Consider the following 57,671-nt stretch of genomic DNA (forward strand, 5'->3'; position numbering starts at 1 on the left):
GGTTATACATTGTTCCCTTCAGTACTTGGCGATCGTCTTTTTTAGATACCCCTTCGAAAACAAACAATGGTCCAATCAATTGCCGATCAACATAGCGTTGGATTGTAGCAGGATCGGTAAGAAGTTGCCAGCGATTATCTTTAAACAAAAGCCAATCGTTAGGACGCAATTGTATTCTTTCTTTATTCACTTCAAAGAGGAATTTGGTCAAGGTACGGGCTCCGACAAATTTAAGCGTTTGCTGCAAGGTGCGGGGGAGCGGGGTGTCGGATGACTTAAGCATATTCAAGACCATTTTACCCTTTCCATTCACATCCCATAGTTCAAAATTGATCAGGCGGGTATCGATTTTTTTTACGCACATGATGGGATAGGGTTTAGTTTGCTCTCCGGGTTCGGCATTTTGCCAGCGGTTGTCTTTCCAGATAATGCAGCTTTGTTCGTTGACAAATACAGAGTAAGCTTCATCCCCCTCGCCAAAGTCGATGCGCTGTTTACCCTTGGTAAAGCCGAATTCCTTTCCGCCGTGCTTGTCAAAGAAAAGGTCTTGTCCATACCAACGAGCTTTTTGGCGGGCTAATAATGTGCCGTCCACCCTCCATTTGCCCATCTCCCAGACAGCGCCGCCATAGCGTGCAAATTCCTTTTCTTGCTGCATGAATTCGGCGTTTGCTGCGGGTTTGTTTACAATCTGGCCGTCGTCCAACAAAAAAAGCTTAACTTGTGACATCCCGTCATAGGGGGTAACTTCAATCCACAGAGGTGTAGGAGCATTATTGGGGGAGAAAATGTATTTTGGCGGTGTGACCATACGGTCAAATGTAAGGTAGATCTTTTCCTGTGGAAGGACGGGGATGATTTCCTTGCTATTGACCAGGCTAAAGTGCATGAGAGGAATGTCTTTATCCGCATCAGGGCGCCCATTTTTCCCGTAGTAGTTCAATGCATTTCTTAAATTGGGCAGTTGTGTGCTGGGGGGGGTAGTTTTAAGGTCGAGAAGGCCTGTATTGATCCGAGTATAATTTTCAATGGGCAGTTCAAAAGTGTTCTTAGGGAGTTGGCGCTGTGCTGCTGCAGGGATGACGGGTTCAATAGAGCTAGGTCTGGCGAGGGCGACAATCCCTGCTGCAATCAGGCAGAGAGCGCATAAAATTGCAATGCTAATGCTAAACCAATTAAGCCACTTTTTTGCCATGGACTCTGATCGTAATCTATAAATACTGAGACTATTAACTTAGCATACATTCACAATTTAAGCGTAAGACAAATCACCTAGCCTTTTGTGCCCAAATATATATCGGGTAAGTGGTTAATTTGTTAGGTATTCCCTAGCAAATTTAAAAAGTTGAGACAGCTTGAGGCAAAGGATTAGGACGTAATCACGGGTTTAAGTTGAAAAAACAAATAATATTTTGTAATCTGATTTTTTATAGACACAATATGCTACGTATCAAAGGAGTGCTTATAATGACCTCTAACGATCCTAACCAGTCACCTGAAAAAGAGAAGCCTACACTAGGTGAAAAATTTAAGAAAATTACTGACCAGAGTAATATAGACAGCTTTGCAGCTTATGCAAAAACACATACACGAGAAATGTCAGCCTATGTGCTGCTAGTATTGGGAATCCTTTTCCTATTCATTTTCCCTGTATTAGGCGAGGCTTTGATTGGAATTGTAGCGGCGATTTTTTTCGGAAAAGAGCTTTTAGATCTTTTCTTGAACTATAATAGATACATGGCTCAATGGGGCTTAGAAAAAAGCATCGTCGTCATTGGCGTACTGCTTGCCTTTTTCATTAAAGCGCCTATTATTTTTATAGCAGCGGGGTTTACGCTAGGATTAAAGCATCTTTTCGAAGCTGGAAATTCCTAAATTTCTAGTATTTCTTATCACATAGAAGGTCGGTAAAGGTTTCCTCATCCCAGTCTTTGACGAGTGTGGTACCATCCGCCATGTATGTCGTTTCATTTAAGAAGTCTAGGAATTCGTCGCTTAAAGTTTGCGCTCCCTCTCTAACGGCATGAAGATATCCTCTTACAGGATAGAAACTTGTGCTGGTATAGAGAATGTTTTGTCTTAATTCTGTAGGTGCGATAAAGCTATAGGCGATTTCAGTTTTAGGTTCGGGATTGCCTGAGACAAAGTCTTCCCATGAAATGACGATGAGGGGGACGAGATCGTACCCTTTTTCTCTATCAACCAGTTTTGCTAGATCTTCTGCCGTGACTTCCATCACCACGCCATTTATCATCGAGTTGATTGTAGGGGTAGGTGTAATGTTCAGCATGGCCTTTTCTTTCTCATTTTGATCAGCTCCCCAATGGGCAGTTTGACGGGCCTTATAATTAAAAATCCTTTTCATACCGAATGTAACTACCGGCCGCATTGATTCTAGTGCTTCTGCGCTGACGCTGCGGCTAGCAGATTGAGAGTTTATTAGGCTGCCATAACCAAAAATAAGGATTTTATCCTTTGGATAGAGCTCTTTTAGAGAATGAAAATCACTATTAGGGTATTTCAATACCGGATATTTAGCCATTTTAGATAAATGGGGAACAATGTTATCCATGATGACTTCTTTATTTGCATCATAGGGCGATGAGAGTGAATTTGCAAATAGAGAATGCGAAAAAAGTATTATAAGAATAATGAACAAATTATACATTATTTAACCAAATTATTTATAAGTTAATAATAGTATAGTATTAAATATGTTAATTGTCAATTTAACGTGTAATAACAGAGTGTAATTTATAGTATTATTGTTTTGAGTTTTATGGATCTTGATTTTCGTTGTCTAACAATCTATAAATACCAACTAATAAATTTTTAGGGATTAAAAAATGCGTATTGCACAATACACGGGTGCACGCTACCTCACTTGTAGGGTTTTTTATTTCTCCAACGATATAGAAGATGCAGAGGATCTTAGTTACAGAAAGCTGACGCTGATAAAGATATTTCAATTCAGCATGACTTTAAAAAAAATTGAAGAGGGCTTTAGTCAACAGCTGGTATTGATTGCCTTATTAAATAAAGCCACCTGTGAAAAACTTAAAACAGGATATGATTCCATTGAGCTGTCAGCATACGATATTAGACTGAATAGAAGAACAAAAATTGTTGCGAAATTGGATGAACGCATATTGTCATTCCAAACTCCCCCAAGGGTTAGCTATTTCTCACATAGGGCCTGCGGCATTGCTTTTTAGATTGTTCCATGGGTTCAGCTACAAGAGTCTTTTGCTGAGCATAGGGGGCTGCCTTCATAGTCTGTATGACCCAATGTCCATCTTCAATGATAATAGAATAGTGGACACTTAAAGTGGGTAGTCCATACTTATCATGCAATGTCCCTTCCCAAACTGCAGCGCACGTTTCAAAGGATATGGCTTGGAGGCATATGCCTTCAAAAGTTGTAAATTCCGGCAAGGACTTAACCATTTCAATGAATTTAATAAGTGAAGTATTGGCTTTAAATTCTTGGCTGGTCATTTTACGGTATGCCGTCAATATATCCCCTTTTTGCAGCGTTTTAAGATGGGTTGTAGCTGTTTCTAAGACACTTATCGTAGTGAAGTTGCGGCTGCTTGAAAACGCTTGTCCTTGAAGTGAAAGAGAAAGGCTGAGAAAAAGAAAAACCAAGAACTTTCCAACCATCATTGAATCCTGAATGTATACGTTTTTGTCGCGCCGTTGTCTGCATTTGCTGTTACTTCATAGATGCCATCGGGCCAGCCATCAGTTGGAGATGCAAAAATGAAGGAGAGGGTGCTGGTGCCATCATGGCGGATGTTCGATCGGATTTCAGGGATAGTAGTGCCGCTTTTGAGATGCTTGAAATTGAGAGTAACGAGATCGCCTTTAGCAGCATTTTCCACGAATAGGTTGAAGTAGATATTCTTACTGTTTTTAGGGAGAAGCAGAGTCGACTGTTGGATTAATCCGTCATCGTTGACGCTGTTGCCGAAAGCACCATTTGAGAAGCTAAGCTGGGATGTGCTTGTAATTACAGTAGGTTTATTAGATGAATTATCTGGAATCGGAGCCAAGCGTATGGGCTGTGATTGTTTGTCTTTCACAGTATTTTTAGCGAGACCTTTAGGCGGGGCAGTATAATCCTGAATTTGAATGTTTAGGATTTTCCATTGATTGTTCTCCTTAACCAAATCGTAGATAGCAGTCGCTTGCTCGCCTTGTTTAGATGACAAGGTGACAATAAATGAGCCGCTTTCTGCGCCGCTTTCCCTTGTCTGAATGGAATAGTTGGAATTGCTTACAAAAACCGGATAGCTGTTGATGAAGTCATTGTATTCTTGAAGATTGGTCAACTTCTGGAATGATTTTGAAGTCAGATCAAAATATGAGCGGTTAACTTCACCCGTAGTGATCAAATAGAGCTGCAGTTGGATAGGGTATTCTATGGAGGAAGGGTTTAAGTTTTCAGGTGGAAGTGGATTGGGTTTTGCCGTAATGGGAATCCCGGTAGGGGAGTCTGAAGGATTTGTTGTGCCTGAAATATTTAAGCCCTGGATCTTCCATTGTCCATCTTCATAGATGAGGGTAAAGTCCATGATAGCAGTTCCATAAGGGCTAGAGAACTTTGCCGAGACCAAACCGTTATCCCCGTTAAAGGTAGGTTTAGAAAAAGAAGCTGTTCCCTGGCTGACAGCAGGCAGACGCTGCATGACTTTGCGGAACTGATCGTAGGGTGTCACCTTTTGGAAGCTTTTCGTGGTGTAGTATTGGTATGCTGCAGAATAGTCGCTGTGGCGCACACTTCCTAAGAGTTGCTGTACGGGAGGGAGAAGGTCTGCAGGTTCATATTCCGAGCGAGGTAGGCGTTTAGGCTTGTCCGATAGAGGAGGTACTACTGGGTTAGCTGTAGAAGGGTTTGCTGTAGCTGTAGGGGAAGTTGAAGGTGTGGAAGGCGCAGCCGGTTTTTCTTGTTTTGGAGCTTGTGAATCAACTTTGGAAGGCATTGTTAAAATTTTTGGAACATTGATGTCGATGGCTAAGATCTTCCATTGGTTATTTTCTTTGATCAAGAGAAAGTTAACTACTGTAGTAGAGTTATTTGCGGCCAGTTCTGCGTTGATCGTAGCGTAGATATTTTTTATTTCAAGAAGATTTATTTTGGGTGATGAGGTCGCTAATATGGGATAGGTTTTAACGAAGTTGAGGAAAGTGTCATAGGAATTAGCATTTTTGAATCCTTCTGAAGTGTAGGAGCGGTAAGCCATCGTCGGGTCGCCCACTCGTAGAGATTTAAACCATTGGTCTACGGAATAAATGGAGTTATTCGAATCTTCAGGGGTAGGAATTTGCTTTTGAGGTTCAGAAGTGATTATTGAAGGGGCTGCAGGGGCAGGAACAGCTACAGGCAAAGGTTTAGGAACTAAATCTGCTGGAGCTACTTCAGCGATAAGTTCATGTGAAGAGAGGGTTTTTTCTTTATTCGCCCAAAGCCTATTCGGTGTGGAGGCAACTTCAAGGGAGTCAATTTTCCAAGCCCCGCTTTCTCTGCGCATCGACACCTTAAGCAACACTGCATTTGTGGCATCTTGAAGATTAACCTTAAAAACAGCCATGCCATCCGTTACTAAGCTTTGATAATATTCAGGTTGTCCGAATTTTATAGAGGGGTTGTCGCTGATAAGTTTACGGAAGTCCTCTAAAGAGGTAAATGAGCGAAAGGACTTGGAGGTTGACTGGTAGTAGGCTTTAGCAATATTGTTTTCTTTTAGCGGCTCAAGCGCTTTCTCAAACAGATCTGCTATTTCTCGGGTGGAGGAGGGGGATTCGCTTGCCTGGTTATTGGGGGGGACGATGACTTTGAGGCTCCAGATTTTCCATTCACCCTTAGAACGCTTCATCCTATATTCTATCGGGGTTTCAATGACGCCTTGATAGAGTTTCAGCGTTAAGCGCCCTTCATTTCCGTCTATATCTTCGTTGATGAATTCTTTTTTTGTATAGTTTGTGAGGATGGGGTTTTCATCCACGAAGCGTTCAAAATCCTTAAAAGAGGTAGTCCTTTGAAATTCATCTGAGACAAGATTATAGTAAGCTTTATGGACATTTTTGTGTTTGATGGCGGCTAACTGGTTTTCCACCGGTTTGCGAATCTCTTCTAGATCATTGTTTACTTGAGAAGTTTGTGGCAGCACATCGAGCAAAGTGATGGTATCGATCTTCCATTTGCCGTTTTCTTTAATGATTTTGTACTCTAATGAAGTGGAATCTCCATTTTTAGCTAAGAGCTGACCTTGCAGGGTGACTTCATTATTTTTCTTTTCCGTGATGTTCAGCTTTAAATCGGGGTTTTTGCGGAAAATAGGATGTAGATTTAAAAAGTTCTTAAAGGCGTTCAGTGAGGCTGCAGCTTGGAAGTCTTCTGAAGTGTAGTCCAAATAAGCCCTGCTTTCATTGCCTTCCGATATGGCTTCTAATTGCTTTATTGCAGGTTTTGCAGGGTCTTCCCGTAAGAAAAGATACATTCCTGCGAGGAGTACCAAGAATCCTAAGAGAGTCCACAGGGCATAATTGTAGATATGCTTTCTATATGGCGATGTATCAGATGAGTCCATCATGCTTCCGTTTTTTAGGTCTTGAGTTAAAACAATATGAGAATATAAAAATTTTTATAATTTCTCAATGACTACCATAATATGTGATCAATGATGCGGCAATTGCACAGTCAATATGGCAAAGTTGCCGGTACACTTCCAATCCTTTTGCATTTGCTCCCAATTGAAAATATAATGTTCCCAATCGATGAAGGGTCTCTCTGTCGCTAGGGGAAAGGCGTAATAGAGCTTCGCACGTATGAATTTCTTCCAAGGGCAGCTTTAAGTCCTTGTAGCTAAGAGCAAGCTGTGCCAAAACCCAGGGATCGTCCGGAGCATAACTACTGATAATTTTAAATTCTTCAATAGCTCTTTCCGTAGCACGCCTATATTTTTTAGAGATTTCTTCCGTGTAGATTCTCCGATCAATCCATCGCCTCTCTTCCTCTTGATTTTCTTCCTGCGGGTTTTTATAAAGCCTGGAAAGCAGTACATAGCCGTTAGCTAGCTGGCTATGATAAGTCAAATTGATAGGATCGGTTTTAACAAGCTGCAGATATTCGGATAAAGAGGCCTGAAGAAGGACTTCGCGCGCGAGAAAAAGATCGTGCTGGAAGAAAAAACAACTTATGTTTTCCGCTAGCGAGGTTAAAGATTTCGGGAGAAATTTTGGCGAAAAGAAATTGTATTCAATATCCTGTAGGCAGTCTGAAAAAATAGCGTAGGCTAGGCCCAATGTTGCGTGAAACTCTTCTTTAGGAAATTTATTCTCTAAGGCTTGATGGCAGGACAGCCCGAATTGTTCGACAAGCAAGATATAATCATCTGCCTTGTGAAGGTGGATATATCTGCGTAGAATATATCCTGCGACAAATGAGAGCAAAAATGTGCTTAAAGTGAGTGCCGTGAAAAGAGGGGAAACCCATACAGTCAGAGAGGCGATGAGGGCTACACCCAACAGTGCAGTGAGAACATACATCCCGTTCAGCCATAGAAAATGGTGGACAGCAGTTTTTTTAATGTTCTGTACGAAAGTATCGATAAGGGCGCGAAGCTGCTGTTCCAACTGTTCAGAATCAACCAAGAAAGGCATGGACTATTCCTTTAAACCATTTAGAGTTATGACACTCACTAGAAAGCTGGAATATAACTTATCGCTTGTTTGTAAGAAAGATACATTCCTATATAATGAAAAACAGAGATCCCAATTTAAGCTTTATGAATTTAAGAATACTATCTTTTTTTTACTTAATAACTATTTGTTTATTAACAGGTTGTTTCTCTTCCTCCGAAAAACAAGCTGTCCGCGCATTTTCCGATCGTAATTATGAAAATGCAGATAAATTACTCAGTGAAGAGCGGCTGCAGATTCCTGCCGGAAGATATGCGTTAGATAAAGCCTATATCTTGCGGGGAAATGGCCACCTCCAGCTATCGACGGCCCAGCTGAAACAAGCTTATGATGTTACGGCCAAAATCCAATCCAATGATCTTCTTAAGAAAGAAATCCTTGTCAATTTAGCCTTAAATGAATACCTCGATAATGATACGAAAGCCTTCAACCTTGCGGTGCAAAAATTGAAGGAATTCCTCTCTGCTAATGACCCGTGGCTGAAGTTTTTTGAGGGGCTGGCTTTCTATCTTGAAAATGACTATTCACAAGCCAGTGTCAAGTGGAAGGGATTGAGATTGAATTACTTATCACCTTGGATGGAAGCAGCTTTCCAGCAGATATTCCCTAATGACTGGCTGGAAATCTTTACTATGCGCGCTTCCATTTTAGCGGGAGATTATTCGACTGTTCGTGTCCAACTCGAACGCCGTGAAATAGGAAATGAGGATCAATCAAATTTTCTCATGGCCCTTACCTATGTTCAAGAAGCACGGCAAAGCAGTCCCGACAAATCTTTGCCATTACTTAAAACAGCTTTTAGCTACCTCGAAAAAATTCCTGACGTCCAAAAAAAGTTCTCTTATGATCTCCTTTTCATCAGCGACCTGCTATTGAACAAGATCACTGCTTCCATCGCCTCCAATCATTTCGGAGACCTGCCGTATCTCGTCGATGAAATGCAGAAATGGGGAACTCCCGCACAATTGGAAATGCTGACGAAAAATGTGACAGGGCAAGTAAATATACTCATCTCAAAGCAGCAATGGCAAGAATTAGATCTAATTGCTCCCGCCTTAGACGATTTGATCACAGACCCTAAAATTAGAGCGCAGCTAGGCCAAAAATTCGAAGCATTAGTGAAAGATGCCTTTACTAATGGGAATTTTAGTTCGGCAGAAAAACTAACCTATCTTGCGCGTCTATTTAACAGTGATGCCAAATCTTCCGATAGCCGCTTATCTTTGGCTGTCGTAGAAGAAATTTCTGTGATGATCCAACAGCCCCAATTCTCTGAAGAGAATGTCCAAAAGCTTATTACCTTTTGGGAAAAGCTTGAGAACAGCCCTGCACAGAAATTTCAACTGGCACAAAAGCTTGTGGCAGCTGCAAGGCCCCTTTGGGCACAAAAAAATGGCGGAGTCGATGCTATTGCTTTAATGCGCTTAGCTATGGCTATTTCTCCTTCAAACAGACAGGATGAGCTAAAAAGATCTATGGAAAAGCAGGTCATGGCTGCTTATAGCCTGACTGTTGCCCATAACGAATTTGAAAAGTTGAGGAGCATCCTGGAAGCGCAGAAACTCTTTGGCTTAGCAGCATCTATCCTGCAAGATCCTAAAGAAATTGCTAACCTCGAAGCCGATGCAGAACTTCTTTATAAACAGGAAAACTACAAGCAAGCTTTTCTAATAGCTGATTGGATAGCCTCATTAGATCCCACTTCCAAAACAGCTTTACGGCTCGCAGGCATGTCTTCTTATCAAATGGGCGAGTACTCCCGTTCGCTGATCTATCTAAGAAAGCTCCCTTTGACGTCGGAAAATATTGCAGCCAGAGCGGCAGCTGAATTTGCTGCAGGTGATCCTCAAACAGGAAGGAAATTACTGGCTCAGATAGGGAACACTTCCGAACTTGCTACAGAGGTTTATGAGAGATTGGCCATCTCGGTCATGTTAAAAGGCGAGGGGAGTGAAGCTCTAGGATGGCTAACGGAATCTGCCCGTATGAATGACGAGATGAAAGCAGTGAAATTCCTCGCGTTGTATTCCCTGCAAAGATATGCCGAAGCTTTAGACCAATACCATTTAATTCCTCCAGCCTTAGCGCAATATGAAGGGGTATTAGGGACTGCAGCCCTCTCAGCTATGTATCTTAAGCAATACGATGAAGCTGAAGATTATGTAAAAGAACTTTTTGAGACAGGTCATACTAAATTAAGCAAGCTCAGTCCTGCCTACAAAGAGTTAATGCGCGATAGGAGTGTCGTTCCCTCCAGGAATTTCGTTGCAGCGATGTACTATAAGTTAGTGTCTAAAAACAACGAGAAGGCCTTATTGCAGCTAAAACAGATACAGGAATTCGAACCGCAAGCAGTATTAGAGCAAACGGATCTATTGATAGATCTTGGCAGATACGAAGAAGCCCAATCTATCATGGATAAAATTAAGCCTATTTTTATAGACACAAAAAAGAAAGTGCCATTTCAAGGGCGTTTTTGGTCTGTTTATGCCCATCTACAGCAAGAACGAGGTGCTTATTTGGAAGCAAAGCAAGCCTGGAAATATTACTTCTCGCTCGTTTCCAATAAAAGTCCACCTGATAATGAGCTGCGTCATTATGCAAATGTCCTCTTTGCCTTAAGGCAATTTGAAGAGGCTAAAAATGTCATCCATAAAATCCCCTCCGCTCAGACAACATCAGAGGATCTACTTTTGTTGATGGAAATTCAATTCCATCAAGATGAAGTCCCCGAGCTTGAAAACAACGCTAAAATGTTATTGCAGAAGTATCCTAGCGACACATATCTAAGGCTGCGCATTGCAAAACTGCTCTTTTTGACTCAAAATAATAACCTTTACCGAAAAGCTCTACTGAATATTCCAAAACCGGAAGCATTGGACAATAAAGCTGCGGGTGCACTTCTGCAGTTAAGGTCACTGGTAGGGGAATATGAATCAGCTTTAAGTTATTTTCAAAGCCGTACAACTGCGTGGCAAGATAACCCGCTCATACTTGAAACACTTTATTCTATCTTAGAGGGAATGTCGGACTCTGCCGCAGCTAAGCAGGTTGCACGCAGAGTAGGATCGGTCGAACCTACGAATGAAGCTTATAGAATATTCAAAATACAGTTTGGCGATGACGATATTTATAATAATAATCTCGTTATCCATTATGCCTCCTTATATGACAAAAATGTACTATCTCCTACCTCGCAGTTAGCTTATGCTTTGGCACTGCAAGAAGAGGCCTTAGAGAATTTCCTTAAAGGGGGAAAGTTATTAAAGGAATATAAATACGCACTCAATAAATCTGCAGGGGTCTTGTTATCCCTCTCAAAATCATATAGCGATATTCCGGAGCTGCATTACTATTTAGGACAAGCTTACTATTTATTAGGAAGCAGAGAAGAAGCGCAATTCGCATTTGAGCAAGCGATTCGATTAGATCCCTCTTACACAGAAGCTCTGCTTCATTTAGGCCTGATCTATGCTGAAACTTCCAATTGGCTGGAAGCCAGCCAAATGCTCGAAAAAGCTGTTCAATACGCCCCCAATAATGGATTGGCTTGGCGAAAATTAGGAGATATACAAGAGAAGTTAAGCAACTATCTTGACGCTTTGAATTCCTATGCACAGGCAGCCCATTACAGACCTGATGATGTGGAAAACTATATTAAATTAGGCGAGCTGAACTTGGTAATAAACAATCCTGAACAGTCGATAGCACTTCTCGACAAAGCACTGGCAAAACAACCGGACAATATTAAGATCCTGAGCCTTTTGTTAAAAGCTTTGTATGATGAAAACCTGCGTACTAATGGAGATAAGATAAACGATATCATTCAGCGTCAGCAAAATATTTATGAACGACTATATAAGTTGGATCCCCAGGGAGCCGTTCCTTTAAGGAAAAAACTCATAGAAAATTGGAATAAATAGTTAGAATTTGCTATAGTTTTGTCCAAACCTTTAAAATTTAATTAATTATGCATCTAATCGTCCTACTCTTTGCCGGTTTCGCCAGCGTATTTACCATCGGAAAAGCAGCTTTAGAAGTTTCGGATCCACTGTTCTTCGTGGGTTCACGTATGACGATTGCAGGATTATTTATGTGCCTATATTCGGCTTATTCCCAAGGAGCATCCTCACTACGGCTTAATCGCCTACAATGGACAGGCATAGCGGCCCTAGCAGTGGTCAATATCTATTTGACTAACGCACTGGAGTTTTGGGGACTAAAGTATTTGACTTCTACCAAAACTTGTTTTTTCTACAGCTTAACTCCATTTATTGCGGCAATTGGAAGCTACTTATTTTTCAGTGAGAAGTTATCTAAGAAAAAATGGATCGGCCTGATCATCGGGATCGTCGGCTTCTCGCCCATTATTTTTGGATCTGCTGATACAGAAGAGATGCGTTCGTTTCTGATATTTTCCTGGCCTGAACTTGCTGTATTAGGCGCAGTTGTGGCGAGCTCCATCGGCTGGATTCTTTTAAAACAAAGCACGCAAAATCATAAAGTCAGCTCCTTTGCCGCGAATGGCTTAAGCATGTTATTAGGCGGTGCCATCACTACAGTAAATTCTCTATTCGTAGAAAATTGGAATCCTATCCCTACAACAAATATTCCTTCCTTTCTTGTTTGTTCTTTTGCATTGATGACTATCTCCAATTTCTTTTGTTACAATCTTTATGCTCATCTATTCAATAGATTCAGTGCGACTTTCATATCGTTCAGTGGTTTTATAACACCGGCGTTTACTGCTTTATACGGTTATGTTTTTCTAAATGAACAGATCCCCCTTCTTTTTTACCCTTCCTATGCAATGGTTTCCTTAGGAATTTTTGTGTTCTATATGGAAGAACTCAAAGTGGGTGTACCGGAATCTAAAGAAGCTCTTACAGTGAATATTACGGAACCTCAAGAAGCTTAGGCTTTTTGGAAATTTCATCTCTTAATCTTATTGAATATAATAAAATTTTCGAAAGATTTATTTTAAATTTAATTAAGAAATGATTTAATAATATTAAAGAGTATTGTTAATTTTTTATTTATATTTGAGGTCAGCGATTATGCAAAAACCAAAGATCATATTGATTGAAGATGAAGAAGATATCGCCGCCTTGATCAAACTTCAAGCGGAAATGTCCGGGTACAAATTACAGGCCGAAGTAGACGGTTTGAATGGTTATAGAGCTATAGAAAAAGAAAAACCTGATCTAGTCATACTCGATATTATGCTTCCCGGTCAAAGCGGTTTAGATGTTTGCCGTAAAATAAAAAACCATCCCGATTTAAAAGACATTCCGGTCATTATGATTTCTGCTAAAAGTGAAGAGCTAGACATTGTATTAGGGCTCGAATTAGGCGCTGATGACTATGTTGCTAAACCCTTTTCTCCAAAAGTCCTATTCTCAAGGGTCAGGGCCGTTCTGCGTAGAGGTAAAGAACCTGAAAAAGCTCCTAAACTGGTGAAATTCGGCGCCTTTACAATGGATGTCGACAGATATTTAGTTAAAAAGAAAGAAAAGCCTATCCAATTAACGCTTTCTGAATTTGGTATTCTACGCCGTCTACTTATGAACCGCGGAAAAGTGCTGACTCGGAACCAACTCCTTGATGATGTGCAAAATGATGATGCTTTCATTGTAGACCGTAACATCGATGTTCACATCGCAGCGCTTAGAAAAAAATTAGGGCCGAATTTCCACTGGATCGAGACCGTCAGGGGTGTCGGCTACCGCTTTAAGGAAGAAGAATAGATTTCTTTAGCCTTTCTAATTGTGCAGGGTCTGCAACCACCCTGCACTTTTTATGTTTTGATACGGAAACTGTTCCCGGCCTATGCCCACCAGGACCACGAGAGACAAATTTGGCCTGTGTCAAGATAACTTCCCCCTCGCCTGCCTTTGCTAATCTGCTATGCTGTAATGCTAGCTGCATCGCATCATAAAGCGTTTCTTGTGCAGGGGCTTCTGATCGTATCACAATGTGTGAACCGGGGACATCTGCCGTATGAAGCCACCAGTCATTTCCTCGTGCTAGTTTTAAACTTAAAGTTTCGTTATCCCGTGCTGTGCGGCCTACCCAAATTTCTGTTCCATCCTTCGCCTGATACTTTTTGTAGGGTAGCTTGGGAGCCGGTATTTTCTTCTGTCCCGGCTTGGATTGCGGACTTAAAGAGGGAAAACGGTGTTTGATCTGTTCCCATTCTTCTTCACAAGATATCTTTTCCAGGAGGCCTATTTCTTCTTCCACGATCAGGGCTTTGCTTTGTAGCATCTTTAAACGCCGTTCAAAATGAGGGATGGATTTTTGAAGTTTTTTTGCTGCCTTAAATCGTTTTTTTAGCTGCTCTTCTACCGGAATACGTGGTTCTATAGCGAGGGTTTTCGTTGTTCCATCCTTCCAATCGTCAACGGAAATCTGAGTATCGCCTTTCTTATAGCTGTAAAGATTGGACTGTAGCAGCACAGCCTCGTGGTAATTATTTTCCCATCCCTCGGCAAGCTGCAGATCTTGTCGAGTTGTATCCATTGTACTTGTGGTGCGTTTAAGATTTTTATGCAGCTGTCTGAGCGTTGTGGAGACTGCATTTTCCCAGGACAATTTCATACGTTCACCATTTTACCATATTTGTGTTACAATATTCTGAAAAACAGGAGTTTAAAGTGTTATCTCTATCCGGCGTGACCATGCGGTTTGGTTCTAAAATTCTCTACGAAAATGTAGATCTTCAGCTTAACCCGGGTAGACGGTATGGTCTTGTAGGAGCTAATGGCTGCGGAAAGTCCACTTTGTTGGAAATTCTATCAGGAAACCTAGTCCCAGATAAAGGAGATATTGCCACCCCTTCAGGCGTTACCATTGGAACGATGAAGCAAGACCAATATCTTTTCGACGAAGAACCACTTCTCAACGTTGTTTTACGTGGAAAAGAACAGCTCTGGGAAGCAATGCAGCAAAGGCAGCACCTCTTTGATACAGTAGAAGAATTTGATGAAGCAACGTGCCATCGTTTAGAGAAACTGGAATCTATCATTGCGGCCCATGATGGATACGTTGCCGAAAGCGACGCGGCAAAACTCTTAGAAGGATTAGGCATTCCGGCAGAAAAACATTTCCAGCCTATGCGGCTTTTCTCCGGGGGCTATAAACTCCGCGTTCTCTTGGCACGCCTTTTGTTTTCAGATTGTGATTTCTTGTTATTGGACGAACCTACCAACCACCTTGACCTATTTACTATCCGCTGGTTGGAAGAGTTTCTACGCAACTATAGAGGGACCCTCTTGGTTATTTCGCATGATAGAATGTTCTTAAATAACGTTTGTACAGATATACTAGACACTGACCACAATACTGTACGCCACTTTAAAGGAAACTACGACGCCTTTGTCCAAGCGAAAAGCGAGATGCATTTGCTGATGGAAAAACAAATGGTCAACCAGGAGAAAAGGCGCGACCAATTGATGGAATTTGTCGAAAAATTAGGCGCCAAGGCATCCAAAGCTACCCAAGCTAAATCTAAAATGCATCTTGTTGAAAAATTAAATGATCAAATGGCAGAACTTGAAGTAGCTCCTTCCTCAAGACGTTCACCAAGACTTGGGTTTAAAGTGGACAAAGCATCGGGAGCGCGAGTATTACGCGTCGACACTCTAAGCAAAAACTACGGCGAAAACCACGTTCTAAATAATGTGACCTTGGAAATTGAAAGAGGCGAGAAAGTTGCTTTCCTAGGAGCTAACGGAATAGGTAAAACCACTTTCTTAGAAATCATTACAGGTAATATAGAGTTGACCTCAGGATCATTTGAATGGGGCCATAATGCTAATGTTGCCTATTTTCCCCAGGATCCACGTAAAGCTTTAGACCAGGATAAAACCCCCTTGGAGTGGCTCTGTTCCATAGACTATAAAGTGAGCGAACAACAAGTCCGTGGTCTATTAGGACGCGTGCTTATTGAAGGGGATGAAGTGCATCAGCCCATCAATACCCTCAGTGGGGGAGAGATGGCCCGCCTCATCTTAGCGCAAATGATGATCAAAAAGCCGAATGTCTTAATCTTTGACGAACCGACAAACCACCTGGATATGGAGTCGATGGAAGAGTTATTGAACTGTCTTAATGACTATGACGGCACAGTTCTGCTCGTCAGCCACAACCGTTATTTCGTGTCGACATTTGCTGATAGAATCATTGAAATCCAACCGGAAGGCATTGCGAATTATCTCTGCACCTATGAAGAATATATTGCTAAAAGAGATCTGGACCTCCTAGACCGCAATGTTAAACGGCCTACAGCAAAACAACAAACAACTAAAGCTTCGGATCCTCTTCCGCGTGAAGATAAACGCAAGAAAGCTCACCTTGAGAAAGACCTCAAAGAGGTCGAAGATAAATGCAGCAGCTTGGAAATTGAGCTTAAGGAGATTGATAGTAAGCTTTTTGATCCTGAGTACTATGTAAAAGCCTCTTTTGATGAGCAGAATAAGTTGAAAGGGCGGAAAGAGGCTATTGAAAAAGAGCTGGAAAGCTTGATTGTCCGTTGGGAAGAGATCAACCAAGTACTTGCTAAGTCAACATAATCCTGATTCATAGAGCCGGCGACTTGTCGCCGGACTCCTATTTTACGATAGGCTTTTTGGAAAAGCCGCTTTAAGCTGCGGTACTTTATCGGTACGCTCCCAAGTGAATTCCGGATCTGTCCTTCCAAAATGACCTTCGGATGCCGTCTTAAAGTAGATGGGGCGAAGCATCTGCAAAGTTTCAATAATGCCGCCCGGAGTCAAGTCAAAGAGCTTATGTACCACATCTTCTAGTTCACATTCATTTACTTTGCTCGTCCCGAATGTTTCCACGCGGATGGAAACCGGTTCAACACGCCCTATCGCGTAGGAAATTTGCACTTCACACGTATCTGCTAAACCGGCAGCAACAATATTCTTTGCTACATACCGGGCAGCATAGCCTCCGGAGCGGTCTACTTTAGTAGGATCCTTACCCGAGAAAGCCCCTCCGCCATGCCTGCCTCGGCCGCCGTAGGTGTCTACAATAATTTTGCGACCGGTCAGACCGCAGTCCGATGCGGGCCCGCCCTGAATGAAGCTTCCGGAAGGATTAATAAAAAAAGTCGTTTGATCATCCAAAAGATGCGAAGGGATGATTTTTGCTGCCATGGCCTGCATATCTTTCTTGATTTGTTCTTGAGTGACATCCGGATTATGCTGGGTAGATATTACGATGGCATGGATACGTTTTGGCTTGTGATCGGGGGTATATTGCACAGTAACTTGGGCTTTAGCATCCGGCCTTAAATAGGGGATATTTCCGCTTTGTCTTTCCAAACGTAGCTGACGGATGATGCTGTGTGCTAACATTATGGGCAAGGGCATCAGCTCAGGCGTCTCATTGCAGGCAAATCCGAACATCAGCCCTTGGTCGCCTGCGCCGAGTTTTTTATGGCCCTTAGAAACTCCGGCTGCTATTTCGGGAGATTGTTTGTTAATCGTTGTCAATATTCCGCAGGAGTGGTAATCAAACCCCCATTCGGGATTGTTGTATCCGATTTTTTTAATGGTTTCTCTGACGACAGCACGGTAGTCGATATTTGCATGTGTTGTAATTTCCCCTGCCAAGACAACCAACCCGCTGCTAACTAGGGTTTCACACGCTACACGCGAGTGGGGATCATGTTCTAAACAACTGTCCAGGATGGCGTCAGAAATCTGATCCGCAATTTTATCGGGATGACCGGATGAAACAGATTCTGATGTAAATAGATAATGCTGCATAGTATAAAACACCTTGTAAAGTTAACTTTATAATATTCATTGGATATTTCTCTATGTTCATCATCGTTCTTTTAACTTCTACCGTATTGAGTTTCTCTGAAATTGAGCATACTCCCCCCAAAGAATTAACGGAGATATACAGTGGACAAAAAGTCGCTGTTAGGGGATTTCCTTATGCGACAGAACAGGGGGAGTGGATACTTTCAGATGAACCCAACTTACGCTCTTGCTGTGTAGGAAAGGGCCCAAAAGCAGCTAAACAAATCGTCTTACAAGAAAATGCTAAACAATTCACAACTTTTCAAGTGATAGAAGTGGAAGGTCTTTTAGCCGAGAGAGATAATCGCCTTGTCTTGCAGGACTGGAATACCGTAAATCCAAAAGGGGCCATCGCCTGGGGGTTCTATGCGCTTCTTATGCTTTCAGTCTTGGCAGGATTTCTTGGCCGTAAAGCCTTTCAATGGTATCGACGATAGTCTGTGTTTGCGAGTCTAATTCAAGATTAATGCTATCACCCGCCTTCTTTTTACCTAAAGTTGTTCTCTGTAATGTTTCAGGAATCAAATGTACCGTAAACATGCCATTTCGAACGACATCGACCAAGGTTAAGCTCACGCCGTCTAGCGCTACGTAGCCTTTAGGAAGAAGATATTTAGTCCATTCTGCAGGGCAAGCGCAGGTTAAAATCGAATAGTCGGGGAAATCCCTTTTTTCTTTGATGGTCACTATGCCCCAAACATGCCCGGACAATAAGTGACCTCCTATTTCATCTCCGATAGTGGCAGATCTTTCAATATTGACCAAAATATGCGGTTGTAATTTGCCCAGGGTAGTGCGTTTTAAAGTTTCAGGAATGACATCAAATGTTACTGTTGTTTCTTCTATTGTAACTACTGTAAGGCACACTCCATCAACGGCAATGCTCGCGCCTAACTTTAATCCCTGGGAAAGGCTTAGGGGAAGTGAAATCGCTATTTGTTTATTATTGACCATATCCTTTATATCATGGATTGGACACAAAGCACGAACGATTCCCGTAAACATAATTCCCTTATTCTAAGCATTTAAAAACTACACTTATAAGAAGATTTGCTAATTAAAATAAAGAGGTGTTTATAACGTCTCTGAAAAATTTGAATATAGATAAGTTTTTTATCACAATAAGGAAAAGTATGGCAGATGCGTTAGGTAATTCATTTTTAAGTCTTTATTCTTCCTCAGATTCAACTTCATCCTATATCGAAAACTATGTACATGAAGACTCCATAGAAATCAGTGACACAGCTGCCGTCAAGCCGGCCCATTCCATCCAAGAGATGAATTTGTTTTATGAACGGGTGCAGGCGGCTAGTCGCTCCCTTTCAGACTCCTCCATTGCTTCAATACCTAAACCTGTGATGGAGAAGCTTTATAGACTGCAACTCCTTTACAGTTCAAACACATCGGACGATGCCCTTGAAATGGCGCAATTTGCTGTTAAGCTGGAAAATGAACCCTTTATCCCCAAAGATAAAGCTTTAAACTTTGAAATCCTGCCTTCAGAGAGTTCCGATATATTGAAAGCCTTCGTAGAATATTCCTATGACAAAAAGAAAAGGTTGAAACATCAGACCTACATTTTACGTCTACATGGGGTTGGTAAACACAAAAAAATGTACCAAGCCACCCACCTGCGCACCTATCAGCAAAAAGCAATTTTAATTCTAGATAAAAGTCAGATCTCTAAGAAAGAATTAGAAAATGAACTTGCTTTTCAGGATATTCTCAAAAAAGTTAAAGGATGTGTAACAGCAAAAAAGATATTTACAAACGATTCTTACGTTATATTAATGACAACTCTTTGTAATAAAGGAACTTTGGAAAGAGAGATCAAATTAACCGGAGAATTATATGAAAGAAGAGTTTTGTTTGAGCTTTATATTTTAAGTGGTATCTTCGCACAAATGCACAATGAGAAAGTCCTTCATGGTGATATTAAACCTGACAATATTATGTATACTAAGTCACACAAATATAACTTGATGGAACTCAAAGTCATCGATTTTGGATCTTCAAGGTTTATCACTAAAGAGGGTATCAACCAACCTCTGGGCGGTCCCGTATTATTCCTTCCCCCCGAAGCTACGAAAATTCGCATCAAAATATTAGAGCTTAAAGAATTGGAAGCTAACTTAGACAAACTGAAAAAAGCATTGGTCAGAAAAAATGCTTTGAAGCGATATAAATGTAAGTTAAGCAAAAAGAGAAGTGAAATTCAAAGAGCAAATGCTTTAATTACTTCAAAACTAGATGTATATATGTTAGGGGAGACTTTTTATATGCGTATAAACGGGGGCAAACTACCTCCGGTCCAAGCTGAATTTGCAGCGAGAATAAAACAAGGGACAGCCAGTGGAAAAGATGAAATTATTGAGATTTATTTAAACATGACGGGTAAAAATATGCCTTATAAAGAGCCCTCTCGCCGTAAGTTTTTACAACACCTGATTTGGAGAATGCTCCTGCCGGATCAGAACCGCCGTCCATCCATGCACCAAATCCACACAATGCTTTCAAAAAAGTATCCTTTTCTTGAAGCTGAGAGCATCAATTGGTACTAATTGCACTAGAAGTGCATTCCTATTCCTAAGCCTGTTTTAAACCCACCTAGATCAACATGTGTTTGGTAGTTATTTGGTTGGTATAAATAATCAAAGAAAGTATCTAGAAATAGGTTGTCGGTAAAATAATAATAGAAGCCTGATTTCAATACCCCACCATAAACAAGTCTAGAGACTTTTTCGGATTGGTTAAAAAGATGGTTTTTTAATTCTACCCGCGCAAAACTAGCCCCTAGCCCTAAATAAACACTTAATTGTTCCGATAATACGTAAGGAAGTTTGATTCCTAAACTCGTATTAGCAATGGAAATTCTAGTAGGATCATTCAACCCTATTGAATGGCCATGCTTGCTGAACCAATCAAAATTAACCCATCCCTGAAAGCAATTGTAAACAGAGGTGGAAGCTTCCACTTGGAAAGAGGGGCCGACTGTTCCATAAATTTCTCTAAATCGTCCTGAGCTATGCCAAAATGCGGCTGTACGAAATTCAATACTGTTTTGTGTTTCAGCGGATAATGGGAAGGACCCCATCCAAAATGAAAGAAGAAATAGAAGCTTAGTAGTGGTCTTATTCATTAATAATCCTTATGGAAACTGGTGTACTCACTAGATTAGCAGCATTTATAGCAAAAATTTTATAATGCGAGGCATCTTTTTTTGAACGGAGTAGGATCTCATAAACGAGTGGAGAACTAGAAGGAATGACCGCCACTATTTGTCCATTCAGAGTGATCTGATAGAAAAGAACATCCCCTGAAGGGCTGGGATTCCACGTTACCTCAAGCACATATTTCGTGCGGTTCAAAAACTTATTTTTGATGACGTTGCCCAGAAAGAGCCCAGGAGGAAGAGGGATAGGCGAGACAGGCGCATCAGGTATTTGAATATTTTGGGTGACTGTAGCGCTAGGGCCCCCATTATTGCTTACAGATTGGCCTGTAAAGGTTTGTGTTGTAGAAGTCCCACCTGAATTTGTCACAGTAAGAGTGACCGTGTAGGATCCGCCACCTAAATAGGTATGTTGAACCGGATTGGAAGTTGTTGTGATGATAGTGCCGTCACCAAAGTCCCAAACGTAACTTGCAATTGTCCCTACATTCGTTGTGGATGTAGATATAAAAGTTGTTGGAGATAAAGCTTGAGCCGGTGCTGCTACAAAAGAAGCGATAGGGGCTTGATCAGGGGTTATCGCTACAAAAGCCTGAAATCCGGTGACGCTCGTTTGAGTTATGTTGGTTGTGCCTACGGCTACAGTTGTAAAAGTATTGCTGTTGGCATGAGTGAAAACGGCTTTTTGACTATCTGGAGAAATCGCAACACCCTGCTGAGTATAATTTCCTGGAACGGTGTCAAACGGTATGTCCACGGTTGCATAGCTTGACAAATTGAGGGCTGTTCCGTAATTCACATTCTCATTTGCTATATATGCCCACAATCCATTGGCAGAAACTGCAATATTAGTAGGCTGTGCATTGGGGGTGATAGGAATCGTCTGAGAAACGGTTTGGGTCAGTAAATTTATTTCATAGACCTTATTATTTATCATGTCTGTGACGTAGGCCAATTGCCCGCTTGGCGCCAATGCAATACGTGTCGATCTGCCAGGCACGTTAATAGGAAGTCCAAATACATTCCCTGCGGTAGTCATACTTAGAATAGAGGATGTCTGTGTAAGATAGATTGTAGAACCGTCAGGCGATATAGCCACAGAATTGGACTGAATATTGGTAGAAATGGGAATTACCGTGTATGTACTGCTCGCTAGATCTAATTTTAGAATTGTATAAACACTCGAATCATCGACCGCCGTAATATATGCTGTCGTCCCATCCGGTGTGATAGCAATACTAAAAGGGGTTTGAAGAACTCCACCCTCATTGAGAGAAATAGTATTTATAACCGTTTGTGTTGCGAGATTCACCACGGTTACAGTGGAAACAACATTTTGGTTAATGACATAGAGTGTAGCGGCGTCGGGGGTGATAGCCAGTGCTTCACTGCGCCCACCTGAGATAGGTAGCCCTGCAGTTTCTGTGGTCACATCAAAAGTGATAACTTGAAAGTTAGATTTATCTGCAGCGTAGGCAAACCAATCCGCCGCAGCTAAAGGAGTAAAAAATAAATATGCTGAAATGATGTATAAGGAGAATAGTTTAAACCTCACAAAGCCCTTTATTAAATAAAATGATTGTTTGTTTTATAGCATTTTATGGAGAGGCCTTCAAGAGATTAGTGTGTTATTTTCTAGGCATGTTCTGTTGAAGTGTATTTGAATTTCAGAAATATTATATTTACTCATCCACTTCTCTTTGGAGGCTTCACAACGTGCCAAAGTTGCAGCATAGGAAGGATGTGCCTTCATCTTTCTGCCAGAGTGGCGAAGCATATCAGGCAGGTTGGGGAAACAATTATTATTGAGATTCAATTGCTCTAAGTTTGATAGTTTTTCGAGATCCTCAAAACATTAAGATATTAGATTAATTATCTAAATGAATTAATTCTAAGGATTCAAGTTGGATCGATGATGGAAGAAATGTTTGCGCGAGTTTTTTAAAGCGACCAGGGTCGTCTGTCACGTAAAACTGCTGTTTTGAGCTTTTAAGCGATGTAGATTTCAGCTGTTGTTGGATAGCTTCTGCACAGCACTGGGCTGAGTCTACAATATGAACATGACTTGGAAGTTGTTTGGAGATGGCTTTTCTGAGGAGTGGGTAGTGTGTACAGCCCAGGATGACAGTATCGCATTCAGCATCGAGAATAGGTTTCAAGTATTCCTGAACCATTAAATGAGTGGCGGGGTGGTCCAGCAGCATTTCTTCTACCAAGGGGACGAATAACGGGCAAGCAACAGGGAGGATGTGCGCATGGGGCAGGAGTGTATGCAATGCTTTTTGGTAGCTGCCGGAACGTATAGTGGCATGGGTTCCAAGTACCCCGATGCATTGATTTTGAGTGAGGGTGCTGGCTTTGAAAGCGCTAGGATAAAGAACATCGATAACAGGTACCGGTAGCGAGTCTTTCCATTCTTGCGAGGTAAAGGATGAGGCTGTGTTGCAGGCAATCACGACCATTTTGACAGGGTGGTCTAATAGAAACTGGACGCATTGCCTGCTGTATTTTTCAATGGTTTGACAGCTTTTATCTCCGTAGGGCAGCCGTGCGGTGTCGCCAAAATACACTATCGATTCGTGGGGGAGGAGAGCGGCGACAGACCGCAGGACGATCAGTCCGCCGGCGCCCGAATCGAATATTCCTATCGGAAGGTCTTGCATCAGAGTTTGGGAGGGATGATGAGGGTTTGACCGGCAATGATTTTATCGGAAGACAGTTTATTTTCTTCACGTAGGGCTTTGAGCGAGACTCCGAACTTGACGGCTATTTTACCCAAGCTGTCACCCGGTTGTACTTGATAGCTATTGCTGTTGAGATCTTGGTTATTATTTACCACAGTAGGGCTGATGGGAGGGCCTTGCAAAGCTTCAGTGAGTGTTTGTAAGGCTATCTGCAGGTGGTTAATATTATTGCTCTGCAGTGCCATTGAAGATTCGTAGTTAGCGATCCTTTCGTGCAGGGCCATCAGAGCATTATTTTGCTTTTCCAGATGTTGTTTATAGGCTGCAACTTCTGTGGAAATGACTTGAAGGTTTTTCTCAATCAGAGTTAACCGTTGGTCTGCCGATCCTGACTTTTCCTTCATCCCTTCTTGGAGTAGCTTTTGGGAGTTTTTCAAGTCTTTGCGGATAGAATCGATGATATCTTCTTGGTTAGCCAGCTTTTCTTCCAGTACTCGCAGCTCTGATTCGTGGTTGCTGCTCATCCTTTTCAGATCCACAATATCACGGGCATCAGGAACTGTGGGCCGCTGGAATTGCTGTTGCTGCAATTGCTGCTGTTGCGGGAAGGAAGGAGCGCCCCAAAGGACGCTTCCTCCCATCAAGAAAAGTAAGAAAAGGTTTTTTCTAGCGCTCATAGACTTTGAACTCGGCTCTGCGGTTTTGCGACCAAGCTTGTTCGTTATGCATTGTCACTAGAGGGCGTTCTACTCCGTAGGAAATAGTAAAAATATTGTCGGGGTTGACACCGTCTTCGATCAGGATATTTCTTACGGCATTAGCACGGCGTGCGCCTAAAGCTAGGTTATAGGCTTCAGCGCCTCTTTCATCGGTGTGTCCTTCAACGAAAATGTAGGTGTTGGGCCTAGATTTCATGAAGCTGGCGATGGATTGGATCGTGGATAGGTTCTCTTGCCCTTTAATCAGGTTGCTATTGTAGGAGAAGAGCACATTTCTGAAGATGTTGCGCAATACTCTATCCTGTGCGGGATCTTTAAAAGCGCTGATACCTGGCACTGGGCTGCCTGGATCACCTGGAGAGTCTTTTGGTGGAGGTGCAATATAGTCGCCCATTGCCAGTTCATCTCCGTAGTCATTGTCTTCGTAAGGGACATAATCTACAGGTTGTCTTTGCAGTTGGAAGGAGGTGCAGCACTCATCTTCCGGGCAGTAGAATTCGTCGCGAGAGCCGACTGCACGGGAGTGGGAGCTTTCTCCACCACAGAGTGAGCTGAATCCGCGGGTCATGTGACGGTAGCAGGAAGAGGTGTCATCCCAGACTTGTTCGCGGGAACGAGAGCAGGATGTCATTGTTAGTGCCGAAGCTGCCAGAGTGGCAAAGAGTATGCATTGACGGAATGTGAACATTGTAACCTCATTTAGGTAATATGCCGCATAGGGTGCGCCCTCTGCTGCTTAATAAAATTGTGTTAACGCGGTTCCCAAGAAGGAAAGCGTTTTTGCCCTTTTCCCACAGGTATTTGTGTGGGAATAGGCATGGCTAAATCTAATAAAAAGAGTTCGCCGCCTTCGTTCGTATTAGAGTTGTACACAAGAGCGCGGCTGTTGGGTGCCCATGAAGGGTTTTCCTTGTGTATGCTGCCATTGGTAATTTGCGTTTCCTTCTCCTCGTCGACTTCATAAATCCAGATTTGTCGTACACCGTCCGAGAGGGCGCAGTAAGCGATTTTGGTTCCATCAGGAGACCATGCAGGAGCGCTGTTTTCACGGGAGGTGCGGGAGATAAGTTTAACATTTTTGACGGGTTTGCCGGGGGACACTTGGCTGATATCGAGAATATAGATGCGGGGATTGCCGTCTTTATTGGAAACGAAGGCCACTTTACGACCGTCCGGACTGAAAGCTGGGGAGCCTTGAGTTGCCTTGTGGGAGCTGAACGCTTGATAAGGCTTATCTATAGGGCCTTTTTCGGTGGAAAAGTCTTGGATGAAAAGGTCAGGGTTGCCCGTAGCATCGCTGATGAAGGCAATTTTATTACGCTGCCGCGACACTGCAGGCATGAGCTGGTTGCCGCGGAGAAGGCTGAGGCGTTGTGGTTTAAAGTCTTTAAGAGGAGCTAGAAAAAGTTTAGGTTGTCCATTGGCATAGGATACATAGAGAAAAGCACTGCTAGTCTTGCCTTCTTTGGGAGGGACGTAGGTGGGAGAGATGCAGTATCCGGCGTCTAAGGTGATTTGACGGGCATTGGCACCGTCGTAATCGCATTCCCAAACTTCAGAGTTCCACGTATTTGGCTTATCGGCAGGAGAGCGCAGGGTGTAAAGCAGCTTGGTAGAGGCGATGCCGGGGGAGTCAAAGAGCGAGTTATGGATTGCATCCGCGATGAGGTGGATTTGGCGCCGGTCTTCATCGATATTACCCTTAAGAGAAACTCCTTCAAGGGCTTTTGTCCAATTGTCGTTAGTGCTGGCTAGGATAATGGATAGCTTTTTATCCGCTATAGAGGCCTGGATACAGCACATGATACCATTATTAGCGAAAGACTTATCTTGATAGCGTTTTTGCGTTATCAGGGTATCGAACTGCTTATTGCCCACAGAGCAGACGGAAGAGCCGTTATGGGATAGATCATAGCAAAGGATATGCTCTAGCTGTCTGACATAGTCGGCTTGGAAATTTTTGTAGTCATGTGAAAAAGAAGCTAGGTACACAGGGGTGCGTGGATCATCTGTAGCCAATTCAATCACCATAGAATCAGCTGACAATACATTAAAAAATAAGCATAGGAGTAAGAATAAAAAATGGTGCATGCGCGTAAGTCACCTGAATTTGGCGCCATCATAAACGCAAGACACGTCGTTTGCAACCTAAATTTTAGGTCGCAATCACTTATAAACCCAACTTGTCCTAAATCGAGTTGCAGTTTTCAGAAACGATGGAGATGACGCAATCGGTGACGAAGCTAAGGTTTTTTCCTTGTCAAGTTCGGCTGCGATCAAGCGCGCTTTAGGACGTAAGTTGGGTGTATTAATCGTTTTCAAAATAGTATACAATGATGTCGACGATGTTATTGTCGTGTTTTGAATCCAAATTCAAAAGTTCTACCATCAAAAGTTCAATCTCTTTTTTTACATAGGGTTCAGTAAGTTCACCTGTGGGGAGGGAGGGGCCGTTTGATTCTTCCTCTCTTTCAAATTTTCTAAAAAGACCATAGGAAAATAGTCTTTTTAGTTCTTCAGCTACTGCGATCTGAGGCGCTGCGTTTGGGTCATCAGATGCGTTTTGTGTTTCTAATTGATAGATCAAATCTGTTGTAATCTCTTGGAAAAGATTGTTGACTGCCCAATAATCTTGGTCATAGCTCTTATCAAGATTCCTTGTGCTGAATTGTTCTAGGAGTTCTTCTCTAAAAAATCCATGGAGGTCCTCCAGCTTTCTTTGAATCCTCATCTGAATTTTGAAGGCTTCAATTTCCTTTTCATCTTCTAAAAGAGGGGTTGAGGGAAGGATTTTGAGTTCGTTTAGCTGGGTTTTGACCGTTTTATTCTGAGGATTATTTTCAGGTCTGCCCCATTTGTCATTTAGAGGTAAACCATAATTTCCATGTGTAACTACGACTACAGTATTGGAAATGGATAGGGGCCTTTTTTGGCCGGGTATGTTTTCCTTAATGGCTTTTTTAATGAGCATTTCGAATTTTTGGTATTTCTCGGAACCTTCCTTAGTGCAGCATTGTTTATTGAGCAGAACATCCAGCCTCATGAGAACGGGATTGGCAAGGCCGGAGATTATTTCTTTTGTAATAGTCTCCCCCTCAGAGTCTGCGGGTTTTCCGACATATCTCTCTTTTAGATGTGAGCGAATACAGATTAACTTGATGCGGTCCAAAAGACCTTTTTCAAAGCAATTGACTAAATCGCGTATTTTTTCTGTTTGACTGAGGCTGAAATCGCAAATTTGAGGGCTATTCTCTAGAATTATTTTTAATGCTTTTGAAAAACGACTAATTTCACATGCATTGTGAGAGGCTTTAAGGAGAACAATACAGCGCTTTTGGAATTTAGGAATTTTGGGATTTGGGAATGCGCCGTTTGCTCCGGCAATTAATAATTTAAAATTATTTGCAATAAATAATAAGTATTCCGTGAGCGCTTTATGCTTAAGTTGAATACTGCTATCAAAAGTACAACTAAAACCTGAAATCTTATCTAAAGATACAAAAAGCAAAGGGTTGTTGAGATCTTGACGATTTGCAAGGCTTTCAGCTGACCTAACGATACTAGTAAAATCCAATGAATTAGAAACCATTTTACCACGTTAAATAGATATAAATTTGGTTAAAATATACATTTGAATAGGGTTGTTTGCAAATAGTAAATTTTATTTCATTGGGTTTTAATTTTATTAGTCCTCTAAGTGGATGTTGAAAAGTGAGAAAACGTTATTGATAAAGTTATCGTCGTGATTCGAATCTAAATTAAACAATTCTATTACAACCCTTTGAAACCTTGCACTTACGTAGGGCTCCGATTTCTGAATGATTTCTTCACCATTTTCGCCCTGAATGGTTATGGTAGGATATGTTTTCAAAAGTTTGCTTGCAAATTGAGCTTTGAATTCTTTGATGTAGAAGGATAGGGGAGAAGGTTTTTCAGCAAATAAGTTTGCGATCCCAAGTTCATCATTCTTTAAGCGAGCTTGGAGTTCTAGTTCACTTTCCAAAGTGTGCATCAAATGCGTTGTTAGCTCCTCAAAGAGATGGACAATTGCCCAATTTTCTTGTCTGACGTCCTCATTTGGGAATAGGAGTTTTAGTCTTCGTTTCAGAGTCTCTTTAAAATGCATGCTCATTGCACGGAGAGTCTTTTGACGGTCTACTTGTTCTGTAAAATCGGCAATATCTTCTTCGACCCGGTTTTTGGTGTATTGAACTTTTTTTTCTTTTAACTGGAGATTGATACTTTTATTTTCAGGATCATCTACCGGTCTATATCCATACTCATCGCAGGGCTTATCATTGATCGGAAGTTCATAATTGCCATGAGATACCACTGAAACAGTATCGAGAATAGATACTGATTTCTTTTTCCATTCCACTTCTTCCCCTTTGAGGATACTTATAATAAGGTTTTCCAGTCGCAGATTTTTCGGGGTGTTTTCAACGGTGCATTTTTTTCTGTTGAGCAAGCTCCTTATATTGCGTAAAGATGTTTCATCAAGATTTACGATGTTTTCTTTAGAAGGAATCTTTTCTCCATAAAGGAAGAGGATCTCGATGCGCTGAAAAATTGTTTGATTGAGAATGTGTAGGTTATGCTCTACCTTATCAACGAGCATGAGTTTGGTGGGAGTATAATCTTTTAAAATTTTATCTACTGCAGAGGCAAAACGTGGTATTTCTAAGTTGTCATAGGCTTTTCTTAAAATGGAATTGCAGCGTTCTTTATAATGGAGGGTGGGTTCACTTTCAACAGTCGCACCAGCAATTAAATCTTCAAAATATTTGGTTACAAACTCTAAATAATTCTCGATACTATCTTTTGTCATATAATTATAACCATTGTGACTAATATTAAAGCCAGAGGTGTTATTAACTGATAATATAGTTCCGGACATATAAGGCTTGCCTATTGCATAAGCTATTGATTCTGCTTTTTTTGTTTGTTCACCGAAATTAATTGAAGTAATAGTCATGTTAAAACCGTATTTAATATATTAGTAATCCATTGTTTATATGTTATATTTAGTTATTTTGCAATTAATTTATTAACTTTAGAAGTAGATGTTTTTATCTACTGTTATTTTTTAATTGTTTTAAGTGGATGATAAAACTAATGAAGATTAATTAACGGGGTGCGTTAACTAAGGTTAAATCGAAAGAGAATTCTTCGCTTTGAGAATTGAAGGCTCCGAAGGGCGGAAACTGCAGCTTGGAAAGATGGGATTCAACATATGTCTTATTCTTCTGGCTGGCCGAATGTGTCACCTCTGCTTTCAATACCCGCCCTGATTTATGCAATGTTAATTTGAGTTCCACTTTGCCATGTTCAGGCAAGGTTAATGCAGACTGTATGCGTCCTGCAACAAGGGAGGTATAATCTGAAGTTACACTGCCATAATCCCCCAAGGCTATTTCTCCTATTTCGATAGTCAGATCTTGAAAAGCGGGTGGAGAGACACTAGGATTTGTAGGAGGGGTGGATCCGACTTTAGCCAAGCTGGCCTGTGCTTTTGCAATGAGGGCCTTTTTTTCGGCTGAAAGTCCGGGAGGTTGCGGGGGTTCTTTTGCGACTGTAATGGTTTGAACGGCCGGTTTTGGTGCTGGGGTTGGGGCGGGAACTTTTTTGGCAACAGGAGCGGGAGTAACTTTGGGTGCCTGTGCAACTGTTTTTGGAGGAGGGGTAGGCTTAGGCTGCGGGGCAGCTTTAGCAATTATAGGGGCAGGAGGGGGTGTAGGCAATGGAGCAGAAGGTTTAGGTGAAGCGGAGGCAGGTGCAGAGGGAGCTTTAGAGATCGCCGTCGTTTGAGTGACTGCTGAAGGGGGACGTGCTATAGACGTAACGGGATTGAGGGGGATGTTTTTTACGACGATATGTTGTTTTTTTGCTGGAGTAAAAGAGGGACGCTGCGGTCCTAGTGTTGTCAGACCTATGCCGGCAAGGTGGAGGAAGGCCACACAGCCAAATATAATCCAAAACGTTTTGTGTTTACTCATGGCGGAGATAATATCAGGTCTAACGAAGCATAACCTGCTGCTTCCGTTGCATTCTTCACTTTCTGATAAGTTCCAAACTGTGCACGTTTGTCTTGGAAAAGCTGAGGCGTGATTTCAGGATGCTGCTGCTTCATCTCCTGTAATTTCACGGTAAGGTTCTCGCATCCTACGCATTCTCCATTTAATGAGATGGTATTGTCGGCTTTCACATGAATCGAAATTACGCTGCTCGCTGCGACGGATTTTGCTTGTGATAAGTCGGCAATGGAAGCCTCTGCTAGTTGGATGTTTTCGTATTCCATTAATGGAGCAATCACAATAAACATGATAAGTATGACGAAAACGACATCAATAAGTGGAGTAAGATTAAGCTCAGGCTCAGCTTCCGTGACCGGCTGCCTTCTAATTCCGATCATGCGTCTGCGTGTCATTATGGCATGTCCACTTTACGGTAATGGAGTTCTATCGCCGCAAGCATCTCATTGCTGAAGCATTCCATATCTGTAGAAAGGGCTTTGCAGGAACTTTTAAGGTAACTGTAACCGATGAGTGCCGGAATAGCATCGAGAATTCCTAAAACGGTCGTTGCAAGGGCTAAAGAAATACCGCCAAGGATGGCCTGATTGTTGGCTGCGCTGGACTGCATTTCGCCGAAGGACATTAAGATACCCCATACTGTTCCCAAAAGTCCTAAGAAGGGACCTAATGTGACGATCATGGCGAGGACAAAAAGATGGGCTTCTAATTTTTGGGATTGCTGGGCAATTCCGCCGGCAAGGTGTGATTCGACAAGTGAAATATCCGCGGTGGAAAGGTAAGCTGAAGTTTCTCCCGTCGGGTGGGCCGACGCATAATGCCGATTTTTACGTAGGAGCTCCAACGTCTGCCGCTTTAAAATAAAATAAAGGTCACGGAAAGGGTTGATTTCTTCTTTAGGGGCTTCGGCTGAAATTGTTAGGGGATCTAATTGATGTCTTTCAAAAATAGATTGGAAATTTGTAGAGTATTTCCTTGCTTTTCTAGTCAGCCAACATTTATATAAAATAAGGCTCCAACTAATTAATGAAGCACTAATTAATGCTATAAATATACACTTACCAAACAGGTCGCTATTAAAGTAAGCGTTAATAAAAGGGTTGCTATTTAAAACAAGATTGTATATAATCATAGTATTAATTGTAAGTTCTTAACAATTTCAGAATCTGAGGTTTAAAGAGTTCTTTGTAAATTGGTATACTCCCTGATTCCTTTGCTATTTGTCAAGCTGTTATCGGGAATTAATGCAGGCATTGCATAAAGGAATACCCAAAATTCAAGAGGTTTGGATGCGTTTTATCATTCGTTTATTGCTCGTATTAATAACAACTTTTTCTTTAAGCACCGGGGCTCTGGCCGCGATGGATAAAGAAGATTGGCTAGATATGATGGGCGGCGGCTCTTCTGTGGAAGCCGTAATGAAGATTGAACAAAAAGCAGTGCAGCCAGGTAGTAATTTTACCGTAGCCATCGCCTTCGATGTCCAAGATCCCTGGCATTGTTATTGGCAGAATCCCGGCGATGTGGGCATGGGAGCGCAGCTCCAATGGATCCTTCCCCCAGGATATACTGTCACAGAAGTCACCTGGCCAACCCCTGACCGCTTCGAAACAGAAGGCCAAATAGGGTTTGGTTACGCTAAACCATTCGCACTTCTCGCAGAAATCAATGTTCCCGACACAGTAAAAGCAGGCGATGTCAGCGCCATCACAGCTGAAGTGCAGTGGGTTGCATGCTCAGACCAGATGTGCCTGCCCGGATCAGCTACGCTGACCCAAGAAATTACTGTGGCGCCTACGACTCAAGTAGCGTCCCTTCACAAAGACTTTTTTGCCGACGCTCGCCAAGCCCTGCCTAAAAAGATCAGCGCTGCCCGCGCCGTCTATCAAAATGGCTTGTTGGCTCTACAGATTGACACAGATGCGCAAAATGCCACAAAAATTGAATTCTTCTCTCAAGATCAGCAGGTCGTCGACCATAAACAGCCTCTGCAGATTCTTAACCAGAACAAAAATGTTGCTATCGCTTTGCCTACATACGCGCAATATGAAGCAAAACCTCTGCGCGGCGTCATCGTCGTTCACGGGCCGGAAGGCAAAAAAGGCTATTCTATCGATGCGCCTGTCGATGCCAAAGGAAGTCCTGAACTTCTGGCTATGCTTGAAGCTCAAAATCCTCCCATGAAACTTCCGGAAATGACTTCCGAATTGGATGAGTTCCATTTCGCCGGCGGCTTCCTGCTTGCTTTGGCCATGGCTTTCTTGGGCGGGATGATCCTTAACTTGATGCCATGCGTTCTTCCTGTCATCTCCTTCAAAATCCTAAGCTTTGTAAGGATGTCAGGACAAGACCGCAGCACAATCCTGAAACATGGATTGTCTTTTGCTGCAGGCGTATTAATCTCTTTCTGGGTCCTTGCGTCTCTATTGATGATCCTGCAAGCCTACGGCCGTACTGTGGGCTGGGGATTCCAGCTGCAAGAACCTCTTTTCGTAGGAATCTTAGCTGCAGTCATGCTTGTTTTCGGTCTCAGCATGTTCGGTGTTTTCGAATTCGGCGCCTTCTTTGCTGCCTGGGTCGGCAACCGCTCCGCTGCTCCTGCTGAAAAACAGGAAAGCATGCTAGCCTCTTTCAGCAATGGTATCCTCGCGACTGCAGTAGCTACTCCCTGCACCGGACCTTTCTTAGGATCTGCTGTAGGTTATGCCGTGACTTTGCCGCCCGCAGAATCCCTCCTTATCTTTACGTTCCTCGGCTTGGGAATGGCTTTCCCTTACCTACTGCTAGCTGCTTTCCCCAGCATGCTGCGCTACCTCCCCAAACCCGGTGCCTGGATGGACTCTTTTAAGGAGTTCATGGGCTTTGTTATGCTAGGCTCCGTCCTCTGGCTTGTCTGGGTCTTCGGCTTCCAAACGGACATGGTATCCCAATCGATGCTGCTGATCGGCCTATTCATTTTATCTCTAGCATGCTGGATCTATGGACGCTGGAGCGCCCCGCACCGCAGCAAACGAACACGCATGCTCAGCATGGTCTTAGCCTTGATTCTCGTAGGATTTGGCGGCCAGTGCATTTTATCCGCCGGTAAAACATCCGATGAGACACCTGCCGTAGCTTCTGCTGTCCACGCCGGTGGCTGGGAAAACTTCGACCCTGATCGTATCGCAGCTTTACAAGCGCAAGGTGTTCCCGTCTTTGTGGATTTCACCGCCAAATGGTGCCTGATCTGCCAGACCAACCACCTAGTGCTAAGCACCCAAGAAGTAAACCAAAAAATGATGGAGCAAGGCGTTGTCAAAATGAAAGCAGATTGGACTAAATCCGATCCTGTCATCACGCAATACCTGAAAAAATTCGGCCGCAGCGGTGTTCCTCTTTATATCTTGTATAATGGGAGACCTGGGGATAAACCCGAGATCCTACCCCAAGTTCTAACACAAGACTCTGTACTGAATTCTTTGGAACGCTTGCCCGTTCCGGTAGCACAGGTACGCTAAATGCTGATAGACTCCCACGCCCATATCACTTCTGCCGCATGTCTTCCCGATGCGGACGCTTTGATCGCTGCTGCACAAGCTGCCGGCGTGGGCTCTATCGTAAATATTTGTACCGACGCCGCATCCATGGCTGCAGGGGTAGACCTGCGACGACGCTATCCTCAAGTTTTTAATGCAGGGGCAACAACTCCTCACGACGTGGAAAAGGAAGGGGAGGAGTGCTTTGAACTTTTCGCCTCCCATGCCCGCAACGGAGATCTCGTTGCCGTAGGCGAAACCGGACTAGACTACTACTACGAACACTCTCCACGTGTGCTACAACAAGAGTTTTTAGTGCGCTATCTAAAACTAGCATTAGAATGCCGCCTGCCCGTGGTTATCCACTGCCGCGACGCTTTTTCAGATTTTTTCCGCTTTCTCGATGCCCACTACACCGTGAATGGCCAGCACGCCCCCGGTGTTCTCCACTGCTTCACTGGCGACGAAAAGGAAGCCAAAGAAGTGGTTTCCCGTGGCTGGTTTCTCTCCCTCAGCGGCATCGTTACCTATAAAAAAAGCGCAATCCTAAAGGATGTGGCCAAAGCCGTCCCTTTAGATAATCTCCTTATCGAAACAGACTCTCCCTATCTCGCTCCCGAATCAAAACGGGGCAGAAAAAATCAACCGGCGTATATTATAGAAACTGCCCAAGTCATCGCCGACTTGAAGGGAATACCTTTTGAAACCGTAGCCGCCGCAACGGCAGAAAACGCCCGACGTCTTTTTTCGTTGCGCTAATCAGTTGCTATGGATATTGAATACTGTTTTGATGTATATTTGTAGTGTGAGTTAAGAGGAATTCATGGAACACGAGCGTCGTGCTTTATATACATCCCTGCGCCTGAATTGGCTGCGGGATCCCACTGTCCCTGTTGAGGATTGGCAAGTGGAAGACTATCGAGAAATGCCGTTTTCTGTCTTATTTGAAAGACTTAAAACGAATGGCATCCTGCTAGATCGCATTTCTTTTCTAGCCTATGCCGAACAACACGACTCGCCTGAGGAACTCTGCGACGAAATCCTATCCGAACGTCGGGTCGAAAGCAAAACCTATGACCAAATCTACCTCATCGTCTTCGAACTTTGGCGACGCCTTATCACAGATAAGCCCTGCCTCTCCCTCTTTTGCGACGAAGTAGACCACCAGATTTATATCTACGACGAAGGCGATATCGATAATAGCGAACAAATACAAGATATCATCGCTAACCTCCAAATCATCCTCGAAGAAAACGCCGACCAAGGCGCCGACCCCATCACCGTCTTCGAATATGTTTCCGCCGGCTGCGCTCACGACATCGAAAGCTTCCTCCTCGACTACATCGCCGACCTCATCGATAACGCTAACTTTACCTACGCTGCCGAAATCATCGAAGGTTTCTCCGAATACATCTCCGAACACAAATGGTTCAACCTCCAAAAAATTCGCCTCATCGCACAGAATGAACCCCGCACCGCCAACCGCCTCATCGCTCAACTTCTCGATGACCAACAAGAGGACGAAGATAAACTCGACTTCTTCCTCGAAGTCCTACATTTCCTCGCCACCGAAGGCGACGCCTCCCTCTTCAAAGATGTTCTTGTCAGAGTCCTCCCTCTCCTAGAATCAGAAGAGGATTTCCAAGACCTCCTCGATATCTGTCTCGAATTTCACCAAAATCGCGACAATGACGGTAAAGTCAACGCCCTCCAAACTTTACAAGCTAATCGCCGCATAAAAGATGCATCCGCACCCCTAGATCCTAGCGACAATGCACTCTCAAGGCTCCGCCAATTAATGACGAATTGAAATTCCACATTATTGAATCGCAAATATCCAAAACCCATAGGTTTGCGAATTAATGCCCCGCCCTATCTTGACTTTTAAGCGCAAAAGATAGATACCAAAGGCGTTTTTCTACAACTTGTGGTAGCAGCGATCCTAAAAACTACAACATCTTGTAAGACTCACACACTCACACACAACAAAAACTTTATAAGGAACATCACCATGACTAAACCCACACCACGTGCCATGGCAACATCGCTGCGCACCTACCACCGCCCCGTTGTAGAAGGTGGAACCATGCTTGAAAGCTGGAACCAAGTCGTGGACCGCGTAGTAGAACACCAACGCTGGCTGTGGGAACGCGCCCTCAACCGCCCACTCAATGACAGGGAAGACCACGAACTAGAAGAAATCCGCAGCCTCATCGTTGACCGCTACCTAGCCCCCTCCGGACGCACTCTCTGGCTCGGCGGTACCGAACTTAGCCGCACTCGCGAATCATGCATGTTCAACTGCTCATACACTCACGTCGAAACCGTATACGACCTCGTCGACGTTCTCTGGCTCCTCCTACAAGGCTGCGGCGTCGGCTTCAGACCTATCACCGGTACTCTCAACGGTTTCCGCCGCCCTCTGCAAGATATCATTGTCATCCGCTCACAACGCACTGAAAAAGGCGGCGTCCCTCACAACGTCGAAACCTACAATCCTCAAACTCACGAATGGCGTATCAAAGTGGGCGACTCCGCTGTCGCCTGGGCCAAAGCCATCGGTAAACTGGTCGCCGGAAAATTCCCCGCCCGTTCCCTCATCCTCGACTTCTCCGAAATACGTCCCGCCGGCACTCGCCTAAAAGGCTACGGATGGATCTCCTCCGGTGATGAACAAATCGCCATCGCCTTCAAAGCCATCGCCAAAATCCTCTCCGACCGCTCCGACCAACTCCTCACCCGCATGGATATCCTCGATATCGTCAACTGGCTCGGCACCATCCTATCCAGCCGCCGCTCCGCTCAAATCGCCCTCTTCGAATACGGCGTTCCCGAATGGCAAGACTTCGCCTCCGCCAAAAAAGAATGGTGGCTCCGCGATAAGGCCCATAGACAACAATCCAACAACAGCCTCCTCTTCCGCCGCAAACCCACTCGCCGCGAACTGGAAGAAATGTTCCAAATGATGCTCGATGCCGGCGGCTCCGAACCCGGCATGATCAACGCCGTCGAAGCTGAAAGACGCGCCCCCTGGTTCCAAGGTGTTAACCCCTGCTGCGAAATCCTCCTCGGCAACAAAAGCTTCTGCAACCTAACCGAAGTCAATGTCCTCGCCTTCAAAGGCGATAAAATCGGCCTCGAACGCGCCCTATACCTCGCCGGTAGAATGAACTACAGACAAACTATGGTAGACCTACGCGACGAAATCCTCCAAGAAGCCTGGCACCTCAATAACTCCTTCCTACACCTCTGCGGCGTTGGCCTCACCGGTATCCGCGCTCGACCAGATCTCACCGCCTACGACTTCAAAAGGATGCGCAACATCACCGTCAGCGCCGCCTACAGCATGGCCTACGAACTGGATTCTCCTCTTCCCAAAAACGTCACCTGCGTGAAACCCAGCGGTACCCTAAGCAAAATTATGGCCACCGACCTGTGGGGTGAAGTTCCTGAAGGCGTTCACATGCCTCTCGGACGCTATATTTTCAATAATATCACCTTCTCACGCCACGATCCCCTCGTCGCACGCTTCCGCGCCGCCGGATACGAAATTGCCGATAAACCCTACGAACCAGAATCCGTACTCGTAAAATTCCCCGTCCGCTACGACAACGTCCCCTTCTCCCGCAAAACCGTCACCCGCAAAAACGGCGCCGTAGAAGAAGTAGACATCAATGGCGATAGCGCCGTAGAACAACTCGAATGGTACAAAACTCTCCAAGAAACATGGTGCGAACAAAACGTTTCCAATACCATCTCCTACGACCCCTCCGAAATCCCTGCCATCATCGACTGGCTAATTCACAACTGGGACTGCTACGTCGGCGTCTCCTTCCTCTTCCGCAATGACCCCACAAAAAATGCCGAAGACCTCGGGTACGCCTACCTCCCTCAAGAGGTAACCACTCAAGAAGCCTTCGAAGCCTACACCTCTAAACTCAGAGACGTAGACTACTCCGGCATCGAAATGCGCGACGAACTCCTCATGGAATCCTGCCCCACCGGCGCCTGCCCCATCCGCTAAGGGGCTCTGCCCCTTAGAACCCCGCCAGGGGGGATAAAATCCCCCCTGGCACCCCCCCCATCTTCATTTCCCTCAGGGGCTTCGCCCCTAACCCCACAAAAGGACTGGCGTCCTTTTGAATCCGCATATAATATCTCTGACTATAAAAACGTTCCCTAGTATAGGAGTGCTGCGACTTGTCGCAGCTTTGTTAGTCCTTGATAATTCAAAGACCCATAAATAGATTAATAATTTTAGATATTTGCTTTTTAATGGGTTCCTAGATGTTATTTCCCAAATAAAAAATATAAGTAATAAAACTAAGCTAAGGTACGAGCAGGCATATAAAAAATATAAATAATAAAATTGAGCTAAGGTCCGAGTCGGCACGCTCGTTTGCTGCCCGAAGGGAGGAAAGCGGTTTCCAAAGGGCTTTGCTCTTTGGTGGGGGTTCTAGGGGGCAATGCCCCCTAGAAGAATGGGGTCGAAGTTGAGGTAGTCGGCGGCGGTGAGGATGTATTGGACGTTGTTGCGGGTACCGAAGAGGGGGTCGTGGGTGTGGACGACATTATGGAGGTGACCGAAGACGCAGACGTTGACGTTATATTCTTCAAGGATTTCGGAGGCGCGGGAGGGTTTTAGGTCGGCGCTGATGGGAGGGTAGTGTGTCATGGCGATGCGGTAGTCGGCTTTTTGGTCTAGCGTTTTGAGGCTTGTTTCGAGGCGGATGAGTTCACGTTCGAAGATTTTATCGCGTTGTGAGGGGTCGTCGGGTTTTTCTTGGTAGGTGAGTTTGTTGGATGCGGGGTTTTCGTTATAGGGGATATACTTGTTGAAGTTGTATTCCCAGCTATCCCAGAGTCTGCTTCCGCCGATGCATACATTTTTCCAGTAGAAGATATTGTTTTGTATGACATGCAGGGAGGGGGGAAGGATTTGTGCAACTTGTTTGAGGGAGGACCACCAGTAGTCGTGGTTACCGCGTAGGAGGACTTTGGTGCCGGGGAGTTTATCGATCCAGTCGAGGTCTGGTTTAGCTTCTTCCAGCTTTAGGCCCCAGGAGATATCACCGGGGATGAGGACAAGGTCGTCTTCAGTGATTTTTGCGCGCCAGTTGGCTTCGATTTTATTGTAGTGTTCTTTCCAGTTTGCGCCAAAGATATCCATTTCTTTGTTAGGAACGCCGAAAGATAGGTGTAGGTCGGCTATAGCCCAGACTGCCATAAGTTTTCTCTAGAGTGTATATCCATCCGGCAGCGTTGATCCGCGTGCTACGATGATGATGCCGTCGCGGATGTAGACATGTTCGCTGTCGTAATGAGTTAAGTTATCTTTATTGATGAGTTTAACATCATTGCCAATGCTGACATCTTTGTCGATGATAGTTTTCTTGATGACGCAATTTTTGCCAATATGAAGTTTTTCCGGGAAACGGTTGGTGAGGGGTGGTTGGTAGAAATCATTTCCCATGAGGTAGCTGTGTTTTACGATGGTGCCGGCGCCGATGATTTGTCTTGGTCCGATGATGCTATGTGTGATTTCTTTTGCTTCGATGTCGCATCCGTCGCAGATGATGGAGTGTTTGACTTGTGTGTTGTTGATGCGTGATCCGGGGAGTTTTGTGGGGGCGCAGATGAGGGGGGAGTTCTCATTGTAGTAGTTGAAAACGGGTTCAGGATACGTTAATGCGATGTTAGCTTCATAGAAAGAGCGTATTGTGCCGATATCTTCCCAGAAACCGTTGTGAATGTAAGCATAGGTATTGCCTTTAGCGATTTGAACTGGGATGAGGTGTTTACCGAAGTCTTCGCGGCTTTCTTCTTCTAGGAGTTTAATGAGGGCTTCGCGTTTAAATAGGTAGATTCCCATTGAGCCTAAAAAGGGAGTTTTGGAGGAGGAGTGGGGGGATAGGTGTTTGCGTTGAGTGGAGTTGATTTTAAGGGTGTCTAAAATTTCTTTCTGCTGTGGTTTCTCCACAAATTGTTGAATTTGGTGTTGGGGATTAATTTTCATAATACCCATACGTTTAGCATCTTCCTCATTGACTAGGAGGCTTGAGACAACTAAGTCGGCATCTGTTTTGTGGGCGAAGGCAACAAGGGGAGTGAAGTCCATTGAATAGATTTGGTCGCCGGAAAGGATAAGATAGTAGTCGACAGAAGCTTCGGTGAGATAGTCCATGTTGAGGCGTACCGCATCTGCAGTGCCGGCGTACCACGTATGATTGGTAGGACGTTGTTCAGCGGTAAGAATATCTACATAGGAGTCATTGAAAATATTGTTTCCGGTATAAGTTCTGCAGATGTGTTTGTGTAGGGATGTCGATAAAAACTGAGTGATGACATAGATTTTAGAACATGCAGAATGTATTGCATTGGAGATAGCAATATCGATTAAACGGTATTTTCCGGCAAAGCTGATTGCTGGTTTGCAGCGTGAGTCTGTCAAAGGATAGAGACGTGTACCTTGCCCGCCGCCCAAAATAACGACCCCCACCTTATTCATATCTACATAGGAATTCTTAGGGGGAGTTTTAGAGGAAATTTTGGGTTTTAAGAGTTCAGTATCCATTTTTCACCTAGGAATCGACTTATCCGTAAGAGTAAAGGATAACTTTAATTTTAGCAAGCATGCTAAATTAAATATTTTAAATGTTTGATTTTAATTATAGATGTTAATATAATTATTTTATTAATTTGTTAATTATGGTTTTACAAAAATGGCTAGTGTAATAACTTCGTGTTTAAAGATCTTTAGTAATTCAAATGAACAGACGTTGCCGGAAACAGGCAAAGGCCCTTCTCCTACTGTTCTATGCAAGTCGCTCATTATTTATAAGGGGGATGCTAGCAAAAATGTTCTTAGAAAAGCTAGATCTCTTGCAGAAACCGGAGTCATTGTTACGCTTCAAAGTGAAATTGAACTAGGAAAATCTAAAAGATCGCAATTTTTCTTAGCACGTCTTTTTTACAGCTGCATGGATTATTTAGGGTATTCTAACGAAGCGCAAAAAGAGGTAATCCTCAAAAAAGCTATTTTATCTCTAGCATATGGAATATTGTGTTCTGAAAAGACTGTGGGCGATGAATTATTTATAAATGCTGAAGGTTATTTTAAAGATATCAAAACAGAATATTTATCAGCTGCAATCGAAAACCAGAAGTTCCCTACCTCTAAAATAAGGACTATTTTCATTGAAAGAGGTGCCATCGATCTAAAAGTTATTTTTGTGGGGACGACTGATTTTGAAATTGGGCAGCTTTTGAATGATTTTGCAAAGAATCCGGACCAACTGACGAATATACGTTTTGGGTTGGAATTTCAACAGAGAATTGAGGGTAAAGATTGCAAAGTGGAAGGTAATGAGTTAAATCTCCTGCAATATCTTTTAGTAAAAAATTCCACTTTAGCAAAACAATTATTAAGATTAATTGAAAAGTTCCCTAAAGTTGAAAAGAAATTTCTTTATCACGAATGCACTGTGTGGACAGACGGAACTAAGAAAAAATGCTCTGATACACTGTCATTTGTCGTGAATGCATCTCTCAATGAGCCTTTAATCTTTATATTAAATTTATTTGCTAAGAATTCGGATCAATTAGCGGAGATGCGATTTGATGTGAAATTTAAGCATAAAATTGAAGGCGATAATTGCGATGTGGAGGGTAGACAGCTCAACCTTTTGCAATATCTAGTTGCAAAAAACTCCACTGCAGCAAGGCATCTATTATATTTGATTAGAAACTTCCCTGAAATTGAGAAAAAATTTCTTTCTCATGAATGTTCTATTTCGATCAAGGGAGCTGTGAAGAAATGCCCTGATACGATGTCTTTTGCCATGAGTATCTCTCAGCATAAGGTTAGCTCTTTTAAGCTGCAAATGACTAATAAAATTGTAAAACTATCAATGATTGAAAAAACAGACGGCACACTAGTCCAAATAGGTCAACTTCATAATAAGTATTTAGGATGGCCTGAAGGCAAATTTCATCCCCAAGAACGATTATATTCCAACCAAGCCATCACTCAGACGGTAGGGGATCGAAATAAGCTGCTTGAGGTAATTCTAAAATAGGTTGATAAGTTAGGCGTTATTCTAATCTGCTGCGGAAAAACCACCCTGCAGCCGTTAGTGTGACAACAGCAATAATAGCCATTGGCCAGAGATGGGCAAAGGCTATCTCAAATGGGATTCCTTTCAGGAAAATCCCTTTCACAATCACAAGAAAATGCCTGAGGGGATTAACCCAGGTGACATTTTGGAGCCAGGTCGGCATGTTCTCCACAGGGGTAGCAAAGCCTGAGAGCATGACGGCTGGCGGCATGAAAACAAAAACCCCTAACAGGGCCTGTTGCTGTGTTTTTGCGAGGGAAGAGATGAACAACCCCACCCCCACGATAGAGCAGATAAAGGTCAAGATGCTGAAATTGAGCAGCAGGAATGATCCTTCAAAAGGGATTCTAAAAAAGTATATCGCTGCAAAAGCCACAAGGGATCCTTCTACCATGCCGATAATGATGGCAGGTAAAGTTTTGCCGAAAAGTATTTCGCTGGGAGAAAGGGGTGACACAAGGAGTTGGTCAAAGGTGCCGAGCTCTCGTTCGCGTGCAACCGATAACCCTGTGACAATAAGCCCTATTAACATACTTAGGATACCAATTAAGCTGGGGACAGTGAACCACTGGTAAATCAGATTAGGATTATACCAATTGTAAGGGAATAGGGCTGTGTTTAGAACGGGGAAGTTATTTTTCTTCTGAAATTCCTGGCTAAAGTTTTGTATGATCTCGGAAGCATAGCCTTGCACAATTTGGGCAGTATTCGATTTTCTGCCGTCCAGAATTGCCTGAACGGAGGCTGCGTTTCCTTCTTGTAGTCTGCGTGAGAAGTCCTCATCGAATTGAAAGACTATGACGGCTTTCTCTTTGTCTATGACGTCTGCAATTTCAGAGATGTTATTAAGGGTCAGGATATTGGTGAAGAAGGGGGATCCGCGAAAGCGCTCGATCAACTCAAAGGAGAGGCTGCCGTTATCTCTGTTAAGAATTCCTACAGAGACATTATTGACATCGAGGGTGATGGCAAAAGAGAAAATGAGCAGCTGCATGATGGGTGGTAAAATGAGGACAGCACGGCTTTTCTTATCGCGCCAGATGGCAAGGATCTCTTTGATGATCAGCGCTTTGATTCTGCCCCACATTGTCTAATCCAACCTTTTGACAGTTTTGAACGAGGTTAAGATATAGAAGAAGGCCGCGATAATCAGGATGCAGCCAATATCGTACAACAGGATAGACCACACATCGCCGACAAGAAAGAGTGTCTTCATCGCGCTGACAAAATAACGGGCTGCCAGGGTGGATGAGATCCACTGGATGATTTTTGGCATGCTGCTGATTTCAAAGATGAAGCCTGAAAGCATGAGTCCCGGGAGGAAGGCAGCTGTGACAGCAGCTTGGGAAGCGACAAATTGGTTCTTGGATACGGTAGAGATAAAGAGGCCCATACCTAAGGCGGCAAAGAGAAATGCGCTGGAAACAACCAAGAGTGCGAAGAAGGATCCGCGGAAGGGGACTTCGTAGAAGAATATTGTGATAGCTGCGCAAAGCAGCATGGACATCATGCCCAGAAAAAAATAGGGAATAAGCTTGCCAAAAACAAGTTCTATGATACGAATGGGAGTAGCCATAAGAGCTTCCATAGTACCCCTTTCCCATTCCCTCGCTACAACAAGAGCGGTTAATAGAATTCCGATGAGGGACATGATGATCCCTAATGAGCCGGGGAGTAGAAAATCGCGGCTTCTGACCTCTTCGTTATACCAAACGCGCGACTGGAGTTGAACCAGACTGATCCCCCTCTGTCCATCATTGATACGCCTTTGTTCCAGCCATTTATTCCAGGCCCCTTGGACATAGTTGCGCACAAAACTTGCAGTGTTCGGTTCGCTGCCATCGGCAAGAATTTGGATAGGGGCGATTCTGTTGTTATTGTGAAGGAATTCAGAAAAATAAAAGGGTACGATGACAATACCCCGTACATGCCCTTTTGCCATTTCGGTATAGAGCTCTTTGCGATTGTGGGCGATTTTCACATTAAAGTAGGGCGAATTGGTCAGTGATTCTGCAAAGCTTTGAGCGTCAGTACGGGTATCTTCCATCACTAAGCCGATATTCAGGTGGTCGATATCTAGAGAAACGCCATACCCGTAAATGAACATTAGGATTAAGGGGAGGATGACAGCGATAAGGATGCTGCTGGGATCGCGTACGATTTGGAAGGATTCTTTGATAATGAGGGCTTTTAACCTACGTGCTGAGCCGCTCATGCTGACTTCTCCTGATCGAACCGTTGGATAAGTTCAATAAAGGCATCTTCAAGCGTAGGGTTGGGGTTATCGGCTGTGATAGCGATTTCTTTTAGTGCGTCCGGTGTGCCCATTTGGATGATCTTGCTTTTATATACTAGTGCGATGCGGTCGCAGTATTCAGCTTCATCCATAAAATGCGTTGTGACCATTACTGTGATTCCCTTTTCTACCAGCCCATTGATATGGGTCCAGAATTCCCGTCGGGTGATAGGGTCGACGCCGGATGTAGGTTCGTCGAGAAAAAGGACTTGAGGCCGATGCATAACTGAGCAGGCGAGGGCGAGCCTTTGTTTATAGCCCAGTGGCAGCAGTTCTGCGGATATATTGAGGTAGGGCTCTAGACTGAAGGTCTCGATCATTTCATTGATCATGTCTGAACGAATTTTGCCCTTTAGGTTATAGATCCCTGAGAAGAACTCGAGGTTTTGTTTTACGGAGAGGTTTCCGTAAAGGGAGAATTTCTGCGCCATATATCCCAACTTGGCACGGGCTTCACCCGGAGCATGGGAGAGGTTTAACCCGCACACATAGGCTTCACCGGCAGTGGGTTTTAACAGGCCGCACATCATCTTGAAGGTGGTGGATTTGCCTGCTCCGTTTGGCCCGAGCAGTCCAAAGATCTCCCCTTTCTTGATGGCAAAGGTGATATCGCTGGCGGCGTAAAAGGTGCCAAAACGTTTATATAGCCCTTTAGCCTCTACAGTATATTCTGAGTTAGGTGAGACAATGGGAGTTTTTTCGGCAAGGAGCGAGACTCCGCCGGGGCTGCCGCCGAGGATGTCGACGAAGGCATCTTCAAAGCGGGGAGTGACGGGGATGACCTCGGCTGTTTTGCCTGCATGGAAATCCGACAGCGGCGGAAGCGTGGCATCTTTTTTGAGGACGATGCGCACATTGCTGCCTTGGATGACGCCGTCGGTGACGGCATCTTGCCTAAGGGCGTTGACCAGGACTTGCCGTTTGCGTGTTTCGATTGAGCGTATTTGAAAGGTGCGTCCTTCTACTCTATCTGTCAGTTCTTTGGGGTGCCCTGCAAAGAGGAGCTTTCCTTCATTCAATAGCAGGATATCGTCGCACCGTTCAGCTTCATCCAAATAGGCGGTACTCCATACGACGGAGATCCCTTCTGAGAGGAGATTTTGTACCATTTTCCATAATTCCCTCCGCGAGATGGGATCGACGCCTACGCTAGGTTCATCTAGTAGAAGGAGTTTTGGAGGGACTATCAAAGCGCAAGCAAGGCCTAATTTCTGCTTCATGCCCCCTGATAAGGCGCCGGCTAGCCTTCCGGTGAATGGTTTTAATGCGGTAAAGGCCAGCAGCTTTTCGAAGGTGCTTTGACGGTCTTTAGTCTGGAGACCGCGTAGATCAGCATAGAGGTTGAGGTTTTGCTGTACCGTGAGATCTTCATAGAGGCCGAATTTTTGAGGCATATATCCAATATTGGAATGGATGTTCTCTGCCTGCTTCACCGAGTCAAATCCAATGACCGTTATTGTACCGGTGGTAGGAAGGAGTAATCCTGCAATTAGGCGGATGAGAGTGGATTTTCCTGCGCCGTCCGGTCCTACAAGTCCAATGATTTTACCTGGAAAAAAGCGGGCGTTGAGATTGTCTAAAGCGGGAGGGCCTTTCTTTTCGAATCGTTTGCTGAGCTCATTTATGATAACCAGGGGATCACTCTGCACGAGGAGGACTCTCTTTGGCACCTAGTTCATTTCTAAGTTTTACTGTCACGGGCATCCCTTGCCTTAGCCATTTGTCCGGTTCAGGGATGACGACGCGGAGGCGGTAGACGAGATCTGTCCTTAGATCTGTGGACTCTACTGTTTTGGGTGTGAATTCCGCTATAGGCGAGATAAAACCTATAGTACCTTTGTAGATGGGTGTGCCGGGGGTATCGCTAAAGATTTCGGCAGGCATTCCAGGATAGATTTTAGCTAGGTTGGGTTCGTTGACGAATGCACGGATCCATACAGGGCTTTTGATGGAAAGGGTGTAGATAGGGATGGAGGGTTCGACGACGCTGCCTGGTTCACGTATACGTGTGAGTATTGTCCCTTCGGTAGGGCAGTACATGAAGGTGTCTTTAAAATTTGTTTCTGCAACACCTAGCTCTGCTTGTGCTTGCAATAGGTCCGCTTTTTTGATGTCGCGTTGGGATTGTGTGTCGTTAAGGTCTTCCACAGAGACTGAACCGGAGCCGATAAGCTCCTGGCGTCTTTTTAAGATGCTTTCCAGGTTGTTCAACGAGGTTTGAGTGGAAACGACACTGGCCTTGGCTTGTGCGACCCTATCTTCATAGGGTTGCGGTTCCAGGAATGACATAAGCTGTCCCGGTTTGACAAGATCTCCTTCATCAAAAAACATTTTTGCTACTCTACCTTGTACACGGAAACCAAGTTCAACCTGCCTGATGTCTACATTGCCATACAAAATAATCTCGTTAGCATCTTTCTCAGCTTCTTTGTGAATAATGTAATAGTAAGCAGCGGCTGCGGCCAGTGCTAAAAGAAGCAGAATGATCAATACTTTTTTCACCAGGATCCTCCCATGGCTTCTATCAGTGATAATAAGGCGGTATATCTTTCCCCTTTGGCCTGTGCAAGGGATAATTCAGCGTTTAATAATGTGCGTTCGGCATCTACAACATCTAGGTAATTGGTCAGGCCTGCATTATAGCGGTTATTGGACAGCTTAAAGGTCTGGGCTGAATCTTCGACAGCGCGTTCTAGATGGATGATTTTATCGTTTGCCGCTCTTTCATTCACAAGAGCATTTTCAACTTCTTTAAAGGCTTTGACGACGATTTTTTCAAAGTCGGCTACGCGTTGTAGAAATACTGAGACAGCTTCGTCCACTTGGGCTGTTGTTGCCCCTGCATCGAATATCAGCTGGGCTATTTGGACGCCATAGGACCAGAAGCGCGATTCCCAGTCAAAAAGTTGGTTGAAAATACTGCTGGAGTAGCCTATCTGACCTGTCAATGCGATGGAGGGGAGATAGGCTGTTTCTGCTACGCCGATGTTTTGCTGCGCTGCGTAAAGGCGCCTTTCTGCCTCGGCAAGATCAGGACGTTGTTGCAGGACTGTAGATGGCAGCTCAAGCGGTACGCAAGGAGGTTCTTCATAGAGGGGAGAATCACCTACACAAAAGCAGGATGCAGCCAAACCGGTCAATTCCGCTAGGGTATTCTCTTCTATGCCCCTTGCTTGGATCAGGTTATCTTTCTGTACTAGGACATTATCAAACTCTACTTTGGACCTCGAGACGTCCAAAAGATTGGAAAGCCCCTTGTCATAACGTTCCTGATTAAGGTCTACAGCTTTTTTACGCGATGTTAGGGTTTTTTCTATGACTTGCAATTGGTCGTCGTAGGCGCGGATGCGGTAATAACTTTTGGCCACCTGAATCGTGAGTATGAGCCATGTGTTCCGTAGTTGATGATAGGCTGCTTCGGCTGTTGCTTCTGCAGCATTGAAATTCATACGGTATTGTCCCCAAAGGTCCAGATCATAAGAAGCAGAAAAGGGGAAATTATAAATGCGTTCTTGTATCCTACCGGGCGAATCGACGGCTGGAATACCGAAAAAGCTGGGGACGCGCGTTCCGGCATGGTACAAGGAAGGATTGAGGATGACATTTGGAAATAGGGCGGCATACTGTATGCGGGCGGAAGCTGCCGCGCGTTGGAGGTTGGCTGCAGCAGATTTTAAATCGGGATTAGCGGCTAGGGCTTGACATTCCAAAGTGTCTAAGCGCTCATCATCGAAAATTTTCCACCAGAATATGGGAAGAGGTTCATGGCAAGGTTGTTCTTCGCATGCGGAGTTGTCAGTTTTCCATTGATCGCATAGCTCAACCGAGGGGGGAGTATAGGCTTTTTCGAATGAACAGCCTGTAAGGAAAAGGATAGTTAAGAATAAAGCAAACGATAATGTGTTTTTTTGCATGAAAGTATATATTTTTAGAATTATAAGTCTGTTAACATGAAAAATTATTATCTACAAGGGTGCTCTACACAGAACAATGAAAAAGATAAATAAACCTTTGGCCGGAGCTTTTGATTTGCCTTCGTCTCAATTTGATAAAAGCATCCATTTTTACCAGTCCCTTTTCGGTTGGAAGTTTGTCCCTATGGTGAAAGAGGGGATAAGCGGTTACGAAATCAGTGGGGAAGAAGGCATACTTGGCACTCTTATACCGATTAAAGACCCGGAGCAGCAAGCGACTATTTATATACGTGTAGAATCTGTGGATAAATTAAAAGAACTTGTCGAGCCATTGGGTGGATCGATTTCCCCCACATCTATGTCACTGCCGAGAGGGGGAAAGGCGTTATTGTTATTGGATGCCGATAAAAATCACATAGTAATTTGGGAAGAAAGGAATACGCAACCAACATGGCCAATTTTTCGTTAAATAATATTTTTGAGTACTATCGTAAGCCTTTTGTACGTATACCCTTGCTTATAATATTAGGGTTGTTAGTCCTATGGGGGATTTTGCGTTCCTGCTCAGATGAAGCCATGAGAAAAGATTATTTCCGCATCGGCAGGGATGTGACGTGGTATCCATTAGACTTAGGCGGTAAAGAACAAAACATGGTGGGCTTTACCAATGATCTTTTTGATGAGATTTCCGGAATGGAGGATCTTCACCTGGAGATTTTTGATGTGACCTCGAAAAGTTTAATATTTGGGTTGGAACGCGGAAATTGGGAAGGAGCTCTTTCATCTATGCCTGCAGATGTCGTCAACCGTCAGAAATATGAGTTTTCAAAACCCTTATATATCCTAGGATATGTTTTATTAGTTCCTATAGACTCTACAATCAAAAGCTTTGACGATATCGACGGCAAAATCATCGGTATATTAAAAGAACAAGCATTAGAATCTTCGATTGCACAGAAAGATGCTATATTTACACCCTATCCCCGTATTTCAAAAGCGATAGAGGACCTTTCAGCTAATCGGATCGATGCTGTGATCATTGATTTCGTGTCCTCTCAACGTTATCTACAAGGTGTATATTCCAAAAAAATTAAAATAGTGACCGCTCCTTCTCAAGAAGACTCCATTCGATTGGTAGCAAAAAAAGGGACAAGCGGAGCTTATTTGATAAAACGCTTTGATGTGGGTTTGGAAAAAATGATTAGAGATGGCTCCTACGAAAAAATGCTCGTTAAGTGGAGCCTTGCTTCCCAACAATGATATTTTCTGCTGAAGTATACCCTTGGATCATATTCCATATTTTGATCATTATTGCTATTGCAATTGATCTGTTGGTATCTCCGAAGATGGAGGGGAAAAATGGAATCAAGTTTTCCCTTTACGCTAGCTTAGCTTGGATCACGGTAGCTGTTTTATATGGTTTTTGGATATGGGAAGAGCGTGGACCTATAGATGCATCCAACTACTTTACGGGGTATTTAGTTGAAAAGGCGCTAAGTGTGGACAACTTGTTTGTTTTCTTAGTGCTTTTCCGAACCTTCAAAACGCCAGAGAAATACCGACGGAAAGTTCTATTCTGGGGGGTCATTGGTGCTGTCCTCATGCGTGCTATCTTTATCTTCGTTGGCATAGCCCTCATTAAGGAGTTTAGCTGGATATTAGATATCTTTGCAGTCTTCTTACTTGTAATGTCTTACAAGCTGTTATTTAAAGATGAACAGGGTGAAATTCCCAAGGTTGTAGATTGGCTTCAAAGTAGGCTTAGGGTGACATCGGGTTATCGCAATGGACATTGGTTAGTGAAAGAAAATGGTAAGTTGTATGCTACACCACTCCTTGTTGTGCTATTAGCGATTGAATTAACGGATGTTGTTTTTGCCATAGATTCCATTCCGGCTGTCATGGGGATTACGCAAGACCCTTATATTGTCTATACGTCTAATATTTTTGCTGTGCTTGGTCTGAGGGCCTTGTATTTCGCTATGAGTTCTTTACTGGAGCTATTCCATTATCTGAATCAGGGATTGGCAATTATTCTCTTTTTCATCGCAGTTAAAATTTTCATGGAAGGGTACTATCACGTTCCTAATCTTATTTCTCTAAGTATTGTAGCTTTGGTATTAACTTTGAGTGCTGTAGCTTCATTAGTTTTTCCTAAAAAGGAATAACTAGTATCTGTTTTAAATAAATATGTATATTTATCTTAACAATTTATTAATAATTATTTGTTATAATTATTTATTTTAACAAATGAATTGATTATGACTAATAATATTGCTTGGATCAGTGCAGCAGGAAATGGGATAGCTAAGGGCGCCCTTGTGTCTCAAGCTCAGAGCAATGAAAAGGTTTTTTTCCAGGGAAGAAGCTATTATCTGGCCAGCCTTTATCAGCAAGCAGGTGTTTGGCAAACTTTTAATCAGTTCTCTGAGATTTTGGGGACTCTATTTCAAAATACGGTTGTATCTTCGCCCATCCAATTCTCCCTTTCCACGCTTTCGTATGCTGCTCATGCTTTGATCTTCTTTAGCGCTATGATGAAGAACTCTGAAATTTCTACAGGAACTTCAGTCTGTGATGCACCCTACCATATTATAAAAAATGAAATTAGCTATCAGAATTTCCATAAACTAAGGCAGCTTACAAATGCCACTGTCAAGCATGCCGGAAATGTGATTCAAGCAGGGCAAATTGCGATTGCAGCCTTTAAATTCTACCAAGGATTCCAGGTTGAGGCGATAGCTTCCGCTGCATTAATTGGCATAGGCTTATTGGATAGGAACAATCGACTTGGACAAAGAGTAAGCAAACTATTTAATCAGTGCCTTCCGTCTTTGTCCGCTATAGGCGTTTTAGTATCTTTAAGTCCCGTAGCATTAAAACTTGCAGCTGGGGCAATTTTGATAAATGAGCTTATTCCTGGGATTATCCGTTTCCTCAGAAACACTATGGATAAAGCAGTACATGGATACTATATTACCTATGGCGGGTACTATCCGCATCTTAAAACATTAGCCTCCTCCAAATCTAATGAACTCAGTCAAGATCTGGACTTAAGCATTTGTAAAAAGGATGTTGAAATTGATTTCAAACATTTGGGTGTAGTGCCTACTCTGGATGTAGATACTACCGGGGCCTCCTTCGAAGATTTTAAGGAGTGCTTCAAAGGAATAGATTGGGAGGATGAAGACAACTTTAAAGTCCTTGAAGAATCCATTCTGAATGATAAAGCGACCATCGAATATTTTGTCGAGTTGTTTAGTCTTACTCCCCCCAATGTGATGAATACGATCATCCGAACAGAAAGATCCTTTGTGAAGAAGGCGGGCGAAGAGAATAGACCGTTATTTAGTCTAAATCCTGAGAAACCCGATTTTAGACCTGAAGGTAAACGCTTTTTGATTGAAAGAGCGCGCCTGAAATTAGCACTCTTTGTTCAAAATCTAGAAGGTGGTAGTCGGCCTGCAGGAGATCTTAGAAGTATCGATGAGATGAAAGAGCGTGCTTTGCAAGTTGTTGCCTTTCTTAAATATATGCCTCAGGAAACCGCGGAACAGAGGGACCTGAAGAGAAAAATTATTCTCGAATTAGCTATGAACGGTAGCGACTATTCATTCTTCATGATGCAACAATCCATAAATCGTTGCTATAGTATGGTGATCACTAATACGGCACAGAAGTGTACATCCCTAAAAACACGATTGCAGCAGTGTTTACAGCAGAAAAGAATGGAGATTGTCCATACATGGTATGATCGGATCCAAGAATATGCACCGATAAACTTTGGAAGTTTTTTGGGATTCAATATCATGTCCGATGTGCATATCTACAACGAGTTTTACAGTTTTATACAACCGGGGTTAGGGTTGGATGAGAGTAATATTGGGCAAGATCGTACTGTAGAGTATATCCCTCCTTTAGGATATTTTGTCAGAACATTATTTCCCTATTATAGGCACGCATTTTTCTCACCTTCTCCTTGGAGTAAAGAAGACGCTATTGAACTGAATAAAACTACTTTAGACGTCATGAAAGCAGCTATGACTTCGTTAAAATTTACTGCATTCGGAAATGAAGAGCAGGGGTATTTTTCTAGAGGATGGACCCTCTTAAAAGGTATATATACTGTTCCACGTGATGCTTTTAGATTAATTAACGCAACGATTTTTCTATATTTTGAAGCGATTGCCGGTCAATATCGCTATGATAAAGAAACCATTTTGCAGGTTTATAATGAGAATCTAGGCAAAGCCTTCACCCAGGCTGAGTATGATGAATGGTGGGAAAAAAGGCTGGAGTTCAATCTTATGAAAGACCGGCTTCTTACTGAGAAGGCTAAAGATCCCGAAAAGTTTGTTATTCTTATGTTTATGAAAATGGATATGCTGAAAAGACGCTGGATACCTAGAGAGATTGTGGCATTCGATTTGAAGAGCAACATATCCGAAGATGTCACAAACTATGTGACAGGCTGATGGACGTTATTTTAGTTAGGGACAACCTGTAATTTGTTTTTGGTAAAATGCAGTAGTTTCTTGCACATGGATATTATAATTTGAGTATCCTGATCTAGGAGAGGGGCGTTCTTTAACTTTAAGTCGAGTTTTACTTTAAGTTCAGAAATACCCGCAATAGTTAAAAGCTTAGGCTCATCAATGAAGGATTTCAGTAGATTCAATGCAAGCCCGTCTCCATTCATTAAACTTTCTACCCATAATTTAAGGCATGCATTTTGCTTGTTCTGGTCTAGGTAAAGTTCATTATTATCTTCTGTTTCCTTCCAAAGAAATGAGGTTAAAATCATCCAGCCTCTTAATTTAGGTTCGATATCTCCAGGGGTATTAAGCAAGGAAATTTGATTTAATAGTAAATATTCAAAATAATTTTGTAATTGATGCGAATCTTCAATCCCCTTAAATACCTGGGTTTCAATACAGATATCTAAAATTGCCAGCAGCTCAAGTTCAATTCGGTCCTCTATTTCTCTATCTTTAGGTTTAGTTTGAATAAGTTTAGAGAGGATTTTCATCAATTTTTGTTTTAGCTGATCATATTTGAATATTTGTATGTGCTGTTTATCAAGAAAATGAAAAAGTCCTTTGCAGGCTGCATGAGGGATATAGTCTGATATGTCCAGCATCCGAAGGAGAGTATTAAAAATATAAGCATACATCTCAACGAGGCCGGGGGAGTCTGCTTTATAAAGATATGTTTGTAATCCTGCTAGCAGGCACATATGGATGTAAACATTTCCCCAACACTCCCTTGCTGTAGTATAAGTCCATATATTGACAAAGGCAGTACCTGCTTCATTTATTATTTCTTTCTGCGATCGACTATTCCAATCTAACAATGCGAAAGAGATGTTAGGGGTTATCCCTTTGATGTTATAGATCCTATTGCATTCGAAAATAAGGTTTGACATACAATAGAGTAGAGAATACTTGTCCACTGATTTTGAATTAAATATCTTACTCTGCATTTCTTTATATTTATTAATATTAGTATCTTCTCCGAGGCGATGGATTTCGAAATTCATCAATAGAATGTTGTAGGCTAAGTAGAGTCCTTTACCGTGTCTAGGAGTATGCGTTAGCATTTTTTGAAATAATGAAAATGCAGCAGCTGTATGTTTCTTTTCATTAGCGGGATAGCGGTGCGCTTGATCTATTTCAGTTTCCAAAAGCAGGAGAAGGAATGCGAATTTTGGATCGTTTACCCAATAGTACCTGCTTAGGCTTCCCGGCTTATAAATGGATGAGAAGTGAATAGAAATATTCTGGGTCAGTGTATTGACTACACTGCATATCACATTTTGGTTGTAATAGGATGCATCGCCGGAAGAGTTTTCAACCAATAGTTCGGCAATATGTTTAAATACAAAATAGCTTTTGTTCGTGGAATGATGGACGATTACCTTCGGATTGCTAAGAACTTTCCTCTTAAAAAGCACATTAGCAAATGTTTTTGCACGTAAATTAAAGCCGGAATCTGACAAGGAGATTAGGAACAAATGAACAAGGACTTCAAGTTTATATCTGAAGCCATTGCTGTAGGAGGGATCATACATATTTATACTTAAACAGTATCCCATGGCATTTTCTATCAATTCTTTTATTTTAGAATTATTTGCCGGAGTTTGCTGCTGTTCTCTAAGCTTGCAAATACTTTCAAGGGGAATTAACAATTGAACGAGGATTTGGGAGTTGCATGAGGGTGGTGGTTTATTTTCTATAATGCAGGAACTAATATGTTCGTGCATACTCTGGGGAAGGATGTCTAAGAGGCTCCGCGGATTAGCAAAAACTTTGCTGGGATGATTAATACTGCAGTGCACTAAGCGGGAACATTCAATGGATAAATAGGTATCATTCGCTAGTGTAAAGATATTTCTAAAAGAAGTTTTTCTCTCTTCCATAGTTCCATATTTCATTGTAGAAGCGAATATAGAATTCAGAAAGTGGCTGAAAATAGGGAGGAGGTTATCGCTAAGTGGGGAGGCTTCAATGATTGCAGCATAGATTTTCTCTACAGTCATTTCGATGAAATTAGGCCACTCAATGGGGTTATTAAGATTAATAGTATTTAAAAAGAACTCCACCTCTTTGAACAGAATTTCTGTCTCCAGAGTAGTATCCGGGGGGTTATGGGAAACAAGAACCGCAAATTTTTGGAAACCAAGGCATAGAAGGTTTGTGCCTAAAGTAAAATTTATCCCGGTACGATGGGAAGGGTGTATTTGCAAGAAATAGAAAAGTGATTTTGTCAATCTAGACATGGCGACAGGCTTGCAGGTATTAGGGAGAAGCTCGCAAATGGTAGTGTAAACATTTGAAAAAGTGTTTACATCGGTGTTTTCAAAGTCCCTAAAAGCGAAATAATAAAGCCTGTGAATCGAACGGCTTAAGCAAGCAGGATGTGATTTACGTAAATAATGAAATGTAAGCCAGAAAGAGGAGATGTTTTCTTCAAAAGTGGTGAGTCTAATTTCTTGACTGTCTGTATCTAAGTTATTTAAGAAGAAGCTCAAAAGGCGATGATATTCATTATTCAAAGGATAGAGCTGATTTTTCAAACACAAAGATAATATGCCCACAGCGATAGGGATAACTCTGCGGCATAACTTCTCATCATCCATAGCAGGATGAAAGAAAAGCCTTTCGAGTAAGTCTTTAAGAACACTTATATAATCTAAGTTATCCTTCAGGGCATTATAATACTTAAGATTTAACTGGAAGAGGTAGTCTATGAATGCAATTTGACTTTGTGCACCAGTAAGATCATAACATTGCTCAAGTGCATCTAAAGTTTTTTTATCAAGATCTTGTGCGTTTCCACTGTTTAAATTGTAATATTGCGACGGGGTTAAAAATCCTTTAGGGCTTAATAATACATCTAAGAAAAGATTGTTCAACTGATTCATATGACTAGGCATATCTTTGAAAGGACTGAAGGTAATTTCAAAATCGGTATGTATTTTAATTTGCTGAGTAAAATCACGTGAAGCCAAAATACGGGATACAGTTACCTCCACAGCAGCCTGGATTAACTTAAAAGCTTCTGTAAATAATAGAGGGTGGTTATTGAAATAGATAATGAGATGCATCATCAGGGCATCATAGAAAGGGTCTGTGTGGGAATGGGCGGAATGGAGCATGTCAAACAAGGTATTATACCATAATGAATCCAAGCGGGCTTGTACTGATTTGCCTAAGGCCTTATGCAGTAAAGGAAAAATATAGGGACAGTTTATGACTGCAGAAAGAGGTGCAGTTTCTTCTAAAATATTAAAAACGTAAGGTGCAAGTATTTTAGGGATCTCTTTAATATATTTTGCACAGTAGGAGGATATAAAACTGATTTGAATTTCTTTTGCTTTTTGAATGTCCCCATTTTGGAAGGTTGCTTGGACGATCCAAGGGAAAAATCCTGCAAGAACAGTCTGTTTATAGAGGGCTTTTGATTTTTCAAAGATCTTAAAAAGATGGATGGCTAATTGCGCATCTAGTTTCTTTGGCCATTTTGTAGCATTGTCGAAGAGAAGGTCTATGGATTGTTTATTGTATTTAGGATGCTTTTCAACCGTTATTAAAATATATGCGCAGCACACAATCAATACATTTTGATAGTTCTTCTGAAAAGCAAGCGGAATAAGAACTTGTAAAATAGAATGTTGCAGCGCAGGTTTAAATTTATAGCGTCCTGCCTCGTTAAGCACTTCAAGAATAAAATCTTCGGAAGAAGCTTCTGTGCATTGGAAAAGTCTACAAAGGATATTTCTTCTTTTGTCAGGAGGAATCGTTGTCTCAGCACGGAGACACTTAAATAGGTCTTTAAGGCTGTCAAATAAACTTATGAGTTCTGAAGGTGCATGAAGGCCAAGTGCCACAATAGTTTGATTTGATGTTGGCTGGGAAGATGTCTTCCAAATTGCGAACGTATGGACTGCTAGAGTTTTTTTTCCTTTGTGTTCAACCCATTTCCACAAGCAATCCCAATCGGAGCCGTTCAAAAGAGGCGCGTACTTTTTTATGAGATCCGGCATTTTGGGGTGGGTAAAAGTAAAATCTGCCCAAAGTGTTCTAAGAGAGATAATTTTGCTTTCATCCGAAGATGTTTCATTATTAGAATCCAGCAGGTAAACGATTAACTGGTTATAGTCATTATTTTTCAGGGCTTCGCTTAAATTATATTCGTAGTGTTTCGTTATGCGTTTGTCATTAGGAAATAGGTGTTTGATCGAAGTGAGGAATTTCCAAGGGATGAGATTATTGCCATTCAATAGTAAAGAAATAATCTTTAATAGGGGTTCGTACTCGTCAGTCTTAGCAGCACTTTTCTGAATATTTTGTTTCTGTGCAGCGCGTACAACCAGCAGGTGCAGAGCAGGGTCATCAGGTATTTTCTCCATAAATGCCAGCATAAGACTAAAAGTTTCACAATTGCTAAATGAAGGAGTGGCATTTGCCGTTTGGAACCACTCTAAGTAAACATTTGGATTAGCTGAAATCTGCTGTAGGGCTAGGGAAATATATAATTCTCTTTGGGATGTCGAGAAAGTCTTCATTCTATTGTAAAGGCTTATGAAAGTGGGATTAGCAACTGTAACATTCTTAGAGGCCTCGATTTGGAGCGCTTCCAGCAGGCAGTCTGTTTTTAACTCTTCATAAACTAATAAAGCGTTTTCCTGATGAAGTTTTGCATCGTCTCTATGTCTTGCGGAAAGTAGTAGATGATTGGAAAAAGCAGACCATTCCTTGGACGCTGGTGTATGTGCTTTCAAAGTGGCCAGAGTTTTTGCTATGGCTGTGGATAGATTTAGTGATTCAAGAGTGTCTTCTGTTACCAATGTACGGGCAATTTCTAGAAATAGAACGTAATTAGATTCATTGATCAGATTGCTATCCCTTTTCAGGGCAGGTGTTAGTAGGGGTGTTAATGAAAAACTATTTCCCACGTTCTGAAGAAATTTTATCGTTTCATTTCTCAGCAGATCAATTGCAGTGACATCCTTAAATAAAGGGTGACTTTGAGCCTTCAAAAGAAGAGCATATAGTTTAGGTGCAGAGGGTTGTATTTCGGTGAACTTTTCGATGATTTTCAAGATGACACGATATACTTCTAAATTATTTTCTGAGGGGATCGGAGTTACCGAAAGCCAATCCGTAGCCATTTCTGATAAGGCATAAAGGCATCTTTT

44 protein-coding genes (2 of these 44 cut by a window edge) are annotated in these 57,671 nt (G+C 42.8%); 17 read left to right on the plus strand and 27 right to left on the minus strand.

Translation table 11 applies throughout. From position 1 onward, the window contains the following. Positions 1-1,195, minus strand: partial view of a hypothetical protein gene (locus tag WC222_06595; protein MFA6916046.1) — the 5' portion only. It extends 275 nt beyond the left edge of the window; only the first 1,195 of its 1,470 coding nucleotides appear in the window; the start codon lies at positions 1,193-1,195; the stop codon falls past the left edge of the window. Between the two features lie 272 nt (positions 1,196-1,467). On the opposite strand from WC222_06595, the gene WC222_06600 reads away from it, so the two are divergent. Then, on the plus strand, positions 1,468-1,875 hold the full coding sequence (locus tag WC222_06600) for a hypothetical protein (GenBank protein ID MFA6916047.1): 408 nt from the start codon (positions 1,468-1,470) through the stop codon (positions 1,873-1,875). 4 nt (positions 1,876-1,879) lie between these two features. Here the strand turns inward: WC222_06600 and WC222_06605 are convergent, their stop codons facing one another. Next, positions 1,880-2,572: a gamma-glutamylcyclotransferase family protein gene (locus tag WC222_06605; protein ID MFA6916048.1), complete on the minus strand. Its 693-nt coding sequence runs from the start codon at positions 2,570-2,572 to the stop codon at positions 1,880-1,882. 274 nt (positions 2,573-2,846) lie between these two features. On the opposite strand from WC222_06605, the gene WC222_06610 reads away from it, so the two are divergent. Further along, entirely contained in the window at positions 2,847-3,215 is a 369-nt protein-coding gene (locus WC222_06610) for a hypothetical protein (GenBank protein MFA6916049.1), read from the plus strand. On the opposite strand, the gene WC222_06615 is transcribed toward WC222_06610, so the two are convergent. The 3 genes from WC222_06615 to WC222_06625 form a co-directional block, all read right to left on the minus strand. Beyond that, on the minus strand, positions 3,175-3,666 hold the full coding sequence (locus WC222_06615) for a hypothetical protein (protein ID MFA6916050.1): 492 nt from the start codon (positions 3,664-3,666) through the stop codon (positions 3,175-3,177). The two genes, WC222_06610 and WC222_06615, sit on opposite strands and share 41 nt — an antisense overlap. After that, complete coding sequence (locus tag WC222_06620) at positions 3,663-6,596, minus strand: DUF4864 domain-containing protein (protein ID MFA6916051.1); 2,934 nt, start codon at positions 6,594-6,596, stop codon at positions 3,663-3,665. Before WC222_06620 ends, WC222_06615 begins: the two co-directional genes overlap by 4 nt. A gap of 61 nt (positions 6,597-6,657) precedes the next feature. Further along, positions 6,658-7,665: a hypothetical protein gene (locus WC222_06625; GenBank protein ID MFA6916052.1), complete on the minus strand. Its 1,008-nt coding sequence runs from the start codon at positions 7,663-7,665 to the stop codon at positions 6,658-6,660. A 125-nt stretch (positions 7,666-7,790) separates the two neighbouring features. Here WC222_06625 and WC222_06630 point away from each other — a divergent pair, with 125 nt between their 5' ends. From WC222_06630 to WC222_06640, 3 genes are all read left to right on the plus strand, one after another. Continuing rightward, entirely contained in the window at positions 7,791-11,627 is a 3,837-nt protein-coding gene (locus WC222_06630) for a DUF1347 family protein (GenBank protein ID MFA6916053.1), read from the plus strand. 47 nt (positions 11,628-11,674) lie between these two features. Next, complete coding sequence (locus WC222_06635) at positions 11,675-12,622, plus strand: DMT family transporter (protein MFA6916054.1); 948 nt, start codon at positions 11,675-11,677, stop codon at positions 12,620-12,622. A gap of 139 nt (positions 12,623-12,761) precedes the next feature. Next, the gene (locus WC222_06640) at positions 12,762-13,451 is read left to right on the plus strand and encodes a response regulator transcription factor (protein ID MFA6916055.1); all 690 of its coding nucleotides are present in this window, start codon (positions 12,762-12,764) and stop codon (positions 13,449-13,451) included. Here the strand turns inward: WC222_06640 and WC222_06645 are convergent. Then, on the minus strand, positions 13,435-14,304 hold the full coding sequence (locus WC222_06645; protein ID MFA6916056.1) for an NFACT family protein: 870 nt from the start codon (positions 14,302-14,304) through the stop codon (positions 13,435-13,437). The two genes, WC222_06640 and WC222_06645, sit on opposite strands and share 17 nt — an antisense overlap. A 56-nt stretch (positions 14,305-14,360) precedes the next feature. Here WC222_06645 and WC222_06650 point away from each other — a divergent pair, with 56 nt between their 5' ends. After that, positions 14,361-16,277 (plus strand): ABC-F family ATP-binding cassette domain-containing protein, encoded by a 1,917-nt coding sequence (locus WC222_06650; protein ID MFA6916057.1) that lies wholly within the window; start codon positions 14,361-14,363, stop codon positions 16,275-16,277. A 42-nt stretch (positions 16,278-16,319) separates the two neighbouring features. On the opposite strand, the gene metK is transcribed toward WC222_06650, so the two are convergent. Beyond that, positions 16,320-17,483 (minus strand): methionine adenosyltransferase, encoded by a 1,164-nt coding sequence (gene metK / locus WC222_06655; GenBank protein MFA6916058.1) that lies wholly within the window; start codon positions 17,481-17,483, stop codon positions 16,320-16,322. 53 nt (positions 17,484-17,536) lie between these two features. On the opposite strand from metK, the gene WC222_06660 reads away from it, so the two are divergent. After that, positions 17,537-17,959, plus strand: a complete 423-nt coding sequence (locus WC222_06660; GenBank protein MFA6916059.1) for a hypothetical protein — start codon at positions 17,537-17,539, stop codon at positions 17,957-17,959. Here the strand turns inward: WC222_06660 and WC222_06665 are convergent. Continuing rightward, positions 17,898-18,527 (minus strand): riboflavin synthase subunit alpha, encoded by a 630-nt coding sequence (locus WC222_06665; protein ID MFA6916060.1) that lies wholly within the window; start codon positions 18,525-18,527, stop codon positions 17,898-17,900. The genes WC222_06660 and WC222_06665 overlap by 62 nt on opposite strands. A 128-nt stretch (positions 18,528-18,655) precedes the next feature. Here WC222_06665 and WC222_06670 point away from each other — a divergent pair, with 128 nt between their 5' ends. Then, positions 18,656-20,083, plus strand: coding sequence for a protein kinase (locus tag WC222_06670; GenBank protein MFA6916061.1), 1,428 nt, complete (start codon positions 18,656-18,658; stop codon positions 20,081-20,083). A gap of 5 nt (positions 20,084-20,088) precedes the next feature. Here the strand turns inward: WC222_06670 and WC222_06675 are convergent, their stop codons facing one another. The 11 genes from WC222_06675 to WC222_06725 form a co-directional block, all read right to left on the minus strand. Beyond that, positions 20,089-20,661 (minus strand): hypothetical protein, encoded by a 573-nt coding sequence (locus WC222_06675; protein MFA6916062.1) that lies wholly within the window; start codon positions 20,659-20,661, stop codon positions 20,089-20,091. Continuing rightward, positions 20,654-22,249: a PKD domain-containing protein gene (locus WC222_06680; GenBank protein ID MFA6916063.1), complete on the minus strand. Its 1,596-nt coding sequence runs from the start codon at positions 22,247-22,249 to the stop codon at positions 20,654-20,656. The genes WC222_06675 and WC222_06680 overlap by 8 nt, the downstream gene beginning before the upstream one ends. Positions 22,250-22,562: 313 nt before the next feature. Beyond that, on the minus strand, positions 22,563-23,357 hold the full coding sequence (gene murI / locus WC222_06685) for a glutamate racemase (GenBank protein MFA6916064.1): 795 nt from the start codon (positions 23,355-23,357) through the stop codon (positions 22,563-22,565). Beyond that, positions 23,357-24,055 (minus strand): LysM peptidoglycan-binding domain-containing protein, encoded by a 699-nt coding sequence (locus WC222_06690; protein MFA6916065.1) that lies wholly within the window; start codon positions 24,053-24,055, stop codon positions 23,357-23,359. The genes murI and WC222_06690 overlap by 1 nt, the downstream gene beginning before the upstream one ends. Further along, the gene (locus tag WC222_06695) at positions 24,045-24,785 is read right to left on the minus strand and encodes an OmpA family protein (protein ID MFA6916066.1); all 741 of its coding nucleotides are present in this window, start codon (positions 24,783-24,785) and stop codon (positions 24,045-24,047) included. Before WC222_06695 ends, WC222_06690 begins: the two co-directional genes overlap by 11 nt. A 62-nt stretch (positions 24,786-24,847) precedes the next feature. After that, complete coding sequence (gene tolB, locus WC222_06700; GenBank protein ID MFA6916067.1) at positions 24,848-26,188, minus strand: Tol-Pal system protein TolB; 1,341 nt, start codon at positions 26,186-26,188, stop codon at positions 24,848-24,850. 217 nt (positions 26,189-26,405) lie between these two features. Next, entirely contained in the window at positions 26,406-27,686 is a 1,281-nt protein-coding gene (locus tag WC222_06705) for a hypothetical protein (protein MFA6916068.1), read from the minus strand. 96 nt (positions 27,687-27,782) lie between these two features. Next, complete coding sequence (locus WC222_06710) at positions 27,783-29,072, minus strand: hypothetical protein (GenBank protein ID MFA6916069.1); 1,290 nt, start codon at positions 29,070-29,072, stop codon at positions 27,783-27,785. A gap of 151 nt (positions 29,073-29,223) precedes the next feature. Then, positions 29,224-30,093 carry a hypothetical protein gene (locus WC222_06715; GenBank protein MFA6916070.1) on the minus strand — a complete coding sequence of 290 codons (870 nt, stop codon included), beginning with the start codon at positions 30,091-30,093 and terminating at the stop codon, positions 29,224-29,226. Beyond that, positions 30,090-30,524 carry a biopolymer transporter ExbD gene (locus tag WC222_06720; protein ID MFA6916071.1) on the minus strand — a complete coding sequence of 145 codons (435 nt, stop codon included), beginning with the start codon at positions 30,522-30,524 and terminating at the stop codon, positions 30,090-30,092. Before WC222_06720 ends, WC222_06715 begins: the two co-directional genes overlap by 4 nt. Continuing rightward, positions 30,524-31,261 (minus strand): MotA/TolQ/ExbB proton channel family protein, encoded by a 738-nt coding sequence (locus tag WC222_06725; GenBank protein ID MFA6916072.1) that lies wholly within the window; start codon positions 31,259-31,261, stop codon positions 30,524-30,526. Before WC222_06725 ends, WC222_06720 begins: the two co-directional genes overlap by 1 nt. Before the next feature lie 157 nt (positions 31,262-31,418). On the opposite strand from WC222_06725, the gene WC222_06730 reads away from it, so the two are divergent. The 4 genes from WC222_06730 (at position 31,419) to nrdJ (ending at position 37,668) form a co-directional block, all read left to right on the plus strand. Then, a complete protein-coding gene (locus WC222_06730; GenBank protein MFA6916073.1) occupies positions 31,419-33,626 on the plus strand; it encodes a thioredoxin family protein in 2,208 nt (735 codons plus the stop codon). Next, entirely contained in the window at positions 33,627-34,403 is a 777-nt protein-coding gene (locus WC222_06735) for a TatD family hydrolase (GenBank protein ID MFA6916074.1), read from the plus strand. A 64-nt stretch (positions 34,404-34,467) separates the two neighbouring features. Beyond that, on the plus strand, positions 34,468-35,454 hold the full coding sequence (locus WC222_06740) for a hypothetical protein (protein ID MFA6916075.1): 987 nt from the start codon (positions 34,468-34,470) through the stop codon (positions 35,452-35,454). A 201-nt stretch (positions 35,455-35,655) separates the two neighbouring features. Next, positions 35,656-37,668: a ribonucleoside-triphosphate reductase, adenosylcobalamin-dependent gene (nrdJ, locus tag WC222_06745; protein MFA6916076.1), complete on the plus strand. Its 2,013-nt coding sequence runs from the start codon at positions 35,656-35,658 to the stop codon at positions 37,666-37,668. 432 nt (positions 37,669-38,100) lie between these two features. Here nrdJ and WC222_06750 read toward each other — a convergent pair whose 3' ends face one another. Together WC222_06750 and WC222_06755 are read right to left on the minus strand one after the other, a co-directional pair. Then, complete coding sequence (locus WC222_06750; GenBank protein ID MFA6916077.1) at positions 38,101-38,871, minus strand: metallophosphoesterase; 771 nt, start codon at positions 38,869-38,871, stop codon at positions 38,101-38,103. Positions 38,872-38,880: 9 nt separating this feature from the next. Continuing rightward, positions 38,881-40,218, minus strand: a complete 1,338-nt coding sequence (locus tag WC222_06755) for a sugar phosphate nucleotidyltransferase (GenBank protein ID MFA6916078.1) — start codon at positions 40,216-40,218, stop codon at positions 38,881-38,883. A 148-nt stretch (positions 40,219-40,366) separates the two neighbouring features. On the opposite strand from WC222_06755, the gene WC222_06760 reads away from it, so the two are divergent. Next, positions 40,367-41,722 (plus strand): hypothetical protein, encoded by a 1,356-nt coding sequence (locus WC222_06760; GenBank protein ID MFA6916079.1) that lies wholly within the window; start codon positions 40,367-40,369, stop codon positions 41,720-41,722. Between the two features lie 16 nt (positions 41,723-41,738). Here WC222_06760 and WC222_06765 read toward each other — a convergent pair whose 3' ends face one another. Genes WC222_06765 through WC222_06785 form a run of 5 tightly spaced genes read right to left on the minus strand, consistent with a single transcriptional unit; the run spans position 41,739 to position 47,971 of the window. Further along, positions 41,739-42,848: an ABC transporter permease gene (locus WC222_06765; GenBank protein ID MFA6916080.1), complete on the minus strand. Its 1,110-nt coding sequence runs from the start codon at positions 42,846-42,848 to the stop codon at positions 41,739-41,741. Between the two features lie 3 nt (positions 42,849-42,851). Beyond that, positions 42,852-43,976 (minus strand): ABC transporter permease, encoded by a 1,125-nt coding sequence (locus tag WC222_06770; protein ID MFA6916081.1) that lies wholly within the window; start codon positions 43,974-43,976, stop codon positions 42,852-42,854. After that, complete coding sequence (locus WC222_06775) at positions 43,973-45,706, minus strand: ATP-binding cassette domain-containing protein (protein MFA6916082.1); 1,734 nt, start codon at positions 45,704-45,706, stop codon at positions 43,973-43,975. The genes WC222_06770 and WC222_06775 overlap by 4 nt, the downstream gene beginning before the upstream one ends. Further along, positions 45,696-46,559 carry an efflux RND transporter periplasmic adaptor subunit gene (locus WC222_06780; protein MFA6916083.1) on the minus strand — a complete coding sequence of 288 codons (864 nt, stop codon included), beginning with the start codon at positions 46,557-46,559 and terminating at the stop codon, positions 45,696-45,698. Before WC222_06780 ends, WC222_06775 begins: the two co-directional genes overlap by 11 nt. After that, a complete protein-coding gene (locus WC222_06785; protein MFA6916084.1) occupies positions 46,556-47,971 on the minus strand; it encodes an efflux transporter outer membrane subunit in 1,416 nt (471 codons plus the stop codon). The genes WC222_06780 and WC222_06785 overlap by 4 nt, the downstream gene beginning before the upstream one ends. A 76-nt stretch (positions 47,972-48,047) precedes the next feature. On the opposite strand from WC222_06785, the gene WC222_06790 reads away from it, so the two are divergent. The 4 genes from WC222_06790 to WC222_06805 all read left to right on the plus strand — a co-directional run bounded on the left by WC222_06790 (position 48,048) and on the right by WC222_06805 (position 52,446). Beyond that, entirely contained in the window at positions 48,048-48,440 is a 393-nt protein-coding gene (locus WC222_06790; GenBank protein MFA6916085.1) for a hypothetical protein, read from the plus strand. Further along, positions 48,422-49,231, plus strand: a complete 810-nt coding sequence (locus tag WC222_06795) for a transporter substrate-binding domain-containing protein (protein ID MFA6916086.1) — start codon at positions 48,422-48,424, stop codon at positions 49,229-49,231. The genes WC222_06790 and WC222_06795 overlap by 19 nt, the downstream gene beginning before the upstream one ends. Continuing rightward, a complete protein-coding gene (locus WC222_06800) occupies positions 49,228-50,139 on the plus strand; it encodes a TerC/Alx family metal homeostasis membrane protein (GenBank protein MFA6916087.1) in 912 nt (303 codons plus the stop codon). Before WC222_06795 ends, WC222_06800 begins: the two co-directional genes overlap by 4 nt. Positions 50,140-50,232: 93 nt before the next feature. Beyond that, a complete protein-coding gene (locus WC222_06805; protein ID MFA6916088.1) occupies positions 50,233-52,446 on the plus strand; it encodes a hypothetical protein in 2,214 nt (737 codons plus the stop codon). Positions 52,447-52,457: 11 nt separating this feature from the next. Here the strand turns inward: WC222_06805 and WC222_06810 are convergent, their stop codons facing one another. Continuing rightward, positions 52,458-57,671, minus strand: partial view of a hypothetical protein gene (locus WC222_06810; protein ID MFA6916089.1) — the 3' portion only. 2,457 nt of this gene lie beyond the right edge of the window; only the last 5,214 of its 7,671 coding nucleotides appear in the window; its start codon lies beyond the right edge, outside the window — the gene reads right to left on this strand; its stop codon occupies positions 52,458-52,460.

Source organism: Parachlamydiales bacterium (genome assembly GCA_041671045.1).
Lineage (GTDB): Bacteria > Chlamydiota > Chlamydiia > Chlamydiales > JABDDJ01 > JABDDJ01.

What these genes read in the sequence shown, in the direction of transcription:
- WC222_06785 (MFA6916084.1), bottom strand. Translation starts at nt 47,971, where the DNA reads ATGCAAAAAAACACATTATCGTTTGCTTTATTCTTAACTATCCTTTTC.
- WC222_06760 (MFA6916079.1), top strand. Translation starts at nt 40,367, where the DNA reads ATGGCTAGTGTAATAACTTCGTGTTTAAAGATCTTTAGTAATTCAAAT.
- WC222_06665 (MFA6916060.1), bottom strand. Translation starts at nt 18,527, where the DNA reads ATGTTTACGGGAATCGTTCGTGCTTTGTGTCCAATCCATGATATAAAG.
- WC222_06630 (MFA6916053.1), top strand. Translation starts at nt 7,791, where the DNA reads ATGAATTTAAGAATACTATCTTTTTTTTACTTAATAACTATTTGTTTA.
- WC222_06615 (MFA6916050.1), bottom strand. Translation starts at nt 3,666, where the DNA reads ATGATGGTTGGAAAGTTCTTGGTTTTTCTTTTTCTCAGCCTTTCTCTT.
- WC222_06795 (MFA6916086.1), top strand. Translation starts at nt 48,422, where the DNA reads ATGGCCAATTTTTCGTTAAATAATATTTTTGAGTACTATCGTAAGCCT.
- WC222_06735 (MFA6916074.1), top strand. Translation starts at nt 33,627, where the DNA reads ATGCTGATAGACTCCCACGCCCATATCACTTCTGCCGCATGTCTTCCC.
- WC222_06710 (MFA6916069.1), bottom strand. Translation starts at nt 29,072, where the DNA reads ATGACTATTACTTCAATTAATTTCGGTGAACAAACAAAAAAAGCAGAA.
- metK (MFA6916058.1), bottom strand. Translation starts at nt 17,483, where the DNA reads ATGCAGCATTATCTATTTACATCAGAATCTGTTTCATCCGGTCATCCC.
- WC222_06600 (MFA6916047.1), top strand. Translation starts at nt 1,468, where the DNA reads ATGACCTCTAACGATCCTAACCAGTCACCTGAAAAAGAGAAGCCTACA.
- WC222_06755 (MFA6916078.1), bottom strand. Translation starts at nt 40,218, where the DNA reads ATGGATACTGAACTCTTAAAACCCAAAATTTCCTCTAAAACTCCCCCT.
- WC222_06725 (MFA6916072.1), bottom strand. Translation starts at nt 31,261, where the DNA reads ATGATTATATACAATCTTGTTTTAAATAGCAACCCTTTTATTAACGCT.
- murI (MFA6916064.1), bottom strand. Translation starts at nt 23,357, where the DNA reads ATGCAAGACCTTCCGATAGGAATATTCGATTCGGGCGCCGGCGGACTG.
- WC222_06705 (MFA6916068.1), bottom strand. Translation starts at nt 27,686, where the DNA reads ATGGTTTCTAATTCATTGGATTTTACTAGTATCGTTAGGTCAGCTGAA.
- nrdJ (MFA6916076.1), top strand. Translation starts at nt 35,656, where the DNA reads ATGACTAAACCCACACCACGTGCCATGGCAACATCGCTGCGCACCTAC.
- WC222_06715 (MFA6916070.1), bottom strand. Translation starts at nt 30,093, where the DNA reads ATGAGTAAACACAAAACGTTTTGGATTATATTTGGCTGTGTGGCCTTC.
- WC222_06720 (MFA6916071.1), bottom strand. Translation starts at nt 30,524, where the DNA reads ATGACACGCAGACGCATGATCGGAATTAGAAGGCAGCCGGTCACGGAA.
- WC222_06800 (MFA6916087.1), top strand. Translation starts at nt 49,228, where the DNA reads ATGATATTTTCTGCTGAAGTATACCCTTGGATCATATTCCATATTTTG.
- WC222_06605 (MFA6916048.1), bottom strand. Translation starts at nt 2,572, where the DNA reads ATGGATAACATTGTTCCCCATTTATCTAAAATGGCTAAATATCCGGTA.
- WC222_06670 (MFA6916061.1), top strand. Translation starts at nt 18,656, where the DNA reads ATGGCAGATGCGTTAGGTAATTCATTTTTAAGTCTTTATTCTTCCTCA.
- WC222_06765 (MFA6916080.1), bottom strand. Translation starts at nt 42,848, where the DNA reads ATGTGGGGCAGAATCAAAGCGCTGATCATCAAAGAGATCCTTGCCATC.
- WC222_06770 (MFA6916081.1), bottom strand. Translation starts at nt 43,976, where the DNA reads ATGAGCGGCTCAGCACGTAGGTTAAAAGCCCTCATTATCAAAGAATCC.
- WC222_06790 (MFA6916085.1), top strand. Translation starts at nt 48,048, where the DNA reads ATGAAAAAGATAAATAAACCTTTGGCCGGAGCTTTTGATTTGCCTTCG.
- WC222_06690 (MFA6916065.1), bottom strand. Translation starts at nt 24,055, where the DNA reads ATGAGCGCTAGAAAAAACCTTTTCTTACTTTTCTTGATGGGAGGAAGC.
- tolB (MFA6916067.1), bottom strand. Translation starts at nt 26,188, where the DNA reads ATGCACCATTTTTTATTCTTACTCCTATGCTTATTTTTTAATGTATTG.
- WC222_06675 (MFA6916062.1), bottom strand. Translation starts at nt 20,661, where the DNA reads ATGAATAAGACCACTACTAAGCTTCTATTTCTTCTTTCATTTTGGATG.
- WC222_06805 (MFA6916088.1), top strand. Translation starts at nt 50,233, where the DNA reads ATGACTAATAATATTGCTTGGATCAGTGCAGCAGGAAATGGGATAGCT.
- WC222_06740 (MFA6916075.1), top strand. Translation starts at nt 34,468, where the DNA reads ATGGAACACGAGCGTCGTGCTTTATATACATCCCTGCGCCTGAATTGG.
- WC222_06750 (MFA6916077.1), bottom strand. Translation starts at nt 38,871, where the DNA reads ATGGCAGTCTGGGCTATAGCCGACCTACACCTATCTTTCGGCGTTCCT.
- WC222_06645 (MFA6916056.1), bottom strand. Translation starts at nt 14,304, where the DNA reads ATGAAATTGTCCTGGGAAAATGCAGTCTCCACAACGCTCAGACAGCTG.
- WC222_06660 (MFA6916059.1), top strand. Translation starts at nt 17,537, where the DNA reads ATGTTCATCATCGTTCTTTTAACTTCTACCGTATTGAGTTTCTCTGAA.
- WC222_06730 (MFA6916073.1), top strand. Translation starts at nt 31,419, where the DNA reads ATGCGTTTTATCATTCGTTTATTGCTCGTATTAATAACAACTTTTTCT.
- WC222_06635 (MFA6916054.1), top strand. Translation starts at nt 11,675, where the DNA reads ATGCATCTAATCGTCCTACTCTTTGCCGGTTTCGCCAGCGTATTTACC.
- WC222_06640 (MFA6916055.1), top strand. Translation starts at nt 12,762, where the DNA reads ATGCAAAAACCAAAGATCATATTGATTGAAGATGAAGAAGATATCGCC.
- WC222_06625 (MFA6916052.1), bottom strand. Translation starts at nt 7,665, where the DNA reads ATGCCTTTCTTGGTTGATTCTGAACAGTTGGAACAGCAGCTTCGCGCC.
- WC222_06620 (MFA6916051.1), bottom strand. Translation starts at nt 6,596, where the DNA reads ATGATGGACTCATCTGATACATCGCCATATAGAAAGCATATCTACAAT.
- WC222_06610 (MFA6916049.1), top strand. Translation starts at nt 2,847, where the DNA reads ATGCGTATTGCACAATACACGGGTGCACGCTACCTCACTTGTAGGGTT.
- WC222_06695 (MFA6916066.1), bottom strand. Translation starts at nt 24,785, where the DNA reads ATGTTCACATTCCGTCAATGCATACTCTTTGCCACTCTGGCAGCTTCG.